Source organism: Paraburkholderia piptadeniae (assembly GCF_900007165.1).
GTDB classification, from domain to species: Bacteria; Pseudomonadota; Gammaproteobacteria; order Burkholderiales; family Burkholderiaceae; genus Paraburkholderia; species Paraburkholderia piptadeniae.
The window spans coordinates 41261-98138 of record NZ_CYGY02000031.1 but is presented as its reverse complement, the minus strand read 5'-3'; the positions used below and the strand labels follow the sequence as shown (position 1 = coordinate 98138).

Here is a 56878-nt window from a genome sequence, read left to right as displayed (position 1 = left end):
GCGGCGCGCAGCGGTCCGCTGAACGTGCTGGTCGTGGGCGGCAGCCTGGGCGCGTCGGCATTGAACGAAACGGTGCCGCGCGCGCTCGCGCAGCTCGCGCCGAACGAGCGGCCGCGCGTCGTGCATCAGGCGGGCGCGAAGCATATCGACGCATTGCGCGCGAACTACGCAGCGGCCGGCATCGCGGCGGGCGACGACGTGCAGCTCGTGCCCTTCATCGACGACATGACGAGCGCCTACGCGAACGCCGATCTCGTGATCTGCCGTTCGGGCGCGATGACGGTCGCGGAGATCGCGGCCGTCGGCGTGGCGGCTTTCTTCGTGCCGTTCCCGTATGCCGTCGACGATCACCAGACAACCAACGCAGCGTTTCTCGCCGATCACGGCGCGGCGCTGCTCGTACAACAGCGCGACCTGACGGCGGAGAAGCTCGCCGACTGGTTGCGCAGCCAGACGCGGGACTCGCTCGCGGACATGGCGGAGCGTTCGCGCTCGCTCGCGAAACCCGATGCCACCGAACAGGTCGCGCAGGTCTGCGCGACGGTTGCCGGCGTGACAACGAGCCTGAGCCCGGAAGGAAAGCAATGAAACATATCGTCAAACACATTCACTTCGTCGGGATCGGCGGCGCGGGCATGAGCGGCATCGCCGAAGTGCTCGTCAATCTCGGCTATCAGGTGAGCGGCTCGGATCTGTCGCGCAACGCCGTGACGGAGCGGCTTGCCGCGCTCGGCGCGCGCATCGCGATCGGCCATGACGCGGAGAACATCGAAGGCGCGAACGCTGTCGTCGTGTCGACTGCCGTGCGCAGTGACAACCCCGAGGTGCTCGCCGCGCGTCATCGCCGCATTCCCATCGTGCCGCGCGCGGTGATGCTCGCGGAACTGATGCGCCTGAAGCAGGGCATCGCGATCGCAGGGACGCACGGCAAGACGACCACGACTTCGCTCGTCGCGAGCGTGCTCGCGGCAGGCGGGCTCGATCCGACCTTCGTGATCGGCGGCAGGCTGATCAGCGCGGGCGCGAACGCGCGTCTCGGCACGGGCGATTTCATCGTCGCGGAAGCGGACGAATCGGATGCGTCGTTCCTGAACCTCTTCCCGGTGATCGAGGTCATCACGAACATCGACGCCGATCACATGGATACCTACGGCCACGATTTCGCGCGGCTCAAGCAGGCGTTCATCGAGTTCACGCATCGGCTGCCGTTCTACGGCATCGCGGTGCTGTGCGTCGACGATCCGAACGTGAAGGAAATTTTGCCGTTCGTGTCGAAGCCGATCATCCGCTACGGCTTCGCGCCCGATGCGCAGGTGCGCGCCGTCAACGTCGAAGCGCGCGAAGGCCGGATGCATTTCACGGCGATGCGCGAAGATGCGCCGCCCATCGACATCGTGCTGAACCTGCCCGGCATGCACAACGTGCAAAACGCTTTGGCCGCAATTGCAATTGCGACTGAACTCGAGGTGAAAGATGCCGATATCCAGCGAGCGCTCGCGGATTTCAACGGCGTCGGCCGGCGTTTCCAGCGATACGGCGAAGTGCCCGTGGCAAGCGGCGGCGCGTACACGCTCGTCGACGACTACGGCCATCACCCGGTCGAAATGGCCGCGACGATCGCAGCGGCGCGCGGTGCATTTCCCGAGAAGCGTCTTGTGCTGGCGTTCCAGCCGCACCGCTTCACGCGCACGCGCGACTGCTTCGAAGATTTCGTGAAAGTGCTGTCGACGGTCGATGCGCTCGTGCTGACGGAAGTGTACGCAGCGGGCGAGTCGCCCATCGTCGCAGCGGACGGCCGTTCGCTTGCGCGCGCGATCCGCGTCGCGGGGAAAGTCGAGCCGGTGTTTGTCGAAACGGTGGATGAAGTGCCGGATGCGCTGGCCGCGATCGTGCGCAACGGCGATGTGGTGATCACGATGGGTGCGGGTTCGATCGGCGCAGTGCCGGGCCGGCTCGCGGAAAACGAAGGTGTCAAATGAGTGGTATCGATCCTAAATCTTTCGGCAAGGTCGCCGTGCTGATGGGCGGCGTGTCCGCCGAGCGAGAAGTGTCGCTGAACTCCGGCCGTCTCGTGCTGCAAGGGCTGCGTGATGCGGGCGTCGACGCGCATCCGTTCGATCCGTCCGAGCGGCCGCTGGCCGCGTTGAAGGACGAAGGCTTCGTGCGCGCATTCAACGCGCTGCATGGCGGCTACGGCGAGAACGGCCAGATTCAGGGCGCGCTCGATTTCTACGGCATCCGCTACACGGGCAGCGGCGTGCTGGGCTCTGCGCTCGGCCTCGACAAGTTCCGCACGAAGCTCGTGTGGCAGCAGCTCGGCGTGCCGACGCCGCCGTTCGAAGCCGTGCTGCGCGGCGACGACTACGCCGCGCGTGCGCGGGACATCGTCGCGAAGCTCGGCCTGCCGCTCTTCGTGAAGCCCGCGAGCGAAGGCTCGAGCGTCGCCGTGATCAAGGTGAAGACGGCGGATGCACTCGCGCCCGCGCTCGAAGAAGCGGCGAAGTTCGACAAGATCGTCGTCGTCGAGAAGAGCATCGAAGGCGGCGGCGAGTACACGGCGTGCATCGCGGGCGATCTCGACTTGCCCGTCATTCTCATCGTGCCCGCCGGCGAGTTCTACGACTATCACGCGAAGTACATCGCCAACGACACACAATATCTGATCCCGTGTGGCATCGCCGCCGAAGAAGAGGCGCGCCTGAAGAAGCTCGCGCGCCGCGCGTTCGATGTGCTCGGCTGCACGGACTGGGGCCGCGCCGACTTCATGCTGGACGGCGACGGCAATCCGTACTTCCTCGAAGTGAACACGGCGCCCGGCATGACCGATCACTCGCTGCCGCCGAAGGCCGCGCGCGCGGTCGGCATCAGCTACCAGGAACTGGTGGTGAAGGTGCTCGCGCTGACGCTGAAGGACTGAACAGAGAACTGAAGGAATCGCACGCAGATCATGTGGAACAACGTTCGCCAGCTCAATCTCGCCGCCAGCGCATTGCACGCGCTGTTGCTGCTCGTGCTGCTGGCGGCGGGCGGCTACTGGCTGATCCAGCGCCCGAACTTCGCGCTGCGTGAGATCAGCATCGACGGCGACACCGAGCACATCAATTCGCCGACGGTGCGCGCAGGCGTGGTCGGACGCTTGAAGGGCAACTTCTTCACCGTCGATCTGGATTCGGCGCGCCAGGCGTTCGAGCAGATGCCGTGGGTGCGTCACGCGAGCGTGCGCCGCGTGTGGCCGAATGCGCTCGCCGTCACGCTCGAAGAGTACAAGCCGCTCGGCACGTGGGGCACCGATCAACTCGTGAGTACCGATGGAGAGGTGTTCACGGCGAACCAGGGCGAGCTCGATGAAGAATTGCCCGCGTTCGAGGGCCCGGATGGGTCGGCGAAAGAAGTCGTCGCGCGTTATCAGGACTTCAAGAAGTGGTTTGCGCCTGTCGGGGCGACGCCGGATGAAGTGACGCTGTCGTCGCGTTTCGCGTGGACGGTGAAGCTGTCGAATGGCATGCAGGTGGAGCTTGGACGCGAGCGCAATCAGGACACGCTGTACGACCGCTGCAAGCGGCTCACCGCGGCATGGGGCGCGGTGACGCAACGTTGGGGGAAGGATATCGAGTATGCGGACTTGCGCTATCCGAACGGTTTCGCCATTCGTGCAGCAGGCATGCGCTTCATTACGGAACCCGACAAGGGCAAGAAGTAACAGGACATCACACGCAATGAGCACGCTATGAGTAAAGACTATAAAGATCTGCTGGTAGCCCTCGACATCGGCACGGCGAAAGTGGTCGCCATCGTTGCCGAGTTGAAGGGCGAAGGTCATTACGAGGTGATCGGACTCGGCCAGAGCGAATCGAAGGGGCTCAAGAAAGGCGTCGTGGTGAACATCGAGGCCACGGTGCAGTCCATTCAACGAGCGCTCGAAGAAGCCGAGCTGATGGCCGACTGCAAGATCACGAACGTATTCACCGGGATCGCCGGCAGCCATATCCGCAGCTTCAATTCGAGCGGCATGGTGGCGATCAAGGAAAAGGAAGTGACGCAGACAGACGTCGCGCGCGTGATCGAGACGGCCAAGGCGATCAACATTCCGACCGATCAGCAGGTGCTGCACATCCTGACGCAGGAATTCATCATCGACGGCCAGGAAGACGTGCGCGAGCCCATCGGCATGAGCGGCATCCGTCTCGAAGTGAAGGTGCACATCGTGACGGGCGCGGTGAGCGCGGCGCAGAACATCGTGAAGTGCGTGCGCCGCTGCGGCCTCGAAGTGAATGATCTGATCCTGCAGCCGCTCGCTTCTTCGCTGGCGGTGCTGACGGAAGACGAAAAGGAACTGGGCGTGGTGCTCGTCGATATCGGCGGCGGCACGACGGACATCGCGATCTTCAGCGAAGGCGCGATCCGCCACACGGCCGTGATCCCCATCGCCGGCGATCAGATCACGAGCGACATCGCGATGGCGCTGCGCACGCCGACGCCGGACGCCGAGGACATCAAGGTGAGCTACGGCATCGCGAAGCAGGCGCTCGCCGATCCGGACGAAATGATCGAAGTGCCGGGGCTCGGCGAGCGCGGTCCGCGCACGCTGTCGCGCCAGGCGCTCGCGGCCGTGATCGAGCCGCGCGTCGAAGAACTGTTTTCGCTCGTGCAGCAGGTGGTGCGCGAGTCGGGTTACGAAGAACTGCTCAGCTCGGGCGTGGTGCTGACGGGCGGCGCGTCGATGATGCCGGGCATGGTCGAGTTGGGCGAGGACATCTTCCTGAAGCCGGTGCGCATCGGCGTGCCGGAGTATGCAGGCGGTCTCGCTGACGTCGTGCGCAATCCTCGCTATTCGACGGCGATGGGTCTGCTCGTCGAAGGACGCTCGCAGCGCATGCGCGGCCGCAAGGTGGCGGTGCAGTCGGGATCGATGGGACAGGTGTTCACGAGGATGAAGGACTGGTTCCTCGGCAATTTCTAAAGAATCTGCAGCAAAGGGAAATACGCGCTGGTGCCGGCGGCCGGCGCGCGACAGAGGGTTGCCCGATCTTCTGCCGAATAACGGCCGAGTAAGCGGTACTTATTTTCTTGACGGAGGCAACATGGAATTCCAGATGCTGGAAACGGAAACCAACGGCACCATCATCAAGGTGGTGGGCGTGGGTGGTGCAGGCGGCAATGCAGTTGCACACATGATCAATCGCGGCGTGCAAGGCGTCGACTTCATCGTGATGAACACGGATGCGCAAGCGCTGTCGCGCTCGCGCTCGCCGAACGTCATCCAGTTGGGCAACACGGGTCTGGGTGCAGGCGCGAAGCCGGAAATGGGCCGCGCGGCAGCCGAGGAAGCACGTGAGCGTATCGCGGACGCACTGCGTGGCGCGCACATGGTGTTCATCACGGCAGGCATGGGTGGCGGCACGGGCACGGGCGCAGCACCCGTGGTCGCGCAGATCGCGAAGGAAATGGGCATTCTGACGGTCGGCGTCGTCAGCAAGCCGTTCGAGTTCGAAGGCGGCAAGCGCATGCGCGTCGCTGAAGCTGGTTCGCAGCAACTGGAGGATCACGTCGACTCGCTGATCGTCGTCCTGAACGACAAGCTGTTCGAGGTGATGGGCGATGACGCCGAAATGGACAAGTGCTTCCAGTGCGCTGACGACGTGCTCAACAACGCGGTCGCGGGCATCGCCGAAATCATCAATGTCGATGGTCTCGTGAACGTCGACTTCGAAGACGTGAAGACGGTGATGGGCGAGCAGGGCAAGGCGATGATGGGCACGGCGACGGTGGCCGGCGTCGATCGCGCGCGTCTCGCGGCGGAACAGGCTGTCGCAAGCCCGCTGCTGGAAGGCGTCGATCTGTCGGGCGCGCGCGGCGTGCTGGTCAACATCACGTCGAGCCGTTCGCTGCGTCTGTCGGAAACGCGCGAAGTGATGAACACGATCAAGAGTTATGCTGCCGATGACGCGACCGTGATTTTCGGCGCGGTGTACGACGACGCGATGGGCGATGCGCTGCGCGTAACGGTGGTGGCAACGGGTCTGGGCCGCGCTGCGAAGAAGCAGCAATCGGCGCCGATGACGCTGCTGCGCACGGGCACGGACAATCAGCCGGTCGGCGCTGCGCAGCATGGGTACAACACGCAGCATCACTCGACGGCGGCGGATTACGGTTCGCTGGACACGCCGGCAGTGTGGCGCACCTCGCGTGATACGGCGGCTTCGCACGTGCAGGCGCTGCAGGAGAAGGGCGTCGATACGTACGACATCCCGGCCTTCCTGCGCAAGCAGGCAGACTGAGGTTCACGCAGGAGCGGGCTTTCTGCGGCGTAATCATCTGATTTGTGGCTTGATTGCGCGCAGCAGGAATGCACGAGCGTGGCGGGTGGAACGGCAATGAGGCCGCGTAGGGTCGCGCGCGCGGCACGGACAGGTGTCCTCTTCGCATCGGCGAAGCGGTTCGGGGCACTGTCGCCGGATGAAAACTCCACTGCGGCACGAGTACGTGCGAGCGTGCTCCGCATCGATGCGAAGGAACGAGCATGATTCAGATAGGTGAAAAGCTTCCCCAGGCGACCGTTTACGAGTTGATCGGGGACGGGCGCGAGGGTTGCACGATCGGGCCGAACAGCTTCGACGTGCGCGAACAGACAGCGGGCAAGCGCGTGGTGATCTTCGGATTGCCGGGCGCGTTCACGCCGACCTGTTCGGCCAAGCACGTGCCGGGTTACGTCGAGCAGGCGGAGAAGTTCCGTGCTGCCGGGATCGACGAGATCTGGTGCGTGTCCGTCAACGACGCGTTCGTCATGGGCGCGTGGGCACGCGAACAGCGCACCTCGGGCAAGGTGCGCATGATGGCGGACGGCAGCGCGGCTTTCACCCGGGCACTCGGTCTGGAGCAGGACCTGTCGGCGCGCGGCATGGGAATCCGTTCCCAGCGCTACGCAATGGTGGTCGACGACGGCGTGGTCAAGACGCTATACGTCGAGGCACCCGGCAAGTTCGAAGTGAGCGATGCGGCGAGTATTCTCGCGACGTTGAGCCAGGCATGACGCGGCTTTGAAGCTTCGCCGCAACCGCGCAGACCATGCTTGTTGCGCTGCGGCAACGCTTTTATGACCCCGTTGTGACAGGCCGTAACGCGGGCCGATTACCGGAAACGCCTCCGTTCCGGGCATCGGCCCGTCACGCTTCCCGATCAGGTAACGCAGCGAAACAGATTGAAACGCCAGCGCAGCGGCGCTCCGGAAACGATTGGAGTATAATTCGCGCTATGAAATAAAAAGTCCTGATTAGGATTTTTAATCGAATAGAAGATCACCATGTTGAAGCAGCGCACTATCAAACAGATCGTCAAAACGGTTGGCATCGGCTTGCACTCGGGCCGCAAGGTCAATCTGACGCTCCGCCCGGCGGCGCCGGACACGGGCATCGTGTTTTCCCGCGTGGATTTGCCCACGCCGGTGGACATCCCCGCGTCGGCGATGGCGATCGGCGATACGCGGCTTGCATCGGTGTTGCAGAAGGACGGCGCGCGCGTGTCGACGATCGAGCACCTGATGTCCGCGTGCGCGGGCCTGGGTATCGACAACCTCTACGTCGACGTCACCGCTGAAGAAATCCCCATCATGGACGGCAGCGCGGCATCCTTCGTGTTCCTGATCCAGTCGGCGGGCATCGAAGAGCAGAACGCGGCGAAGAAGTTCATCAAGGTCACGAAGCCGGTCGAAATCCGCGACGGCGACAAGTTCGCGCGTCTCGATCCGTATTTCGGCTTCAAGCTGAAGTTCACGATCGACTTCCGCCATCCCGCCGTCGACAAGACGGGGCAGGCGCTCGAAGTGGACTTTGCGAACACGTCGTATGTACGCGAGATCGCGCGTGCCCGTACGTTCGGCTTCGCACACGAAGTCGAGATGATGCGCGAGCTCGGCCTGGCGCGCGGCGGAAGCATGGATAACGCGATCGTGCTCGACGAGTACCGCATCCTGAACAACGACGGCCTGCGTTACGACGACGAATTCGTGAAGCACAAGATGCTGGATGCGATCGGCGACCTGTACGTGGTCGGCCATCCGCTGCTCGCGTCGTACGACGCATACAAGTCCGGCCACGGCCTGAACAACGCGCTGCTGCGCGAACTGCTGGCGCACGAAGATTCGTATGAGATCGTCACGTTCGACGATCCGCAGAAAGCGCCGCGCGGTTTCGCGTACGACACGCAGACGGCGTTTGCCTGACTTCAAGCGCTCGGGCCATCACCGGGCAGCAACGAAAAAGCGGCCTGAAAAGGCCGCTTTTTTCATTCCGACGCGATTCTTCAGCGAATTCATTTCCGATGCCGGGCGGCCATGCGCGCGAGCGCGGCCTGCAACGGCGACGGTTCCAGCGATTCGCTGAGTTCGTGCAGCGCATCCGCGCCCGCGCGCGACATGCGCGCCTGCTTCACGCGCGGCGGCTCTTTCGCGGGCTGCGGGCGGACGCGGATTTTCAGCGAATTCACCGGCCAGCCGCGCTGTTGCAGATCCGACAGCAGACGCGGCTCCAGATGCCGCAACCGTGCAGCGAGCGCGTTGTGCGCGGCGAACAGCGCGAGCACGCCGTCCTTGATGAAGCCCGGCTCGACGCTCGTCGCCAGATAGTCGGGCAGCAGCTCGGACAGATCGCGCTCCAGCGCGGCGACCTGCTCGACGCCGGCTCGCAATGCCGCGAACGCGTCGGTGCGGTTCAGCACTTCGGCGACGGCTTGCGGCCTGCGCACGTCGAACGACCGCGAGCCGAGCTTCGGGCCGGGCTTCGGCGACTGCCTTGAAAACGGTGAGAAACGGCTCATCTGAGACTTTGAATGGTAGCCGCGCCGAGTGCGCGCCCATGCCGCGATTGTACCGGTTGTAACATGCGGCAGCGGCGCGCAACGACGTTCGCACATACCGTGGACGCCCATATCCACAGCGCTTTCGGCCTGGCCGGACGGCCAATGGTCTTGCTGCTGACACAGGCGTACGCGGGGGCGCGTGCTAAAATCCATGATTCGAATTCACTCTTGGACCTAAGCCGCCGAGGCCCACACGACCGAGGGTTGCAACAAGGTGAAAGGGTGTAAAAACCGGCCTTGCAACCCAGCCGAAGCCGCGACGCAACCACGATCCGATGACCACCGGTTTTCTACAAAAGATTTTTGGCAGCCGCAATCAACGGCTCGTCAAGCAATATCAAAAGACCGTCGCGGCGATCAATGCGCTCGAACCGCAGATCGAGCAATTGACGGACGATCAACTGCGCGCGAAAACGACGGAATTCCGGCAACGCGTCGGCAGTGGCGAGTCGCTCGACAAGCTGCTGCCCGAGGCGTTCGCGGTCTGCCGCGAGGCAAGCAAGCGCGTGCTGAAGATGCGGCACTTCGACGTGCAGCTGATCGGCGGCATGGTCCTGCACTACGGCAAGATCGCGGAAATGCGCACGGGCGAAGGCAAGACGCTCGTCGCCACGCTCGCGGCCTACCTGAACGCGCTGTCCGGACGCGGCGTGCACGTCGTGACGGTGAACGACTACCTCGCGCAGCGCGACGCCGAGTGGATGGGGCGCCTCTATAACTTCCTCGGCCTGTCGGTGGGTATCAACCTGTCGCAGATGGACCACGGCCCGAAGCAGGAAGCGTACGCCGCGGACATCACGTACGGTACGAACAACGAATTCGGCTTCGACTACCTGCGCGACAACATGGTCTACGAGACCGATGCGCGCGTGCAGCGGGCGCTGAACTTCGCGATCGTCGACGAAGTGGACTCGATTCTTATCGACGAAGCCCGCACGCCGCTCATCATCTCCGGCCAGGCCGAAGATCACACCGAGCTCTACGTGCGCATGAACGCACTGCCGCCGCTGCTCGAGCGCCAGATTGGCGAAGAGAAGGCGGACGGCACGGGCGTCGAGAAGCCGGGCGACTACACGCTGGATGAAAAGGCGCGCCAGGTGTTCCTGACGGAATCGGGCCATGAAAAGGCGGAGCGGCTGCTCGCCGAGTGGGGCCTGATCGGCGAAGGCGAGAGCCTTTACGCGCCGCAGAACATTACGCTGATGCACCACGTGTACGCGGCGCTCCGCGCGCACACGCTGTTCTACAAGGACCAGCACTACGTCGTTCAGAACGGTGAAGTGGTGATCGTCGACGAATTCACGGGCCGTCTGATGGCGGGCCGCCGCTGGTCAGACGGTCTGCACCAGGCCGTCGAAGCGAAGGAGCACGTGAAGATTCAGAGCGAGAACCAGACGCTCGCATCGATCACGTTCCAGAACTATTTCCGCATGTACGCGAAGCTGTCCGGCATGACGGGTACGGCCGACACCGAAGCGTACGAATTCAACGAGATTTACGGCCTCGAAACGGTCGTGATTCCGACCAACCGCCCGCCGAAGCGGATCGACAAGCAGGACCAGATCTACAAGACGGCGATGGAGCGCTACAACGCGGTGATTCGCGATATCCGCGAATGCTATGACCGCAGTCAGCCCGTGCTGGTCGGCACGACGTCGATCGAGAACTCGGAGCTGCTGTCGCAGTTGCTGAACAAGGCCGGTCTGCCGCACGAAGTGCTGAACGCGAAGCAGCACGCGCGCGAAGCGGCCATCGTCGCGGAAGCGGGCCGTCCGCAGCGCATCACGATCGCGACGAACATGGCCGGTCGCGGCACGGACATCGTGCTCGGCGGCAACGCCGAGAAACAGGCCGCGTTCATTGAAGCCGACCTGTCGATCCCCGAAGACGAAAAGGCGGCGCGCATCCAGAAGCTGCACGACGAGTGGCAGACGCTGCACGATCAGGTGAAGGCCGCGGGCGGTCTGCATATCATCGGCACCGAGCGTCACGAATCGCGCCGTATCGACAACCAGTTGCGCGGGCGTGCGGGCCGTCAGGGCGATCCGGGTTCGTCGCGTTTCTATCTGTCGCTTGAAGATCCGCTGCTGCGCATTTTTGCGGGCGACCGCGTGCGCGCAATCATGGATCGCCTGAAGATGCCGGAAGGCGAGGCGATCGAAGCGGGCATCGTCACGCGTTCGATCGAATCGGCGCAGCGCAAGGTCGAAGCGCGCAACTTCGATATCCGCAAGCAGCTGCTCGAATACGACGACGTGTCGAACGATCAGCGCAAGGTGATCTATCAGCAGCGCAACGAACTGCTCGAAGCACACGACATCACCGAAACGATCGGCGCGATGCGTCACGGCGTGGTCGGCGACATCGTCCATCAGTTCGTGCCGGCGGGCAGCATCGAAGAACAATGGGACGTGCCTGAACTGGAAGAAGTGCTGCGCAATGACTGGCAGCTCGATCTCGCGATTCAGGAGATGATCAACGAGTCGCAGTCGATCGACGCCAGCGAGATTCTCGAAGCGGTGACGGCCGCCGCCGACGAGGCTTACGAGTCGAAGGTCGAGCAGGTGGGCCGCGAATCGTTCAGCGCGTTCGAGCGCTCGGTCATGCTGCAGACGCTCGATCGCAGCTGGCGCGAACATCTCGCCGCGCTCGATCATCTGCGTCAGGGCATTCATCTGCGCGGCTATGCACAGAAGAACCCGAAGCAGGAATACAAGCGCGAAGCGTTCGAGCTGTTCGCCGCGATGCTCGACTCGGTGAAGCTCGAAGTCACGCGCATCGTAATGAACGTGCAGATCCAGTCACCGGAACAGCTGGAGCAGGCCGCCGAGCAGTACGAAGAGCAAGGCAGCCATCTGGAGAACATCGAGTTCCGTCATGCCGATTACGCCGAAGGCGGTGCGGCCGTCGCGGCGGCGCCTGTCGCGGCAAACGCGGCAGCATCGATGATCGGCGACGCGATGGCTCACAGCCACAGCGCGGCGGCCCCGCTTTCCGGCGCGGTGCCGAAGGTCGGCCGCAACGATCCATGCCCGTGCGGCAGCGGCAAGAAGTACAAGCAGTGCCACGGCAAGATCGCGTGACACACGGAGCGGCGCGCATCATGCGCGCCGCGTCGTTTGAAGCGCGCATTGCTGGTGATTTCGCGGTGGCGCGGACCCATCCGGCGCCATCACCCTTGATCCCCGATGCCGGCGCCCGCCGGCATTTCAGTCTCGACAGGTCGCAACCATGGCTGTCAATTTCCCCTCGATCGATCCCGCTCAACTCCACCCCGTTGCCGGCGTCACGCTAGGCTGGGCCGAGGCGAACATCCGCAAGCCGAACCGCAAGGACGTGCTCGTCATTTCCGTCGACGAAGGCGCGACGGTCGCGGGCGTGTTCACGTCGAACCGTTTCTGCGCGGCGCCCGTCACCGTGTGCCGCGAGCACCTCGAGCGCGTGCGCGCGGGCGGCAAGGGCATTCGCGCGCTGGTCGTCAACACGGGCAATGCGAACGCGGGCACGGGCGAGCCGGGCATGGCGCACGCGCGCGAGACGTGCGACGAGCTGGCGCGCCTCGCGGACATCGCGCCGGAACAGGTGCTGCCGTTCTCGACGGGCGTGATCCTGGAGCCGCTGCCCATCGACCGCCTGAAAGCCGGGCTGCCCGCCGCGCTCGCGAACCGCCAGGCTGCTCACTGGTACGACGCCGCGCAAGCCATCATGACCACCGACACGCTGCCGAAAGCGGTGTCGCGCCAGGTCACGATCGACGGCCACACGGTTACGTTGACGGGCATTAGCAAGGGTGCCGGCATGATCAAGCCGAACATGGCGACGATGCTCGGCTTCCTCGCTTTCGACGCGAACGTTGCACAGCCGGTGCTCGACGAACTGGTGAAGCATGTCGCCGACCGCTCGTTCAACTGCATCACGATCGACGGCGATACGTCGACGAACGATTCGTTCATTCTGATCGCATCGGGCAAGTCGAGCCTGCCCGCGATCACGTCGACGGATTCGCCCGCGTACGCCGCGCTGCGCGATGCCGTCACGCAAACGGCGCAGACGCTCGCGCAACTGATCGTGCGCGACGGCGAGGGCGCGACGAAGTTCATGACGGTGCGGGTGGAAGGCGGTTCGAGCGTGGCCGAGTGCCGCCAGATCGCGTATGCGATCGGCCATTCGCCGCTCGTGAAGACGGCGTTCTACGCGTCGGACCCGAACCTCGGGCGCATTCTGGCCGCCATCGGCTATGCGGGCGTGACGGACCTCGACGTCGGCAAGATCGATCTGTATCTGGACGATGTGCTTGTCGCGAAAGCGGGCGGGCGTAATCCGGAGTACAAAGAGGAAGACGGGCAGCGCGTGATGAAGAAGGCCGAAATTCTGATTCGCGTCGTGCTGGGCCGAGGCGATGCGCAGGCGACGATCTGGACGTGCGACCTGTCGCACGATTACGTGAGCATCAACGCCGACTACCGTTCATGATTTGCGCGCGATATGCGCGTGATTGGCTCCTGATTCCAGATTCGTTCCGATCTCACCACATGGATAAACTCGAACAATTCCTGACCCGCGCCGAAGCCGTGCTGGTGCGGCTCGAAGCGATGCTTCCGCCTGCCGCGCCCGATGTCGACTGGTCCGCGGCCGTCGCGTTCCGCTGGCGCAAGCGCCACGGGCGCGGCTATTTGCAGCCGGTACCTGCTATTTCGTCGATTTCGCTGGACGATCTTCAGAACATCGATCGTCAAAAGAAGCTGATCGAGCAGAACACGAAACAGTTCGTGAGCCGGCAGCCCGCGAACAACGTGTTGCTCACGGGCGCGCGCGGCACGGGTAAGTCGTCGCTGATCAAGGCGTGTCTGAATGCGCACTCGAAGGAAGGTCTGCGTCTGATCGAAGTCGACAAGGACGATCTGCACGACCTGGGCGATATCGTCGATCTGATTTCGACGCGTCCCGAGCGGTTCATTGTGTTCTGCGACGACCTGTCGTTCGAGGAAGGCGAGTCGGGCTACAAGGCGCTGAAGGTGGCGCTCGATGGATCGGTGGCTGCGCAGTCGGACAACGTGCTGATCTACGCGACGTCCAACCGCCGCCATCTGCTGCCCGAGTACATGAGCGACAACGAGACGTACAAGCACATGCCCGACGGCGAGATCCATCCGGGCGAAGTGGTCGAAGAAAAGATCTCGCTGTCGGAGCGTTTCGGCCTGTGGGTCAGCTTCTATCCGTTCAAGCAGGACGACTATCTGTCGATCGTCGCGCACTGGTTGCATCACTTCGGCTGCAACGATGCCGATGTCGAAGCGGCGCGCGGCGACGCGTTGATCTGGGCGCTGGAACGCGGCTCGCGTTCGGGGCGCGTCGCGTGGCAGTTCGCGCGCGACTGGTCGGGCCGGCGGGCGCAAGCATGAGCGGCCCGGTGCAAAACGGCGTGCAAAACGGCGTGCAGAACGCGAGCGAACTGAACGCTGCCGGTCGGCCGGTCACGGAAGTGGCCGTCGGCGTGCTCGTTCAGCCCGATGGCCGGTATCTGCTCGCGCAACGGCCAGCCGGCAAGCCCTACGAGGGCTACTGGGAATTTCCCGGCGGCAAGCTGGAGCGGGGCGAGTCGGTCGAAGCCGCGCTTGCGCGCGAGCTGCACGAAGAACTCGGCATCGACGTGCAGGCGAGCCACCGCTGGCACGTCCTCGAACACGACTATCCGCACGCCTACGTGCGTCTCTATTTCTGCAAGGTGACGGCGTGGCACGGCGAGCCGCATGGGCGCGAAGGCCAGGCGTTCGCGTGGCAGACGTTGCCGGCCCAGGTGTCGCCGCTATTGCCCGCGACAATTCCCGTGCTGGAATGGCTGGCCGCGGAGTGAGGGAAGAGCGCAGCCGCAGCACGCGGCGTGTGCCTCGATGGTGACGGGCTGCGCTCGTTGCGCTTCAATGCGAGCGATTTTCGCCGGACGTGTCGTCGGTCGTCGGTTCGTCGTCGGTGCCGCCGATCTTGAACTTTTCGGCAGCCCACGCGCCGAGATCGATCTGCTTGCAGCGCTCGGAACAGAACGGGCGGAAGCGGTTCTCAGGAGTCCAGCGGACATCCTTTCCGCAGGTCGGGCATTTGACTACGGTGGTCATTCGGTCAGACGGTCAATCGCAAACGGTGGAGCTTCATAAATGAGGCGCTTTGCCTCAGACTAAAGGCTGCACAGCGTCAACTGGAACGGCACGTCGACATCGACGGCGCGCGGACGCAAGTCGCCATCCTGCACCGTGAAGCGCACCCACAGCATGTACTTGTTGGCGCTCGCTTCCGGGATCACCCGCAATTCCGGTGCCACGCGCACCTGCATCAGCTGATATGTACGGCCCGACAGCATCTGCTGGTAGCTGCCCTGCATCGCCATCACTTTCGACGCCTGCCCCGATTCGCGCGCAAGACGCAGCACGATGGCGGCGGCGTCGCGCAGCGGCAAAAGCGGCATCACCCACTTGGCGATGTCCTGGCGGCGTTGATCAGGATGCGTCTGCTGCCACGCGTAATAGGACGGAAGATCGAACTTGCAGGTACCGCCGGGGATGATGGCGCGGCTGCGGATGCTCGCGAGCCACTCGTTGTCCGCAAGATGCTGGCCAGTTTTGCCTTGCATCTGCGTAAGCCCGGCGAGAGTCTGCTCGATTTCGCCGAGGACGGCTTCGAGCGCGTTCTGCTCGATGCCAGGATTGCCGCGAAACGGAGCGAGCGTTTGACGTTGCCGCTCCAGTTCCTTCATCAGATCGGACTTCAGGTCCGCGCGGCCCGCGACTTCAGAGATTTCGAACAGCGTAGTCAGCGCGACATGATGTTCCCTGGCGTCTTCCTGAGTCAGAAAGAACGTGAAGCGCTCGAACAGGTCTTCGAGGCGCAGCAGCGTCCGGATTCGCTCGTTGAAGGGATACTCGTAAAGAATCAAGCGGGCTCGCCTCAGGCGTGGTCGGTGACGGAATTGCAGGACATTCTAATGCCGTGAGACTACCCTCGCAATCACACACTATTTCCGCGAGCTTCTGTCAATTTTTGCGCTGTATCGAACGCATTCGTTGCGTGCTCGCGCCGATCCGGGCAACATGCGCCCGCTTTACAGACGGTGAACAGAATCGCTTACGGCTCATGCGGCCGCGAGTGAAAGATACGTGCGATGAAGGCGATCGACATCAAGGTCGAGTGCTTCGAGCGATGCCCCGTCATTGACGATCACGTCGTCGGCTGCGGCGAGGCGTGCTTCGCGCGTGGCCTGGCGCGCGATGATCGCCAGCACCTGTTCGCGCGTGAACGCATTGCGGCGCATGACGCGAGCGATCTGCGTCTCGACGCTGCAATCGACGGTCAGCACGCGGTCCACACGGGTCTTCCAATTGCCTGATTCGACGAGCAGCGGCACGACCATGATCACGTAAGGACCTTGCGCCTGTTGACGCGCGCGTTCCGTCTCGACCCGAATCAACGGATGCGTGATGGCTTCGAGCCGTTTGCGCGCATTCTCGTCGCTAAAGACGAGCGCGCGCATGCGGGCGCGATCGAGCGAGCCATCGGACGCGACGAACGATGCGCCGAACTCGGCGGCAATGGCGGGCATCGCTGGCCCACCGGGCGCGGTGACGCGATGCGCGATCACGTCGGTATCGACGAGCGTCACGCCGCGCTTCGCAAACAGATCGGCGACAGTGGACTTGCCGCTGCCGATGCCGCCCGTCAATCCAACAGCAAACATGCGTCAGCCTCCGAAAGCCATATAAAGCGGCGTGCCGAGAAAGAGCGTAATGGCGCCGGCTGCCGCGAGAAACGGGCCGAACGGCAGCGGCTCCTCGAAGCGCATGCGGCCAATCCATGTCGCGATCAGTCCGACGACGGCGCCCGTCACGGCCGCGATCAGAATGATCTGCGGCAGCGCAGCCCATCCAAGCCAGGCGCCGAGCGCGGCGAGCAGTTTGAAATCGCCATAACCCATGCCTTCGATGCCGCGCACGAGCCTGAACACCCAGTGCACGCACCACAGCACCAGGTAGCCGGCGATTGCGCCGATCACGGCGTCGTGCAGGCTCGCGAACACCGAATTGAAGTTGACGATGAAGCCCGCCCACAGCAACGGCAAGGTCATCGAGTCAGGCAGCAGATGCGTGTCGATGTCGATCGCGCTCATCGCGAGCAGTGCGGCGCAAAGTCCGTATGCCGCGAGCGCCGTGCCCGTCGGGCCAAATGAGACGAACGCGCCGAGCGCCAGCGCCGCGCTCGACAGTTCGAGCAGCGGATAGCGAAAACTCACGCGGCTTTTGCATTGCGAGCAACGGCCGCGCAGCATCAGATAGCTGACGACAGGAATGTTCTCCCACGCGCGCAGCACGTGGCCACAATGAGGACAGGCACTGCGCGGCAGCCAGAGGTTATAGCGTGCGGGCAGGCCGTCGTCGTCGAACGAGTGGCCCGTCGCTTCACTCACTTCGGCTCGCCACGCGCGTTCGAGCATGATCGGCAAGCGATGCACGACGACGTTCAGGAAACTGCCGATCACCAGGCCGAACACGATGACGAACGCGATCTGGGCGAGAGCGGGTAGCGCGTCGAAGGCCACGCCGAGGCTGTCCGCGAAACGGGCGAGCGGGCCGCTGAAGGATAGATCTGACACGGGCGTGGACGTGGTCGGCATGGTCGATTGGATGGATTCGGCTGCGATGCTACTACACCACGTTGCCAAGTTGGATGATGGGAAGATACATCGCGATCACGAGGCCGCCGACGAGCCCGCCCAACACGACGATCACAAGTGGTTCGCATAGGCTCGCGAGGCTAGCGATTTTTTCGTCGACCTGTCGATCGCTCAGCGACGCGACGTCGAGCAGCATCGTGTCGAGCGTGCCCGATTCTTCCGCGATGGCGACGGGTTGCACGATGTCTTCGGGAAAGCATTGCGCTTCACGCATTGCAGGCGCAAGCCGCACACCGCGTCGAAGCTGCGCCGAGATCGCGATGGTCGCGCGATCGAACCAGGCGTTGCCCGTCGCATGCGTGAGCGAATCGAATGCGTCGGCGAGGGGCGTCCCGGCCGACAGCAGCGTGCCGAGCGCACGACTCCAGCGCGCGGCACAGAGCGTCGCGAGCAGCGAGCCGGCGATGGGCAAACGCAGGATCGCGCGGGAGAACTGCAGCCGGGCCGCCTCCGAGCGGCTCAGCAGGTGGCGCATGGCGAGCGCGAGCACGCATACGGTCGACGCGAGCGGCACGCTCCAGCGGCCAGCCGCCGCCGACATTGCGAGCACCAGTTGCGTCGGCGCGGGCAGCTTCGCGCCAAACCCGTCGAAGATCTGCTTGAACGTCGGAACGACCCACACCAGCAGCGCAGCCGTAATCGCGATTGCAAGCAGCAGGATCGCGACGGGATAGGTGAGTGCGGCGCGCACTTTGGCACGCTGCGCGGCGGCGCGCTCGCGGTCGTCGGCGAGCCGCGCGAGCACGGCGGGCAGGGCGCCCGACGCTTCGCCTACTTCGACCAACTGACGATACAGCGCGCCGAACTGCACCGGATGACGGGCGAGTGCCGCAGAGAACCCGAGTCCTGCCGTGATATCGCGGGTGAGCGCATTCACGATACGCCGCATGCCTTTGGCCCGTTCGCTGTCTTTTGATGCATTCGCCAGCAGTTCGAGCGACGACGCGAGCGGCAGACCGGCACGCAGCAGGCTCGACAGCTGGCGCGTGAACAGCGTGACTTCGGCGGCGCGCGCGTTGGGCTGCGGCGCTGCGCCGCGCAGGCTCCATTCGACGCCATAGAGCGCGTTCTGCTTCAGCATCGCGCGCGCCGTCGCAAGGTCGGGCGCGATGACTGTCCCGCGCCGGCGCACGCCCTGCGCGTCGAGCGCGCGCCATGCGAAGCGCTGGTCCTGGACTGTCGTGGCCGTCATGCGACCTCCGTTGCGCTCAGCGCTTCGGCGAGACTCGTCGTGCCGTCGAATGCGCGAGCCAATGCCGCTTCGCGCAGCGTCTGGACGTGTTCCGCGTGCGCCTGTCGAGCGATCTCGTGCGTGCCGGCGCGCGCGACGATCAGTTCACGCATCGCGTCCGAAACGGGCATCACCTGATGAATGCCGACGCGTCCGCGAAAGCCGATGCCGTGGCAGGCTTCGCATCCTCGTGGAACGTAGGGATGCCACCGCGTGGTGTCAGCGTCGGGCACGCCGGCTGCGCGCAACGACGCGGGCGTTTCCATCGACGGCTGCTTGCACGCGACGCACAGGCGCCGCACGAGCCGCTGCGCGGTCACGAGACGCAGCGCGGCCGCGAGATTGTATGGCTCGACGCCAATGTCGATCAGGCGCGCGATGGCGGCGGGCGCATCGTTCGTATGCAGCGTCGACAAGACCAGGTGGCCCGTTTGCGCCGCCTTGACGGCCACATCGGCTGTCTCTTCGTCGCGGATTTCGCCGACCATGATCACGTCCGGGTCCTGGCGCAGAAAAGCACGCAACGCGATGGCGAACGTGAGGCCTGCCTTCTCGCGAACGCTGACCTGATTGATGCCCGCAAGCTGGATTTCCGCCGGATCTTCGACCGAGCAGAGATTGCGGGACTCGGCATTCAACAGTTGCAGGAAGCAGTACAGCGACATCGTCTTGCCGCTGCCCGTCGGTCCCGTGACGAGTACGAGCCCGTGCGGCGCGCGGATCGAGCGGTCGACGATATCGCGCTGAGCGGGCGCAAGGCCAAGCGAGTCGAGCGACAGATCGGCTGGCAGCGCGTCGAGCCGGCGCAGCACGAGCTTTTCGCCGAACAGCGTGGGCAGCGAATTGACGCGATAGTCCTCGACCCGGCCCGCGGCGACGGGCAGCCGCAAGCGGCCGTCTTGCGGCACGCGCCGCTCGGCGATATCCATGCGAGCGAGCACTTTCACGCGCGTGATGAACGCGTCGCGCAGATGCGCCGGCGGGCGGGCGATCTCGTGCAGCACGCCGTCGACGCGCAGACGCATCCGCCAGCCGTGCTCCATCGGTTCGATATGCAGATCGGATGCGTTGAGGCGCGCGGCTTCGAGGAGCGTATCGGCGAGCAGGCGGACAGCTGGCGGGCTGTCCGCATCGGCCGTAGCCGGTGGCTGCCGGCTCGTGGCCACCTTGAGCGGAGGTGAGGCCGGATGGGAAGAAGTGCGCATCGAAAACCGGCTGGGGGCCGCCTGTAGAACATGACGGCTTCATCTTCGGAGATCGTGCGCCTGGCCGCTATTCGGCCGAATGGCCAGGTGCGTTATCCGCGACTCACGAGCCGCTTGATCTTGGAACCCGGCGGGGGACCGGGGCGAAAGATCTTGACTGTTCTGATCGCCTGGTCGTCGCTGCGCATCACTTCGAGTTTGATGTCGCCAATCTTTACGCAGACGTCGCCTTCCGGAATCTCCTCGAGAATTTCCAGGATCAGTCCGTTGAGCGTCTTTGGGCCATCCGTCGGCAGACGCAATTGCAGCCAGCGGTTCAGTTCGCGCAGGGGCATGCTGCCCGCGACGATGCACTCGCCGTCTTCGTTCCAGCCGCCGCGCGAACTCGCGCTGCGCGGCACCGACGTCGTGAATTCGCCGATCAGTTCCTCGATGATGTCCTCGGGTGTCACGAGTCCCTGCAGCTCGCCGTATTCGTCGACGACGAGCGCAATCCGATGGCGGCTTTCCTGGAAATACTGGAGCTGCTGAAAGACGGGCGTGCCCGTCGGCACAAAGTACGGCTCGGCGAGCAGTTCGCGCAGCGTGTCGCGTTCCAGCTCCTGGTTGTGCAAGGCGGAGAGCGTCTTACGTACATGAAGCACGCCGAGCACGCGGTCGAAGTCACCCTGATAGACGATCAGCTTGTTGTGATAGCAGGTTTCGAGCTGATGCAGGATCTGTTCGAATGGTGCGTCGAAATCGAGCGCCTCGATGCGGCGGCGGGGAATCATCACGTCGTCGACGGTGATGTTTTCGAGGTCGAACAGATTCAGCAGAATGCTGCGGTGCTTGGTCGGCATGAAGCTGCCTGATTCGAGCACGATGGTGCGCAGCTCTTCCGTCGACAGCCGCTGTTCGTGCGCGCTCTTCGTATTGATGTGCAGCACGCGCAGGATGCTGTTGGCGAACAGGTTGACGAACCAGATCAGCGGCTTGGACACGCGCATCAGCGGTGCAATCAGCAGGCTGGCCGGCAACGCGATCCTTTCGGGGAACGTCGCGCCGACGATCTTCGGCGTGATTTCGGCGAACACGATGATGAGAAACGCGACGATACCCGTCGCAACCGACAGCACGACGCTGTTGCTGCCGAACGTGTGCAACGCGATCGACGTGGTGAGCACCGGGATGATCGTGTTGAACAGGTTGTTGCCGATCAGCACGGCGCTCAGCAGCTCATCGGTGCGCGCGAGCAGGCCTTGCGTGGTTTTCGCGCCGAGCGCGCCCTTGCTGGCCAGGTGCTTCAGGCGATGACGATTGATCGCCATCATCGCGGTCTCGGTAATGGAGAAGAAGCTGGAGCAGATGAGAAGCAGGACGATGGCGCCTATTTGCGCCCATAAGGGAAGTTGTTCCACGCGTCGTGAATAAGGAAGGGGAGGGATGGGGAGAATATAGCAGAGGGGCCGGACGGCCCTCATCGGCCGGATGGCCAGGTTGGCTCGCCGTCCACTCGGGTGATCGGCAAAGCGACGGGCGAAAAAAAACCGCGCATTGCGCGGTTTTTTCAAAATCTGGTCGGGGTGAGAGGATTCGAACCTCCGGCCTCTACGTCCCGAACGTAGCGCTCTACCAGGCTAAGCTACACCCCGATTTGGTAACTCGATTCAGACTAATTCGGCGCTTCAGTCTCGTTCAAGACTGCCGCGTCGTCGAGTAAGAACATAATTCTAGCAGGCTTTCCTTGTAAATGGAACTGGGAAACGAAGAAATTGCTGCTGCGGCCGCCTGCGCTTCCTGCTTCGCGCATTCGAGCGTGTGGTCGAGCGCGCCCGAGCGCGTGATCGCGTCGAAAATCTCGTCGAAGCGGTCTGTGCCACCTTGTTCGATTGCCTCGCGCGCAAGCGCCGCCTGCGCCGGCGTGCCGCGCTCGATCAGATAGATCAGCGGCAGCGTCGGCTTGCCTTCGCGCAGATCGTCGCCGGCGTTCTTGCCCATCGACTCGGGCGTGCCCGTGTAGTCGAGCCAGTCGTCCATGATCTGGAACGCCGTGCCGATGCGTCGGCCGAACTCGGCGGCGGCGGCTTCCGTGGTCGCGTCCACGCCCGACAGCACCGCGCCCAGCTGGGCGGCCGCTTCGAACAGCTTGGCCGTCTTGTAGCGGATCACCTGCATGTAGCGCGCTTCGTCGACGTCGGCGTCATGCATGTTCAGGAGTTGCAGCACTTCGCCTTCGGAAATGATGTTGGTTGCTTCCGAAAGAATCTCCATCACGCGCATCTTGCCCACGCCGACCATCATCTGGAACGAGCGCGAGTAAAGAAAGTCGCCGACCAGCACGCTCGCCGCGTTGCCGAACAGCGCATTTGCCGTCTGACGCCCACGCCGCAAATCGGATTCGTCGACGACGTCGTCGTGTAGCAGCGTTGCCGTGTGGATGAACTCGACGACGGCCGCCAGTTCGTGTCGATGCCCCGTCCTGTCACCGAGCGCGCGCGCCACGAGCAGGAGCAGCGCGGGGCGCAGGCGCTTGCCTCCGGCACTGATGATGTACTCGGAGATCTGGTTGATCAGCATCACCTCGGACGCCAGGCGGTGCCGGATGACGCGGTTCACCTGCTGCATGTCTTCGACGATCGGCGCGAGCAGATTGGCTGCGTTGGGGGTAGGAGTGGCGGTTGACGACATGGTGACGAATTCGGGTAGTGCCGCGAATTATAAGGCGAACTGCGGTAATTCAGCGCCGTACGCCCTGCAATCGTGGCCGTTTTGGCATTGGCATGTCGCGTTTGTTGCGCGTCGGCCGGCCTGGCGTGGCCGTTGTCAACTGCTTTTGACCGCACAGCTAACTCTATGTATAATTGAGAGTTTCCGCGCGTGGTGCGTCGGGAAAAAATGAATCCAGAGTGAGGTTTTCAATGTACGCGGTCATAAAAACCGGCGGCAAGCAGTATAAGGTTGCTGTCGGCGAAAAACTTAAAGTAGAACAGATACCGGCAGACATTGACGCTGAAATCACGCTCGACCAGGTTCTCGCAGTGGGCGAAGGCGAATCGATTAAGTTCGGTACGCCGCTGGTCAGTGGGGCTTCCGTCAAGGCTACCGTTGTGTCGCACGGTCGTCACGCCAAAGTGACCATCTTCAAGATGCGTCGCCGGAAGCACTACCAAAAGCATGGCGGCCACCGCCAGAACTACACCGAACTGCGCATCGACGCGATCAACGCGTAAGCGCATCGGGCAAGGAGTAATCACATGGCACACAAAAAGGCAGGCGGCTCTTCCCGGAACGGCCGCGACTCCGAGTCGAAGCGCCTCGGCGTGAAGGTTTACGGCGGTCAGGCCATCCTGGCTGGCGGCATCATCGTGCGTCAGCGCGGTACGCGCATGCACGCTGGTGAGAACGTCGGCATCGGCAAGGATCACACGCTGTTCGCACTGGTCGACGGCCACGTCAAGTTCACGACGAAGGGCGCCGACAAGAAGCACATGGTCAACGTCGTCCCGGCTGTCTGAGATTAAATCAGGCACGGGCTTCAGGACCGGAAAAAGGCCCCGCGAAGTTTGCGGGGCCTTTTTGTTTGCGGGTTTCGTTTGCGGGTCTCCTTTGAGGCTTTTCGTCGGCAGACCCCTATCGTCATGGCATTTCGTTGTCGCGAATCGACAAGAATCAAGGTCAATCTGGCCAAACGGTTAATGGTGCACGCGCGCAACGCGCGGCAAAATAGCAATACACACGGGACGGAGTAACGCATGAAGTTCATTGACGAAGCGAGGATCGAAGTCATCGCCGGCGACGGAGGAGATGGCAGCGCGTCGATGCGCCGCGAGAAATTCGTCCCGTTCGGCGGTCCGGATGGCGGCGACGGCGGCCGCGGCGGCAGCGTCTATGCAGTCGCAGACCGCAACATCAACACGCTGATCGATTACCGCTACGCGAAAAAGCATCAGGCGCGCAACGGCGAGAACGGTCGAGGGTCGGACTGCTACGGCAAGGGTGGCGACGACATCACACTGCGCATGCCCGTCGGCACGATCATCGCGGACATGGACACGGGCGAGGTGATCGCCGATCTCACCGAGCACAACCAGACCGTGCTGGTCGCGCAGGGCGGCGCGGGCGGCCTTGGCAATCTGCACTTCAAGTCCAGCACGAATCGCGCGCCGCGGCAGAAGACGGACGGCAAGCCGGGCGAGCGTCGCATGCTGCGTCTCGAATTGAAGGTGCTCGCGGACGTCGGCTTGCTGGGCATGCCGAACGCGGGCAAGTCGACGTTCATTTCGTCGGTGTCGAACGCGAAGCCGAAAATCGCCGATTATCCGTTCACGACGCTCGCGCCGAATCTCGGCGTCGTTCGCGTCGGGCCGAGCCGTAGCTTCGTGATCGCCGACATTCCCGGTCTGATCGAAGGCGCAGCGGAAGGCGCGGGCCTCGGCCACCAGTTCCTGCGGCACTTGCAGCGCACGGGCCTGTTGTTGCACATCGTCGATCTCGCGCCGTTCGACGAAACGGTCGATCCCGTCGCGGAAGCGAAGGCGATCGTCAACGAACTGCGCAAGTACGACGAGGAACTGTACGGCAAGCCGCGCTGGCTCGTGCTGAACAAGCTCGACATGATCCCGGAAGAAGAGCGGGAAGCGCGCGTCGCCCGCTTTATCAAAGACTTCGAGTGGGACGGTCCTGTTTTCGAAATTTCGGCGCTGACGGGCCAAGGCTGTGAGAACCTTTGCTACGCGGTCTACGACTACCTCGCCCAGCACTCCGATGCGCACCGTGCCGCCGAAGCGGAAGATCTGGCCGCCGACGTGCGTTTCCGCGACCAGCAGGCGGGCGGCACGGGTGCATCGGCCGAGCCGCAGGAGTAAGCAGCCGTACCCTGGATGCCGGCGCACTCCCAGCACGCACCGGCCTTACGAATCATCTTGGAGACCGCGCACAATGCGTTCCGTTATCGCAGATTCCCGGCGATTGGTGGTGAAAGTCGGGTCGAGCCTCGTCACGAACGACGGGCGCGGGCTCGATCATGCAGCAATCGGTCGCTGGGCCGCTCAGATTGCCGCGCTGCGCGAACAGGGCAAGGAAGTCGTGCTCGTCAGTTCCGGCGCGATCGCCGAGGGCATGCAGCGCCTTGGCTGGACGAAGCGCCCGCGCGAAATCGACGAGTTGCAGGCGGCGGCGGCCGTCGGGCAGATGGGGCTCGCGCAGGTCTATGAAAGCCGCTTCGCAGAGCATTCGATCCGCACCGCCCAGATCCTTTTGACGCACGCCGATATGGCAGATCGCGAACGCTATCTGAATGCGCGCTCGACGCTGCTGACGCTGCTACGTCTTGGCGTCGTGCCCATCATCAACGAGAACGACACGGTCGTCACCGACGAGATCAAGTTCGGCGACAACGATACGCTCGGCGCGCTGGTCGCGAACCTGATCGAAGGCGACGCGCTGATCATTCTCACCGACCAGCAAGGTCTCTTCACCGCCGATCCGCGCAAGGATTCGAGCGCGACCCTTGTCCAGCAAGCCGACGCCGGCATGCCGGAACTGGAGGCGATGGCGGGCGGCGCCGGATCGAGCATCGGACGCGGCGGCATGCTGACGAAGATTCTCGCGGCGAAACGCGCGGCGCATAGCGGCGCGAACACGGTGATCGCAAGCGGCCGCGAGGCGGACGTGCTCGCGCGGCTCGCAGCAGGCGAGGCGATCGGCACGCAACTCATCGCGCGTACCGCTCGGATGGCGGCGCGCAAGCAGTGGATGGCGGATCACTTGCAGGTGCGCGGACACGTCGTGATCGACGACGGCGCGGTTGAAAAGCTCACCGAGGGCGGCAAGAGCCTGCTGCCGATCGGCGTCGTCGGCGTGCAGGGCGCGTTTGCGCGCGGCGAGGTGATCGCGTGTCTGAACGCGTCGGGGCGCGAGGTCGCGCGCGGACTGACGAACTACAGCAGCGCGGAGGCGAAGCTGATCCAGCGTCGTCCGAGCGGTGAGATCGAAACGGTGTTGGGCTATATGCTCGAGCCGGAATTGATCCACCGGGATAATCTGGTGCTCGTCTAACAGCACGTCATCAGGCAACCGCTCACTTCGGAAAACAAAAAGCCGCCCCATCGCAAGATGGAGCGTTTTTTTCGTTGCGCCGTCATCGAGGTTCCGCGCCTTCCGCGCGCGGATAACTCCCCGATCAGTTGCCGCGAATCAGCGTGCTGTTCGCGCGCTTGTATTTGATGTTGGTCAGGATCGTATCGGCCTTGCCGACCGGCATCTTGCTCGAGCAGAAGTAATCCTGATAGAGCGACGCGTGGTAGGCATTCAGATCGCCGTTTTCGATACGTGTCCAGTCGTTTTCGACCGTGCGGTCCCAGCCGTCGTGGTCCGCGTTTAGGCCCGCATACAGCTTCCACGAGTAGTCCTGGCAGCGGATGCCCTCGTAGTTGACGTTGCGCGCGCCGCTCGGGCTCGTGATCACCACCGTGTAGCGAACGACGCCGTCGCTATCGACGGTCAGCGATTTCGCATCGAGCGCGAATTGAAGCGGCGTGTTCTGCGAAACGGTGAACGGCAGCAGATTGCCGGGTTGCGGCATGGGCGGGAGCGTATCGACCTTCTTTTCGGTCCAGGTCGAAGGCCGGTCGAGCAGGTACTGAAAGTCGCTCTTCGGTCCGTCGGACGCGTTGGAGTTGGAACTCTTGGTGCTCGAACAGGCAGCCAGCAGAACGCCAGTGGCGACGCACGCCACGGCGAAAGCAGATACTTTCAATATGGTTTCCTCGAAACGCCGGCACAGCGTGTCGTCGTACCGCACGATGGCACGCTGCATCGGCAGATGCGGCATGGAAAGCCGCACAGAGTCAGTCGCGCAGTCCCGGCGCCTGAACGACCGGGTCTTCCGTCGACGAACAGTCCGACCCGATTGTCGCACGCAGCGTTGTTTCGACGACGATCGTCGTCGTGACCGTGGTCACGGATGACGCGGACGCCATCGACGCCCCAGGCGGCGCATTCACCGACGATGCCATCCGCGGATAGCGCTGCCCGTGATAATGTCCACCGGGACGTTCCGTGCGCGGCTGAGGCCGCCGCAGGAAGCGGGACAACTCCGTTAACGCCAGCTGATACACATCCCGCTTGAACTCGATCACGCAGTCGAGCGGCACCCAGTACTCGTTCCAGCGCCAGGCATCGAACTCAGGGTGATCGGTCGCGCGCAGACAGATGTCGCAATCGCGTCCAATCATCCGGAGCAGGAACCAGATCTGCTTCTGGCCGCGGTAGTGACCGCGAACCTCGCGCTTGATGAACTTGTCCGGCACCTCGTAACGCAACCAGTCGCGCGTGCGACCGATAACCTTGACGTGCTCCGGAAGCAGGCCGGTTTCTTCGTGTAACTCCCGATACATCGCTTGCACGGGGGTCTCACCGTATTTGATGCCCCCTTGCGGAAACTGCCAGGAATGTTCACGGAGCCGTTTGCCCCAAAACACCTCGTTGCGAGCGTTCAAGAGGATGATGCCGACGTTCGGGCGAAAGCCTTCACGATCCAGCATACAACCACCTTCGAATCCTTTAAAATTGCTTTGATTATAAACAGATAACGGGTCCGACGCACCGCTTCGCGCCAGATTGGCGCGATTGGACGTAACAGGTCGCGCCCGCCGCCGCGAGAGCCGCTTCCCAGCGCGGTTGGGCAAATGCCGGCGCATGCGACAATCGCTGTTCGGCGTGTGTTGGTGTGGCCCGCGCTCAGGCGCGCGAACCCATCGTCTTACCTCTTCGGGCGGCCCTTTTGGTCCGCCGCTTTTGGAAAATTCTGAATGAAAGCCTCCCGTTTCTTTATCGGCACCCTGAAGGAAGCGCCTTCTGACGCGGAAATCGTCAGTCACAAGCTCATGGTTCGCGCCGGGATGATCCGTCGCGTCGCTGGCGGCATCTACAACTATCTGCCAATCGGCCTGCGCTCGATCCGCAAGGTGGAAGCGATCGTGCGCGAAGAAATGAACCGGGCAGGCGCGCTCGAACTGCTGATGCCGGCCGTGCAGCCGGCGGAGCTGTGGCAGGAATCGGGCCGCTGGGAAAAGTACGGCCCCGAGCTGCTGCGCTTCAAGGACCGCAAGGAGAGCGACTTCGTGATGGGACCGACGCACGAAGAGGTGGTCACGGACATCGCGCGCAACCAGATCAAGAGCTACCGGCAGATGCCTGTGAACTTCTATCAGATTCAGACGAAGTTCCGCGACGAGATCCGCCCGCGCTTCGGCGTGATGCGCGGTCGCGAGTTCATCATGAAGGACGCGTACTCGTTCGATAAGGATCTCGACGGCCTGAAGGAGACGTATCGCAAGATGTACGAAGCGTACGTGCGCATCTTCACGCGCCTCGGTCTCGATTTTCGCGCGGTCGCGGCGGACAACGGTTCGATCGGCGGCAGCGGCTCGCATGAGTTCCACGTGATCGCGGAGACGGGCGAGGACGACATCGCGTATTGCCCGACTTCCGACTTTGCTGCGAACGTCGAAGCGGCTGAAGCGCTGCCGCTGATCGCCGAACGCGCGGCGCCGAAGGAAGAGCTGAAGAAGACGGCGACTCCGGGCAAGGCAAAATGCGAAGCCGTGGCCGAGTACCTGGACATCCCGCTCGAACGCACGATCAAGTCGATCGTTCTCGCTACCGACAACAAAGTGGAGAACGAAGGCGCCGAGCCGACCATCTGGCTGCTGATGCTGCGCGGCGATCACGATCTGAACGAGATCAAGACGAACAAGCTGCCGGGCCTGGCCGAATACCGCTTCGCAACGGAAGAAGAAATCGTCGAGTGGTTCGGCACGCCGCCGGGCTACCTCGGGCCGCTCAACACGAAGAAGCCGGTCAAGGTGATCGCGGACCGCACGGTCGCGAACATGAGCGATTTCGTCGTCGGCACGAACGAAGTCGATTTCCACACGACGGGCGTCAACTGGGGCCGCGATCTGCCCGAGCCTGTCGTCGCGGATATCCGCAACGTGAAGAAGGGCGACCCGTCGCCGGACGGCAAGGGCGTCATCGAGATCTGCCGCGGCATCGAGGTCGGCCACGTGTTCCAGCTCGGCACCAAGTATTCGGATGCGATGAACGCGAAGTATCTGGACGAGTCGGGCAAGCCGCAATCGATGCAGATGGGCTGCTACGGCATCGGCATCACGCGTATCCTCGGCGCCGCGATCGAACAGAACTTCGACGAGAAGGGCATCATCTGGCCGGAATCGATCGCGCCGTTCGAAGTCGTGTTGTGCCCGATGGGCTATGACCGAAGCGACGCCGTGCGCGAACACGCCGACAAGCTTTACGCGGAACTCGTCGCAGCGGGTATCGACGTGATCCTCGACGATCGCGGCGAGCGTCCGGGCGTGATGTTCGCGGACTGGGAGCTGATCGGTGTGCCGCATCGTCTCGTGATCGGCGACCGTGGCCTGAAGGACGGCAAGATCGAGTACCAGGGCCGCCGCGATGTGGAAGCCACGCTGCTGCCCGTCGAAGGCGCGGCGCAGTTCGTGAGCGAGAAGATCAAAGCGGCACTCGCGCACTGACGGGAGCGGACAGTGGAGTACAGCTTCCTGTCTGCGACCGTCCTGCTCATTCTCATCACTGATCCACTCGGCAACATCCCGCTCTTCATCAACTGCTTGCGGGGTGTTGCGCCTCACCGGCGCATCCGCGTGATTCTGCGCGAAGTCGCCACCGCGTTCGTGATCCTGCTGGTCTTCATGCTCGTCGGCGACCGCTTTCTGCGGATGATGAGCCTGACCGATCTGTCGTTGCGCATCGGCGGCGGGATCGTGCTGTTTCTGATCGCGCTGCGGATGATCTTTCCGCATCCCGATGGTCCGTTCGGCGCCGATTCGCGCGCCGCCGAGCCGCTGATCGTGCCGCTCGCGATTCCGGCGCTCGCCGGTCCGTCGGCCCTCGCGACGGTGATGCTGCTGACATCTCAGGCGCCGAGCAAGATGGCCCAATGGGTGGCGGCGCTGACGGTGACGATGATCGTCTGCGCGATCGTGCTGGTGTTGGCAGAGCGTATCCAGCAATGGCTTGGCGAGCGTACCGTGATGGCCTTCGAGCGGTTGATGGGCCTCGTGCTCGTCGCGATTTCAGTCGAAATGATGCTGGGCGGCATTCGCTCCTTTGTGCATCAGCTTTGAAGCCGAATCGATGAAGCAACAAAAAAGCGACCCATGAGGTCGCTATTTCATGTGGGCATCAGCAGAAAAGCGTCAAGCGCCTTCCGTCAACGCGCGAATGGTGGGCAGATTGCGCCAGTATCCCTTCGCGTCCATTCCGCAACCGAACACGTAACGGTCCGGCACTTCGAAGCCGCAGAAGTCCGGGCGCAGCGGCTTCGCCTTCGGGATGATCTTCTCGCACAGCACCGCGCTCATGAAGCGCTTCGCGCCCATCGCCATGATGCGGTCGCGGATCGCGGCCATCGTTTCGCCTTCGTCGAGGATGTCGTCGAGCACCAGCACGACCCGGTCCTTCACCGACTCGGCGGGCGCGACGCGCCATTGCATCTCCGCGCTGCCCTTGATCGCGTTGCGATAGCGGGTGAGGTGGATGTAGTCGAACTCGAGCGGGAAGTCCAGATGCGGCAGCAGCATGCCCGTGAACACCGCCGCGCCGCCCATCACCGACAGCACGAGCGGAAAGTCTTCGGCCATCTCGGCGCGGATGGCGCTCGCCATGCGGCCGATGGAGGCGTCGACGTCGCTGGCCGAAACGATTTCTTCGGAGTGGCGGAAAATGTGGAGAGCTTCTTCGCGATTCATGACGTCTGGCGGGCGGTAACTGTATACATAGTGTGAGAGACAACGACCCGGTGCGCTACAGCATATACCCGCGCCTTTATTCGGCATACGCACCGGGTCGAGATGGCTGCCGCGCGCTCGCATCCGTGGAGGAGCGCACGCGGCCGAAAGGGATCAGCGCATGCCCGGCATCATGCCCTTCATGCCGCGCATCATCTTCTGCAGGTTGCCGCCCTTGAGCTTCTTCATCATCGTGCGCATCTGGTCGTACTGGTTCAGCAGCCGGTTGACTTCCTGAACCTGCACGCCCGCGCCCGCCGCGATGCGGCGCTTGCGCGTCGCCTTGATCAGCTCGGGCTTCGCGCGCTCGGCGGGCGTCATCGAGTTGATGATGCCTTCCATGCGGCGCATCTGCTTTTCGGCCTGGCCCATGTCGGCATTCGACGCGGCCTGCTGGAACTGCGCGGGCAGCTTGTCCATCAGCGACGACAGGCCGCCCATCTTCTTCATCTGCGAAAGCTGCGCGCGGAAATCGTTCAGATCGAAGTCGCCGCCTTTCTTGACCTTGTCGGCGAGCTTCTGCGCGGCCTGCACGTCGACGCCGCGCTGCGCTTCCTCGACGAGCGCGAGAATGTCGCCCATGCCGAGAATCCGGTTCGCCATCCGGTCCGGATAGAAAATTTCGAGGCCGTCGAGCTTTTCCGCGACGCCGACGAACTTGATCGGCTTGCCCGTCACGTGACGCACCGACAGCGCCGCGCCGCCGCGCGAATCGCCGTCGAGCTTCGTCAGCACGACGCCCGTGAGCGGCAGCGCGTCGTTGAACGCCTTCGCGGTGTTCACAGCGTCCTGACCGAGCATCGCATCGACGACGAAGAGCGTTTCCGCCGGATCGAGCGCCTTATGCAACGCCGTGATCTCGTTCATCATCGCTTCGTCGATACCGAGACGGCCGGCCGTGTCGACGAGCAGCACATCGTGATAGTGACGCTTCGCCCAGTCGACGGCGGCGCGCGCGATATCGACGGGCTTCTGGTCCGGCTGCGACGGGAAGAAATCGGCGCCGACCTGCTCGGTCACTGTCTTGAGCTGAGCGATAGCGGCGGGGCGATACACGTCGCACGACACCGTCAGCACTTTCTTCTTGTACTTTTCGCGCAGCAGCTTCGCGAGCTTGCCGACGGTGGTCGTCTTACCCGCGCCCTGCAGACCCGCCATCAAGATGATTGCAGGTGGCGTGACGGCGAGATCCAGCTCGACGGCCTTGCCTTCGTAGTCGCCGCCGATCACGGCCGTCAGCTCGCGCTGCACGACGCCGACGAGCGCCTGACCCGGCGACAGGCTGGCGATCACTTCCTCGCCGAGCGCCTTCTCCTTCACCTTCGCGATGAAGTCGCGCACGACGGGCAGCGCCACGTCCGCTTCGAGGAGCGCGAGGCGCACTTCGCGCAGCATCTCCTGCGTGTTCGCCTCGGTGAGGCGGGCTTCGCCGCGCAGCGTCTTGACGACGCGCGCCATCCGTTGAGTGAGATTGTCGAGCATGGGGAGCGATGAGCAGTGCGGCCCGTTCGTCACCGCGCCAGAGCGGCCGACGCCGCTAGCGCAACGTCGCAAACGTCATGGAGAAGGGGCCTAGTGTAAACTTCGAATATGGATATTGTACTGTATGCCCTCACTGCGCTCCTGTACGGCGGTCTCGCCGTCGCGGGCTGGCGCGCGCACCGCCAGACGGCCGTGCGGCCCATGCTCGAAAGCGTGCGGCACGTTTCGTCCGCGGCGCCGCTGCCGGCGGGCGGAGGGCGAGGGCTGTCGTCGGCAGCATCCGCGGGCATGTCGATGACCACGCGCATCGTGCTGCTCGTCGCGCTGCTCGCACACGGCGTGCTGCTGCACACGACGATCTTCCCGCACGACGCGATGGTGTTCGGCTTCGCGTTCGCGCTCTCCGCGATGTTCTGGCTCGGCGCGGGCATCTACTGGATCGAGAGTTTCTTCTTTCCGCTCGACGGCCTGCGCCTGCTCGTCCTGCCGCTGGCTTGCGTCGCGTCGCTGCTGCCGCTGTTATTCAGCGGCGTTCACGTGCTGTCGTACGCAGCCGATCCGCTCTTCAAGCTGCACTTCCTGATCGCGAACGTCGCGTATGGTCTCTTCGCGATCGCGGCGCTGCACGCGGTGCTGATGCTGCTCGTCGAGCGCCGGCTGCACGCGATGCGCGGCGGCACGCTCGCGCGGCAAGGCGCCGCAGCCGCGAACGGCTGGCTGTCGAGCTGGCTCGATACGCTGCCGCCGCTGCTCACGCTGGAGACGCTGCTGTTCCGTCTGATCGGCGCGGGTTTCGTGCTGCTCACGCTGACGCTGCTCTCGGGAATCCTGTTCAACGAACAGCTCGCCGACCGCGCGCTGCAGCTCGATCACAAGACCGTGTTCGCGATTCTCTCGTGGATCATGTTCGGCGCGCTGCTGACGGCGCGCAAAGTGTCCGGCTGGCGTGGGCGCGCTGCGTTGCGCTGGGTGCTCGCGTCGTTCGTCGCGCTGCTGCTCGCGTACGTCGGCAGCCGTTTCGTTTTCGAGGTGCTGTTGCACCGCCCTGTGGTCTGAGTGTCATGCGACAAATTTTTCTGCTGATCCTGTTGTTCATCGTCGGCCAGTGGCTGGTGAAGGCGCTGCGCCGCGCCGATTCGTCGCGCACGGCGCGCACGGGTGCGGGCGGTCATACGGGTGCCGATGCGCACGCGGGCACACGCAGCCATGGTCACGCGGGCGGCGGCGCGCACAGCAAGGCCGCGGGCCAGCTTCCCGAGCCGATGATCCGCTGCGTCGAATGCGGCGTGCACGCGCCGAAGAGCGATTCCGTCCTGGTCGACGGGCAGACGTTCTGCTCGCACGATCACGCGAAGCGCTACGCCGCCCGTCCTGCGGGCCGCAACGCGCGATGACGGCAGCGACTGCCGCGCGTTTCACCGTCGATGCAAACGGCTGGGTCAACGAAGCGCACAAGCTGCCGTCCCCGAATTTCGAGGTGCGTCCGAACGGCGCGCGTCCCACGCTGATCGTCGTTCACAACATCAGCCTGCCGCCGAACGAATTCGGCGGCGCGGGCATCACCGATCTCTTCCTCGACCGGCTCGACTGCGACGCGCATCCGTACTACGACGCGCATTTGCGCGGCGTGCGCGTGTCCGCGCATTTCGTGATCCGTCGCGACGGCGCGCTCGAGCAATACGTGTCATGCGACGAGCGCGCGTGGCATGCGGGCGCGTCGAACTTCTTCGGACGCGAGCGCTGCAACGACTTCTCGATCGGCATCGAACTCGAAGGCAGCGACACGACGCCGTTCGAAGCGTCGCAATACGAGACGCTCGCACCGCTCGTGCAGGCGCTCGCCGCGCACTATGCAATCGACGCGCTCGCCGGTCACGCCGACATCGCGCCCGGCCGCAAGACCGATCCCGGTCCGCATTTCGACTGGCCGCGTCTGCAACGCGACACGGCGCTCGCCGATCGGTACTTCCCCTATCTGCATCCGTCGTCGCGCGCGCCGATAACGACGTAAGCACGTCACTTCGCGTTCGTACGATGCCGCACCGGCAGCGCGAGATCGCTGTGTTCCGCCGTCGCCTTCATCCGGCGCGGGCTACCCAAAAGTCAATACCGTCTGACCAAATAAAACAATTTGCGATAGCCACTCAGTACACTATACTTCGTGCCGTAATGCAGTCGATGCACTATATCTTGTGTTGATCAGGCGGCGCCCCGCTCCGAGAGCATGGCGCCGTCAGCATTCCCGGCATTGAAAAAACTTGATGCGGCGCAGTCGGTTGAGAGAGCCGGCGCGCCCGCAGCTTCGAAGAAAAGGGCGCAGTCAGTGATCGCGACACACATGATGAAGGCGTACGTCCCAACGGATCTGTCGCATCCGGCCACTCTGCTTTACGGTTCCCGCTGCCTCTTTTCTTTTGCCCTATCGCATGCGTCCGGGGTGGCGCAGCGTTTGTACTAATCCGCGGATCACTCCGCACCATTCCAAGACCAGGAGCTTTGCACATGCAAACGACCGACAACGTGACGACCCGGTTCGAGGGCGCACCCACTGGCCGCCCCGTCGAAGGGCCCGCACAGGGCGACCAGGCGCTCGCAACGCAGACGGGCTATGCCGACTACAAGGTGATCCGTCGCAACGGCAGTGTGGTGTCGTTCGAGCCGTCGAAAATCGCCATCGCGGTGACGAAGGCGTTTCTGGCCGTCAACGGTGGTCAGGGCGCGGCGTCGGCGCGCGTTCGCGAACTGGTCGAGCAGCTCACGCAGAACGTCGTCCGTGCGCTCGTGCGCAGCCGTCCGAACGGCGGCACGTTCCATATCGAAGACATTCAGGATCAGGTCGAACTCGCGCTGATGCGCACGGGCGAGCACAACGTCGCGCGTGCCTACGTGCTGTATCGCGAGAAGCGTAGCCAGGAGCGCGGTCATGAGGCGGAGGCGCCGGCGGGTACGTCGGGTCTGAACGTGACCGACAACGGCATCGCGCGTCCGCTCGATCTGCCGGCGCTGCGCGGCCTGATCGAATCGGCGTGCGCGAATCTGGGCGATGCGGTGAACGCGGAGCCGATCGTCGCCGAGACGGTGAAGAACCTGTACGACGGCGTACCGATGAGCCAGGTCTACGACTCGGCCATCCTCGCTGCGCGCACGATGATCGAGAAGGACCCGGCGTACAGCCAGGTCACGTCTCGCATCCTGCTGCACACGATCCGCCGCGAGATCCTCGAAGAGGAAGTCACGCAAGCCGAAATGGCCGGCCGCTATGCCGAATACTTCCCGCTCTTCATCAAGCGCGGCGTGCAGGCCGAGCTGCTCGACGACAAGCTGCTGCAATTCGACCTGAAGCGTCTCGGCGCCGCGCTCGACGCGGACCGCGACCTGCAGTTCGGCTACCTCGGCCTGCAGACGCTGTATGACCGCTACTTCCTGCACGTCGACGGCACGCGCATCGAAATGCCCCAGGCATTCTTTATGCGTGTCGCGATGGGCCTCTCGCTGAACGAGATCGACCGCGAAGCGCGCGCGATCGAGTTCTACAACGTGCTGTCGAGCTTCGACTTCATGTCGTCGACGCCGACGCTGTTCAACTCGGGCACGCGCCGCTCGCAGCTGTCGTCGTGCTATCTGACGACGGTCGACGACGACCTCGACGGCATCTACGAAGCGCTGAAGGAAAACGCGCTGCTGTCGAAGTTCGCTGGCGGTCTCGGCAACGACTGGACACGCGTGCGCGCGCTCGGCTCGCACATCAAGGGCACCAACGGCAAGTCGCAAGGCGTCGTGCCGTTCCTGAAGGTCGTCAACGACACGGCTGTCGCCGTGAACCAGGGCGGCAAGCGCAAGGGCGCGGTGTGCGCGTACCTGGAATCGTGGCACCTCGACATCGAAGAGTTCCTCGAGCTGCGCAAGAACACGGGTGACGACCGTCGCCGCACGCACGACATGAACACGGCGAACTGGATTCCCGACCTGTTCATGAAGCGCGTGCTCGAAGGCGGCGACTGGACGCTGTTCTCGCCGTCGACCTGCCCGGACCTGCACGACAAGTTCGGCGCCGAGTTCGAAGCGGCTTACACGGCTTACGAAGACAAGGTCGCGCGCGGCGAGATCAAGCTGTTCAAGAAGATTCCGGCGGCGCAGTTGTGGCGCAAGATGCTCGGCATGCTGTTCGAAACGGGCCATCCGTGGATCACGTTCAAGGACCCGTGCAATGTGCGCTCGCCGCAACAGCACGTCGGCGTCGTCCACTCGTCGAACCTGTGCACGGAAATCACGCTTAACACGAGCGACGCCGAAATCGCCGTCTGCAACCTGGGCTCGGTGAACCTGGTCGCGCATCTGAAGGAGCAGGCCGACGGCACGCTCGCGCTCGACCACGACAAGCTAAAGCGCACGATCAGCGTCGCGATGCGCATGCTCGACAACGTCATCGACATCAACTACTACGCGGTCGCGAAGGCGCGTAATTCGAACCTGAAGCACCGCCCCGTCGGCATGGGCATCATGGGCTTCCAGGACTGCCTGCACGTGCTGCGCACGCCGTACGCATCGCAGGAAGCCGTCGAGTTCGCCGACCGTTCGATGGAAGCAGTCTGCTACTACGCGTACTGGGCGTCGACGGAACTCGCGGAAGAGCGCGGCCGCTACTCGACGTACCGTGGCTCGCTGTGGGATCGCGGCATCCTCCCGCAGGACACGCTGAAGCTGCTCGCCGACGCACGCGGCGGCTACGTCGAAGTCGATTCGAGCGAGTCGATGGACTGGGCGTCGCTGCGTTCGCGCATCGCCACGCACGGCATGCGCAACTCGAACTGCGTCGCGATCGCGCCGACGGCGACGATCTCGAACATCATCGGCGTGTCTGCATGTATCGAGCCGACGTTCCAGAACCTCTACGTGAAGTCGAACCTGTCGGGCGAATTCACGGTGGTGAACGACTACCTCGTGCGTGATCTGAAGGCGCGCGGCCTGTGGGACGAAGTGATGGTCGCGGACCTGAAGTACTTCGACGGCTCGCTGTCGCGCATCGACCGCGTGCCGGCCGACCTGCGCGCGATCTATGCGACCGCGTTCGAAGTCGATGCAACGTGGCTGGTCGAAGCGGCGTCGCGCCGTCAGAAGTGGATCGACCAGGCGCAGTCGCTGAACATCTACATGGCGGGCGCGTCGGGCAAGAAGCTCGACGAGGTCTACAAGCTCGCATGGCTGCGCGGCCTGAAGACGACGTACTACCTGCGCACGATGGCGGCGACGCACGTCGAGAAGTCGACGGTCGCGCACGGCGCGCTGAACGCGGTGCCGTCGGGCGACGGTGGCGAAGGCGGCGCAGCGGGTGGTTTCGGTGTCGGCGGCGGTGCGGCTTTGTCGGGCGTGACGGGCGGCTTCCAGGCATCGGCCGCGGTAGCAACGGCAGTGCCCGCAGCGGCACCCGAAGCAGCACCCGAAGCGGATGGTCCTGTCTGCATGATGCGTCCGGGCGACCCTGGCTTTGAAGAGTGTGAAGCCTGCCAGTAAGCACGCGCAGTCGGCAGGCAGCACTGCACGCAGTACAGCTGTCAGCAGCAAGCGGCAGCAAGCAGTAACCCGCCGCCGGTTCTTGCCGGCGGCGCGCAGAAAGAGATGGGCGGCGCAGGCGGAACGCGCCGCTCATCGCGAAGCGAAGTCGAAGCAGCACGCACGAAAACGTCGAGCAAGATTCCGGCAAGACTCCGATGACGCGCCGCGAAAGCAGAAGCCGATGCGCTTCGAGCGAGCGAGACGCGCGAGAGCCGACACTCGAGCAGCACTTCGATCAGGCAATTCATCGCGCAGTGTGCCCGGCGATGTGCCGGGGCAGTCGGTCAGGCGAAGCTGCGAGGAACATCACGTGCTACACGTCGGTTGATGGCTGCGAGGAAACACGAAGCCGCAAGCCGAATGCAGCACGCGAAGCAGCGGACGAGCAGGCGATGCATCACATGCCCGACCGCTTCGACAGAACATCGCGACGTGTACGAAGACGCAATCGTTTCGAAGCCGAAGCAACGCACACGCATCGCTGAAGCAACGCTCTTTCGATCGTGCATCGCGCTACATCGACACACGTTTCGATCGACTCGCATCGAGTGACCTTCACTGACTCATGAACAAAGTGTTGTATGAAGGTCGCAACGCGATTCGAAAACAGGATTTTTCATGAGCGGACCCTTTTAACGCTCGTGAAAAGATGGTACAAACCGATCTAAATTGATGGTGACATTTATGCTCAACTGGGATGACGAGATCACTGCCGTAACTCCCTCGAGTGCGACGCAACCGAACGTGTTGCGCAACGCTGAGGGAACGGCCGTCGGTTCGCAAGTGCAAACGCGTTCCGCTCATCAAGCTCCCTCGGCTCAACAAGTATTCGCGAACGACATCGCAATTGCTCCGTCGGCACAATCGAATGCGCCGGCCGTCGCTCCCGAAGCTCGCGTGAATGTCGCCGACAAGCGCATCATCAACGGCCAGACTGACGTCAATCAACTGGTGCCGTTCAAGTACAAGTGGGCGTGGGAGAAGTACCTCTCTGGCTGCGCGAACCACTGGATGCCGCAGGAAATCAACATGTCCCGCGACATCGCGCTCTGGAAAGACCCGAACGGGCTGACAGAAGACGAGCGCCGCATCGTCAAGCGCAACCTCGGCTTCTTCGTGACGGCCGACTCGCTCGCGGCGAACAACATCGTTCTCGGCACGTATCGTCACATCACGGCGCCCGAATGCCGCCAGTTCCTGCTGCGCCAGGCGTTCGAAGAGGCGATCCACACGCACGCCTACCAGTACATCGTCGAGTCGCTCGGTCTCGACGAAGGTGAAATCTTCAACGCGTATCACGAAGTTACATCGATCCGCGACAAAGACGAATTCCTGATTCCGTTCATCCACACGCTCACCGACCCGGCCTTCAAGACGGGCACGCTCGAAGCAGACCAGAAGCTGCTCAAGTCGCTGATCGTGTTCGCGTGCGTGATGGAAGGGCTGTTCTTCTACGTCGGCTTTACCCAGATCCTGGCGCTCGGCCGCCAGAACAAGATGACGGGCGCGGCGGAACAGTACCAATACATCCTGCGCGACGAGTCGATGCACTGCAATTTCGGCATCGACCTGATCAACCAGATCAAACTCGAAAACCCGCATCTGTGGACGCCGGAGTTCCGCGCGGAGATCCGCGAGATCTTCAGGCATGCGGTCGACCTCGAATATCGCTACGCAGAAGACACGATGCCGCGCGGGGTGCTCGGCCTCAACGCGTCGATGTTCAAGAGCTATCTGCGCTTCATCTGCAACCGCCGTTGCCAGCAGATCGGTATCGATCCGCTGTTCCCGAACGAGGAAAACCCGTTCCCGTGGATGAGCGAGATGATCGACCTTAAGAAGGAACGCAATTTCTTCGAGACTCGGGTTATCGAATATCAGACCGGCGGCGCGCTGTCCTGGGAGTAACCCAACGCGTCGCGTATGTATTTGATGGGGTTGCCGCCGGCCGTGCCGCGGCAAGTTTGATGAGGAGCATGACCGCCTGATGCAGAGCGTGCCCGGTGCGCCGCGGAATGCCGCGGCCCATAAAGATTACAGGCACTTTGCGAACCCTTCAGTGGGATGGGCAAACTTCCCCCCGGAAAAAGCCGTCCGCGCGAAAGCGAGCGGCTCGATCAAACGATTGCCGGCGTCGACATCCGATGCCGACTGGACTTGGCGCGCTGTGCCCGATGGCACGGCGCGCCTTACCGTATTCATTAGCGTAAGCGCGCTGGAGCTGCGTACGCCGATGAATAGCCCGCTTCGCAGTGGCCGCCGTGAGAAGCGTCCGCGGGAAGCGGGTTTTGACGAAGGGTGTAGTTTGAACTGACTCTCATCTGAAACCTGAAGGAGAAAATGATGGCACTCGCCAAGAAGAAGCCGGCAGCCAAGAAGGCTGCAGCAAAGAAGGTCGTCGCGAAGAAGGCGGCTCCCGCCAAGAAGGCAGCACCGGCTAAGAAGGCCGCTGTGAAGAAGGTTGCAGCGAAGAAAGTCGCCGTGAAGAAGGTTGCTGCGAAGAAGGCAGCACCGGCGAAGAAGGCAGCTGCAAAGAAGGTCGCAGCGAAGAAGGTTGCAGCGAAGAAGGTTGCAGCGAAGAAAGTCGCCGTGAAGAAGGTTGCTGCGAAGAAGGCAGCACCGGCGAAGAAGGCCGCTGCAAAGAAAGTCGCAGCGAAGAAGGTTGCAGCGAAGAAAGTCGCCGTGAAGAAGGTTGCTGCGAAGAAGGCAGCACCGGCGAAGAAGGCCGCTGCGAAGAAGGCGCCCGCTAAGAAGGCTGCTGCCAAAAAGGCTGCGCCTGCGAAGAAGGCTGCCGCGAAAAAGGCCGCTGCGCCTGCGAAGAAGGCTGCGCCTGCGAAGAAGGCTGTTGCGAAGAAGGCAGCACCTGCTCCCGCTGCGCCCGCTGCTTCGACGGCGCCGGCTGCTACGGTCAAGACCGCGTTGAACCCGGCGGCAGCATGGCCGTTCCCGACGGGCAGCCGTCCGTAAGAGCTGATGCCGCAACGGACGCATCCAGCATGCGTCCGGCGATTGAGTAGGGCTACTCGATCAAACTGATCCCGCCGCCGGGCAACTGGCGGCGGGATTTTTTCGTCTGGTGTTCGACTTGTGCGTCTTGTGTTTCGTGCCGGCGACGACGCGGTGGGCTCGCGCGCGGGCAACGTCTGTCGAAGAATGCGCAGCTCATGCGGCGATGCGCAAACGAGAGACGAAAAAAAAAAGCATGCACAGGGGAGCACATGCGTGTGAGGTTGCCGTCACGGCGCGAGAGCGCGCCGTCGGCAGGGAAATGGATTGCGTCCGCGGGAACGCGTCAGTGGGTCACGCGGGTCACGCCGCCGCTCGACAGCAGACGCACGCGCTCGCCGGCCTGGAAGATTTCGCCCGTCGCGCTTTGCGTGATCGCGCGCATGTCTCCGTTGTCGAGGCGCACCGTGATTTCGACGCCGTCGCGCATCGCGGTGCTGTTCTCGATCGTGTTGCCTGCCACGGCGCCCGCCAGCCCGCCGACGATGCCCGTCAGGATCGAGCCACGGCCGCCGCCGATCGCGCTGCCCGCGACCGCGCCGAGCGCGCCGCCGCCCACCGCGCCGATGCCGCTCGGCTGACCGTTGTTCGTGCTGATCTTCACGGCGCGCACGCTGTCGACCATGCCCATGCGTACGGTCTCTTCACGTTGGGCCTGCGATGACGTGTACACGTCGGCGGAACTGCTGTTGTACGCGCAGCCTGTCACGGCGAGCGAACTGACGATCATCGCGCCCAGTACCAGGCGGCCCACAGTACAACTTGTTGTTTTCATTCCCTTGACTCCAAACGGGCTCGCTTCTTCGAGCCCTCAAACGCGACCGGCCAGGCGCGGCGTATGCGCGTCACGCGCCCGCGGGCAGTTCGTAACCGAATGCCTGCTTGAACCGGTCGTTGATCTCCGCGCGCGAAGGCGCATAGTTTTGCGGCCCTTGATGTTCGATCTTGAGCGCGCCCATCAGACTCGCGAGACGGCCCGTGGTTGCCCAGCCGAGACCCTTCTCGATGCCGTGCAGCAGGCCGCCCCGGAAGGCATCGCCGCAACCCGTGGGGTCCAGCACCTGCTTTGCCTTGACGGCCGGAATCTCTTCGATGCCGCCCGAATGGTGAATCTGCGCACCGTGCTCGCCGCGCGTCACGATCAGCGCATCGACACGGCTTGCGATCTCTTCGATCGACCAGCCCGTCTTGTTGCTCACGAGTGCGGCTTCGTAGTCATTGACTGCCACGTAGGTGGCAAGTTCAATCATGCGGCGCAGCGACGCGCCGTCGAATAGCGGCAGCCCCTGGCCCGGATCGAAGATGAACGGAATGCCCGCCGCCGCGAACTGTTCGGAGTGCTGGATCATGCCGTCGAAGCCGTCCGGTGCGACGATGCCGAGCTTCATGCCCGGCTGGTCGGCGCGGTTCAGATGCGACTGCATCATCGCGCCCGGGTGGAACGCGGTGATCTGATTGTTCTCGAGGTCGGTCGTGATCATCGCCTGCGCCGAGTACGTGTCGGGCAGCACGCGCACGTGCGCTTTCGAGAGTCCGAGCGTATCGAGGCGATCGATATACAGCTGCGCGTCGACGGCGCCGAGCGTCGCCATGATGCGCGCGTCGCCGCCGAGCAGATGCAGCGAGTACGCGATATTGCCCGCGCAGCCGCCGAATTCGCGACGCATCGTCGGCACGAGGAAGCTGACGTTCAGGATGTGGACCTGTTCCGGCAGGATGTGCTCCCGAAAGCGCCCTTCGAAGGTCATGATGTTGTCGTAGGCGAGCGAGCCGCAAATCAGCGTAGCCAAAGCGAGCGTTCCTATAAGTATCGGTGTCGGAGGGAAAAGGGGCGCGACGATGTGACAGCGCCGCTCCCGGGCGATGCGGGAGCGGCGCTGTGTCGACGCAAGCGTGAAGCTTACTTCAGCGCGGCGAGCGCTGCGTCGTAGTTCGGTTCGTTCTTGATTTCGCCGACGAGCTCGGCGTGCACGACCTTGTCGTTCTCATCGAGGACGACGACGGCGCGCGCCGTCAGGCCCGTCAGCGGGCCGCTCGTCACGTCGACGCCGTACGCTTGCGCGAACTCGTGGCCGCGGAACGTCGAGGCCGTCACGACGTTTTCGATCCCTTCCGTCGTGCAGAAGCGCGATGCGGCGAACGGCAGGTCGCCTGACACGACGATCACGGCCGTGTTGTTCAGCTTGGCGGCTGCTTCGTTGAACTTGCGCGTCGAGGTTGCGCAGGTCGGCGTGTCGAGACTCGGGACGATGTTCAGCACCTTGCGCTTGCCGGCGAAGTCGGCGAGCGAGAGAGGCTTCAGATCCTTGCCGACGAGCGTGAAGGCGCGCGCCTTCTGGCCGACGGACGGGAACGTGCCAGCGACTTCGATCGGGTTGCCACCCAGCGTGACTTGACTCATGTTGTGCTCCGAAGATTCGTCAGGGATTGACGGGATGCGCGTCCGGTTCGTGCCGGACGCGCGGGTGTAACCAGCTCGCGCCGCAGAGATACCCGTTACGGATAGAAAATCTGCACGCGGAAATTCGAGGCGACGGTATTGCCGGTGTCGAGGCGCACGATCATCGTCTGCGTCGTGCGGGCGGGCAGGCCTGCTGCAATCGGCGTGCCGGGCTTCACATAGTCTTGCGGCCACAGCACGCGCCGCACGGCGACGTTGTTGTTCTCGTCGAGCAGCGTCAGTTCGACTGCGGGATAGGCGAGCGCGATGTCGAAGCGGTTGCGCAGCGGCATCCTCAGTTCGAGCTTGTGCGGTCCGTCGATCTGGCGCAGATCGGACGGCTCGACCAGCAGGCCGTCGATATCGCGCGGCGGCCCGACTCTGCAGCCCAGATTCGCGCAAGCCTTCACGAAGAGCGACTGCGAATCGGGCCACGCGACCATCACCGATTCGCGTTGCCACCATGCGAGCTGCGCGAGCAGCAAGACGGCCAGCACGGCGATCACGACTCCGCCGACGGCCTGCCACACGACGCGGCGTGAGTCCTGTCCGAGCGGCTCGCGTCGGACGGCGAATGCATCGTCGTCATCGTCGGGCGCGGCGGCGAACGGCTGGCGCGCACCTCCACCGAAGCTCGGCTCGTGATCGTGTTCTTCGGCGGGCGAGCCGAAGTAGGGCTCGCGATGCCGGCGATCGTCGGCGGACGGCGCGGCCGCGCTGTCATCGGGGTCGAAGAAGGGTTTGTGCCGCTTGTCGCGAAGCGGCTCGTACAGCCCTTCGTGCAAGGTCTCGTGCAGTGGTTCGTGCAGCGGCTCGTGCAACCGCGCGTCGGCTTCGGCCTTCGCTTCGCGCGCTGCTCCGGCATCGGGTGTGTGCGCCGATTCGCGCGCGGGCTCCGCTGCGCGCCACGTATGCGGCGGCGGCTCAGCGATTTCCTGTTCGAGCACGCGTTCGGGTGAGGCTTCGAAGGTCGGCTCCGTCTTAGGCGCAGCAGGCGATTCGGCAGACTGCGCGGCGCTCGGCTGAGCTTGCGTTGCGACTGGTGGTTCGACCTTCGGCTGAGTTTGCGTATCGACTGACGGTTCGACCTTCGGCTGAGTTTGCGCGGCGCCTGAAGGTTCGACCTTCGGCTGAGCTTGCGCGGTGACTGAAGGTTCGACCTTCGGCTGAGCTTGCGCGGCGACTGACGGCTCGACCTTCGGCTGAGTTTGCGTGTCGACTGACGGTTCGACCTTCGGCTCCGCTCGCACTTCGGCAGTCGGCGACGCCTTCTGCTCGACGGGCGCTTCGACGTGCGGTTCGACCGGCCTGCGCGCGGTCGCCTTTTCCTCTTTCAGCGGCTTCGAGTCGGTCAGTTCGAGCGTCAGAGGCGGCTGAGCGGAACTCGGGATCGTGACGGGCTTGAGCGGAATCGTCGATGCATTGTGACGGATGCGTCCGTCGATCGACGCGTCGGGCGACGGTGCCCACGGGTTCCAAGCTTCCGCGCGGAAGTCGGGCGAGCCGGCGGATGGCGTGCCGTGCGCCGTGTCTCTGGCTTCGACGGACGCTTCATCGACTTGCGCTTGCGCAGCGGCGTGACCGGCCGGCGCTTCTTCGCGCCGTGCAGCCTCGCCGCTCGCGAGCGGCTTTGCGGCATGCTCGTGCTCGTCGGCTTCCGCGGGATGCGCAGGGGCGGGTTCTACCGTGGCTTCAGCGACATGTGGCGAAGCGGATTCCACGGGGTGCATGCCGGCATCTTTGACGGCCGGCTCGATGCGATGCGTATCGGCAGGCGGAGCGGGTTCGACGGAAGGAGCGGTTCCTTCACGTGCGGGCACTTGCCCGCCATTCGCGAGTTTATCGAGCGTGTACGCGGTCACATCGTCGATCGACACGCGCTTTGCTTTATCGACGCTCGTGCCGTTGGTCACATCAAAGAGATTGTTCGATGCGTCGAATACCTCGTGGCAATGGCCACAACGAACGAGCCCGCGGCGCAGCGTGAGCTGCTCCGGCTGGAGCTTGAAAGCGGTTTTACAGAAGGGACAGCGTGTCGCTAGAAGCATATTGAGTCGATTGACCGGTTAGCCGTTAAGGGGCCGGAAGCAGACAGATATGCCTTATTCTAATGGCTTTCGCGTCGGGTACCTGCAAGGCAGACCCAGCCCTCGTGTTCGCGCCATACGGCGATGTCGATCCATTGTCGATAGATGCTCGCGACCTCTTCGGCCTGGCGCGCGAGAATGCCCGACAGCGCAATGCGTCCGCCCGGCTTCACCTTCGACGACAGCATCGACGCCATCAGTTTCAGCGGGTTCGACAGAATGTTCGCCACGACGATATCGAACTCGTCCGCGGGGCAGTCGTCGGGCAGGCCGTACGTGACGTCGGCGTGATTGCGCTCGCTGTTGTGGCGCGCCGACTCGACCGCTTGCGGGTCGATGTCGATGCCGATCACCGGGTCCGCGCCGCATTTCTTCGCGAGAATCGCGAGAATGCCCGAGCCGCAGCCATAGTCGAGCACCGACTCGCCTTTCTTCACCGATTGCTCGAGCCATTCCATGCACAGACGCGTCGTCGGGTGGCTTCCCGTGCCGAACGCGAGGCCCGGATCGAGTTCGAGCACGAGCGCATCGGGATCGGGGGCAGCGTGCCACGACGGCACGACCCAGATGCGCTCGCCGATCGGAATCGGATCGAACTGGGATTGCGTGAGACGCACCCAGTCCTGTTCCTCGACTTCGCGCACGCTGAACGACGGCGTGTCGGCGAGACCGAGTTCGTTCGCGGCGGCAGCGAGCAGCACCGCCGGTTCGTGCTCGGGCGCGAGCAGCGCGATTACGCGCGAATGCGTCCACGCGGTGCGCTCCGGCGTGAGACCGGGCTCGCCGAAGAGCGGCTGCTCGTCGGGCGTGTCGGCGTCAGCGTCTTCGACGGACACCGACAGCGCGCCCAGTTCGAGCAGTGCATCCGACAACGCTTCCGCGTGTTCGCGCGCGAGTTCGACGATCAGTTCCCGGTAGCTCATTGCTTACGCTTCTTCCGGTGCGGCCTGCAGCTTCGCGGCCAGCCGGTTTTCGAGGTAATGGATGCTCGTGCCGCCCTCGACGAACTTCGCGTCGAGCATCAGTTCGCGATGCAGCGGAATGTTGGTCTGAATGCCTTCGACCACCATTTCCGACAGCGCGATGCGCATCCGGCTGATCGCCTGCTCGCGCGTCGCGCCGTAAGCGATCAGCTTGCCGATCATCGAATCATAGTTCGGCGGGACGAAATAGCCGTTGTACGCGTGCGAATCGACGCGAATACCCGGGCCGCCCGGCATATGCCACGACGTAAGACGCCCCGGCGACGGAATGAACTTGAACGGATCTTCGGCGTTGATCCGGCACTCGATCGCATGTCCGCGGAACTGGATGTCGCGCTGGCGGAGCGCGAGCTTCTCGCCGGCAGCGATGCGGATCTGTTCCTGAACGATGTCGATGCCCGTGATCAGTTCGGTGACGGGATGCTCGACCTGCACGCGCGTGTTCATTTCGATGAAGTAGAACTCGCCGTTCTCGTACAGGAATTCGAACGTGCCCGCGCCCAGGTAGCCCATCTTCTTGCACGCGTCCGCGCAGCGGTCGCCGATACGCTCGATCAGGCGTCGCGCGATGCCGGGCGCCGGCGCTTCTTCGATCACCTTCTGGTGACGGCGCTGCATCGAGCAGTCGCGTTCGCCGAGCCAGAGCGCGTTCTTGAACGAATCGGCGAGCACCTGGATTTCGATGTGCCGCGGGTTCTCCAGGTATTTCTCCATGTAGACCTGCGGATTGCCGAACGCACGGCCGGCTTCTTCGCGCGTCATGTTGACGGCGTTGACGAGCGCGGCTTCCGTGTGCACGACGCGCATGCCACGGCCGCCGCCGCCGCCCGCCGCCTTGATGATCACCGGATAGCCGATCGCGCGCGCAATTTTCACGATTTCCTTCGGATCATCCGGCAATGCGCCTTCCGATCCGGGCACGCACGGCACGCCCGTCTTGATCATCGTCTGCTTCGCGGTGACCTTGTCGCCCATCAGGCGAATCGTGTCGGGGCGCGGGCCGATGAACACGAAGCCCGATTGCTCGACGCGCTCGGCGAAGTCCGCGTTCTCGGAGAGGAACCCGTAACCGGGGTGAATCGCTTCGGCGTCCGTGACTTCCGCCGCGCTGATCAGCGCAGGCATGTTCAGGTAGCTCAGGTTCGACGGCGCCGGTCCGATGCAGACCGCCTCGTCGGCGAGCTTCACGTATTTGGCTTCCTTGTCGGCTTCGGAATAGACGACGACCGTCTTGACGCCGAGCTCGCGGCACGCGCGCTGAATGCGGAGCGCGATTTCGCCGCGATTGGCAATGAGGATTTTTTCAAACATAGCGGATATTCGACTCATCAATGGGCGCCGCGTGCCGGTTGCGCAATTGCTTCCAGAGCTTGGCTGCCACAGAGGATCGGTGGCGCGCCCCGAAGAAGGAGGGCGCGCGGATGGCGTACGGCTAAAAAGCGCCGCGTCAGCCGATCACGAAGAGCGGCTGGCCGTATTCGACTGCCTGCCCGTTCTCGACGAGGATTTCCTTGATGACGCCAGCCTGATCCGACTCGATTTCATTCAGCAGCTTCATCGCTTCGATGATGCAGATCGTCTGGCCTTCCTTGACGGCGTCGCCCACCTGCACGAACGGATCGGCACCCGGCGACGGCGCGCGATAGAACGTGCCGACCATCGGCGAGGTCACGACGTGACCCTGCGGCGCAGCGGCGGCCGGCGTGGCCGGTCCGGCGACGGCGGGTGCTTCCGCCGGATGAACGCCAGGCACGGAGGCCGTCGCCGAGAATTGCGGCGCGAAATTGCCGGGTTGCTGGACGTAAACCGGCGGCGCGTTCTTGACGATGCGCACCTTGCCTTCGCCCTCGGTCACTTCGAGTTCGGAAATGCCGGACTCGGAGACGAGGTCGATCAGAGTCTTCAGTTTACGTAGATCCATGGGCTTCCCCTTTCAATGCGTGAAGCGCCGGCGGGATGCCGCCGGCGCTGAATTCGTGTTTTGGGTTGTCAGTCGCGCGACGTCCCGGCTGTCTGAATGGACAACCGGTCGAGCGCGTATTCGAGTGCGTACAGATAACCCTTCCAGCCGAGGCCGCAAATCACGCCCTCTGCCTGGTCGGAGAAATACGAGTGATGCCTGAACGGTTCTCGGCGATGCACGTTCGACAGATGAATCTCGACGAACGGGATGCCGACGCCCGTTAGTGCGTCCCGGATCGCCACGCTCGTATGCGTGTACGCGGCGGGATTAATCAGGATGAAATCGGTCTTCTCGGTCCGGGCGGCCTGGATGCGATCGACGAGCGCGCCTTCGTGATTGCTCTGGAAGGTGGCCAGTTCGACGCCGGCGTCCGCTGCGCGGTCGGCGAGCGCCTGATCGATCTGCGGGAGCGTGACGCGGCCATACACCTCCGGTTCCCGGGTGCCGAGAAGATTGAGATTGGGGCCGTGCAGAACCAGCAGTCGCGTCATGGTCGCTTCGTTTTCCGTGGAATTGGCCGCACTTTAGCGCTGATTAGAGAAATTTGTCTAGTTTCTCGAGCAGCCGTGACGACTCGGCGCCTTTCAGGGATAGCCGCAACTAGCCGAACTTCTGACAATTCCGTCGGAATATCGGGCAACCTGGAGTCAAACGTTCTCAACTAAACGTCAATAAGTTGTCGACGTCACAGCGCGTCGAGCGTCCGTTTCAGCTCGTCGGGCTTGATCTGTCCTAATTTTGTCGACCGTACGACCCCTTTTGCGTCAATTACGACGGTGTAAGGCAAACCGCCCGCGTTGTTGCCGAATGCGCGGGCGAGGTCAGCGCCGCCGAAGCCGGCGACGAAAATCGGGTAGTCGACGGGCACTTTCTGAAGGAACGCCTTTACGTTCTTGTCCGAGTCAACACCGAGTCCGACGAACTCGACGCCTTTCTTCGCATATTCCTTGTGCAGCCGCGATAGCGACGGCATTTCCTCGACGCACGGTCCGCACCACGACGCCCAGAAGTTGACGACGACGGGACGGCCCTTGAATCCGGCGAGCGACTGCGGCTTGCCGTCCGCGTTCGTGACGTTTGCCGACCACAGCTGGTTGACGGCATTGCCGCTGTCGGCGGGCGCGGCGTTCGCGACGCCCGCGAGGTCGTGACTGCCGAGGAACCAGTGGCTCGCCACCGCTCCTCCTACCGTTGCGACGACGGCCACAGCCGCGATTGCCAGAATGCGCTTCATATATAGAGAGTGTGTCAGTTAGAGGAAGGGCGAGCTGTCGCTCTCGTCGATTAGCGCCTGCACTGCGCGAACGTCGGCTCTTGCGAGCCTGCCACGCGCGTCGGCTCGCACCGCGCCGCGCAGATCGTCGGTGCTGTACAGCGCGACGTGGATGCCCACAGGTTCGGCGTCCCGTCCTGCATCGGTCGTACGCCAGAGAAAGCTCAATGTTTCGACGTATCCGCGCCCCGCAAAGTGCCGCGTTTCGGAAACGTCGTACTGCACATTCGTATTCAGCAGGTAAATGGCGACTTCCTTCGGGTTGTCGCAGAACGCTTGCAGATGTATGTCGGAATGCTCGCCAGCCGTTCCGCCCAACACGGCGCCCGTCAGATAAGGATTGAACGGCGCGAGCCGCTGCATCCAGTCCAGCGCGATTTCTCTCAGACGGCGCAGCACGGCCGGCTGGCTGTCGCCCTGAAACAGCGACTGGTATTCGCGGATTTCTTCCTCGATCTGGTCGTTATCCGGCAGCCATTCGCCCGCGACGCGCGTCTCCCCGACGACCTGTCGCGCAGCCTTGCGCTTGGCCGTCGAGTAATCGAGACCGTCTTCGGCGATCATTCTCGCAGCCGCGATCGCGATTTCCTCACGCACGCGCTGCGGATCGAAATGTGATTTGCGAACCATCCGTCAATGATACTAGAGAAAACCCGATGGCCTTTTTGCGTGCGCCCGCGCCGCCCAAGGGTTCGAAGCCGTGTTCGGCGGCGCTTGGGAAAGCTCGCGCGCTCAGGAACGGGCGAGCCTGTCGGTTACAATAGGCGTCCTTTGCCGCGAGGGCTTTCCGGCCCTTTGCGCGCATCTCTTTCTACGCAAAACACGCCCTGCGGCGCGACAGCATTTATGCACATTCACATCCTCGGCATCTGCGGCACGTTCATGGGCGGTCTCGCGGTTCTCGCGCGCAACGCCGGGCACACGGTGACGGGTTGCGACGCCGGCGTCTACCCGCCGATGAGCACGCAGCTCGAGGCGCAAGGCATCACGCTGATCGAAGGCTGGGGAGTCGAGCAGCTCGACCTGAAGCCTGATCTCTTCGTGGTCGGCAACGTCGTGACGCGCGGCAATCCGCTGATGGAAGAAATCCTGAATCGCGGCCTGCCGTACACGTCCGGTCCGCAGTGGCTCGGCGAGCATGTGCTGAACGGCAAATGGGTGCTCGCGGTCGCGGGCACGCATGGCAAGACGACCACGACGTCGATGCTGACGTGGCTGCTAGAAGACGCGGGCATGAATCCCGGCTTCCTGATTGGCGGCGTGCCGTTGAATTTCGGCGTGTCGGCGCGGCTGACCGATTCGAGCTTCTTCGTGATCGAAGCCGACGAATACGACACGGCGTTCTTCGACAAGCGCTCGAAGTTCGTTCATTACCGGCCGCGCACGGCGATCCTGAACAACCTGGAATTCGATCACGCGGACATCTTCCCGGATCTCGCTGCGATCGAAACGCAATTCCACCATCTCGTGCGCACGGTGCCGGGTATTGGCCGCATCGTGTCGAACGGCCGCGAAGACGCGCTCGAACGCGTGCTGACGCGCGGGTGCTGGAGCGACGTGGAACGCTTCGGCGTCGAAGGCGGCTGGCAGGCGCTGCCGGCTGAAGACGGTGTCGCCGTCGACGAGCGCTTCGCCGTCTATCACTGCGGCGAGCGTGTCGGCGTGGTCGACTGGCAGGTGCAGGGCGACCACAACCGGATGAACGCGATCGCCGCGATCGCCGCCGCGCGCCACATCGGCGTGCCGCCCGCGCAGGCCGCGAAGTCGCTGTCGACCTTCCGCAACGTGAAGCGCCGGATGGAAGTGCGCGGCAGCGTCGACGGCGTGACCGTCTACGACGACTTCGCGCATCACCCGACGGCGATCCAGACCACGATCGCCGGCCTGCGCACGCGGGTGGGTCGCGACAACACGCGCGTTCTCGCTGTGCTGGAGCCGCGCTCGAACACGATGAAGCTCGGCGTGATGAAGGCGCAACTGCCGTCGAGCCTCGCCGACGCCGACCTCGTGTTCGGCTACGGCGCGCCGGCGGGCAAGGACGCGCTCGGCTGGGACCTCGCCGAAGCGCTCGCGCCGATGGGCGGCAAGGCGCAGGCGTTCAGCGACATCGATGCGCTGGTCAAAGCCATTGTCGCGGCGGCGCAACCCGGCGATCACGTGCTCGTGATGAGCAACGGCGGCTTTGGCGGCGTGCACCAGAAGCTGCTCGACGCGCTGTCGGCGCGCCCGGCGGAGCAGGCGCGGGGCGTGGCGTGATTCTCTATCTGCACGGTTTCCGCTCGTCGCCCAATTCGTTCAAGGCGCGCGTGATGGCCGGGCGGCTTGCTGCGCTCGGCCGCAGCGCGGAATGGTGCTGTCCGATGCTGCCCGTGTCGCCGCTCGAAACCGTGGCGCTCGTCGAAGAACTGGTCGCGGCGGCCAAGCCGGCGCACGTGACGATAATCGGCAGCTCGCTTGGCGGCTATTACGCGACGCATCTCGCCGAAAAGCACGGCTGGCGCGCGGTGCTGCTGAACCCGGCCATCGTGCCGCAGCGGGACCTGAGTCACTATCTCGGCGAGCAGCCGCTGTGGCACGGCGGCGGCGGCATCGTCGTCGAGCCGCATCATCTGGACGAATTGCGCGCGCTCGGCGTTGCGTCGATCACGCGCCCCGAACGTTATTATCTGATTGCCGCCACCGGCGACGAAGTGCTCGATTACCGCGAAATGCTCGCGCACTATCACGGTGTGCGGACGAAACTGATCGAAGGCAGCGACCACGCGATCAGCGAGTTTCCCGATTATGTCGACGATGTGCTCGCGTTTTGCGACGCCGCCGACGCCGAGCCGCCCGCGCCACGCGAGGCGGCATGATCCGATGATCCGCAAACGGCGCGCGCCGACCGGCACGCGCGTTGCGGATCACCACACCGAACACGACGCCGACGCGCAATCACGCAGCACCGCGCGCCGGCCGACGCAAGCCAGAACGAGAGTATTGAGTGAACGTTTTCTTTGAGGAATCGGGCAGTTTCAAGGCGGGCAGCGTGCTGTCGCGTCAGGGCGACGCGTTCCAGGTCGAGCTGCCTGGCGGACGCCGCGCGAAAGTCCGCGCGAAAGACGTGCTGATCGAGTTCGAGAAGCCGACGGCGGGCGAGCTGATGGAGCAGGCCGATGCCGCCGCGCAGGACATCGATCTCGACTTTCTGTGGGAATGCGCGCCGGAAGAAGAGTTTCCGTTTGCGACGCTCGGCGCCGAGTATTTTGGCGACTCGTTCGGACCCGTCGAGCGCGCGGCGCTTATTCTGCGCATGCATGGATCGCCCGTCTATTTCCGCCGCAAGGGCCGTGGCCAGTATCAGCGCGCGCCGGAAGAGCAGCTGAAGATGGCGCTCGCATCGCTCGAGCGCAAGCGCCAGCAGGCGCTCGTCCAGGAGGGCTACGAAGAGGAACTGAAGGCGGGCCGCCTGCCGGACGGCTTCCAGAGCAAGGCGCTCGGACTGCTGACCAAGCCCGACAAGAACGCGATCGAATACAAGGCGGTCGAAGCCGCGGCGGCTGCGCGCGGCATTTCGGCGGCGCGCCTGATGCTCGAATGCGGCGGCATTCCGTCGGCGCGCGCGCTGCACGAAGCGCGTTTTCTGTCCGAATACTTCCCGCACGGGACCGGTTTCCCCGCGGTGACGGTCGGCGAGCTGCCGGAAGATTTGCCGCAAGCCGAAGTCGAAGCGTTCTCGATCGACGACGTGACCACGACTGAAATCGACGACGCGTTCTCCGTCGAGCATCTGGCCGACGGGCGCGTGCGGATCGGCATTCACATCGCGGCGCCCGCGCTCGGCATCGCACGCGGCGATACCGTCGATGCAATCGCGCGCGGCCGTCTGTCGACGGTGTACATGCCGGGCGACAAGATCACGATGCTGCCCGATTCCGTCGTGGACAAATTCACGCTCGCCGAAGGCGGTTTGCGGCCGGCGCTGTCGCTGTACAGCATCGTGAACCGCGAGACGCAGGAAATCGTCGCGAGCGAGACGCGTGCCGAACTCGTCTACGTGAAGAACAATCTGCGCCACAACACGCTCGACGAACTTGTCACGGAAGAGGCGCTCGCCAACGGCACGGGCGACTATCCGCATAAGGACGACATCGCAGTGCTGTGGCCGTTCGCGCAGTCGCTGTTCGAGAAGCGTCAGGTCGCGCGCGCGGGCTACGGCCTGAAGCGCGAAGTGCAGCGCAATACCGATTTCAACTTCTACGTCGAAGGCGAGCACGTGACGATCACGCCGCGCCGACGCGGTTCGCCACTCGATACGATCGTCGCCGAACTGGCGATTCTCGCGAACTCGACGTGGGGCGCGTTCCTGCACGATCACGGCGTGCCGGGCATCTACCGCTCGCAGCGCGCGTTCGGCGCGCCGACGGGCCCGAAGCGCACGCGTATGCAGACGACGGCCGCGCCGCACGAAGGCCTCGGCGTCGCGCAGTACGCGTGGAGCACGTCGCCGCTGCGCCGCTATGTCGACCTCGTCAACCAGTGGCAGCTGATCGCGTGCGTGCAGCACGGTGTGACGGCCAAACTCGCGTCGCCGTTCAAGCCGAAGGACGCCGATCTGTTCGCCGTTGTTCAAGGCTTCGACGACACCTATAGCGCATACGCCGATCATCAGCGGCGCATGGAGTATTTCTGGTGTCTGCGCTGGCTCACGCAGGAGAACCGGAAGCAGGTGGTCGCGTCGGTGGTGAAGGGCGATCTCGTGCGGCTCGAAGAAGTGCCGCTGCTGCTGCATGTGCCCGGGCTCGGCGTGCATGCGCGCGGCACGCGGCTGATGCTCGAAGTGATGTCGGTGGATGAACTGACGATCGAGGCATCGGTGCGTCCGCTGCACGTGCTCGATGCGCCGACGGTGACGAGCGGCGCGGAGGAAGAGGACGAGGGCGACGAAGAGATCATCGACGCCGCCGACGCATCCGCCGAAAGCGAAGCCGAAGCGCAGGCCGAGGCCGACACCGCGACGAACGCAGCGGACGGCGAGCCGGTAGCCGGGAACGATTCGTCGGCTTCCGCCGATGCAAAGGATGTGGACCAGGACGTAAAACCGGACGTGAGCCATCACGCGACGGAGCCCAGCCGATGAGCACAACGCCGACCCAGCATGACCGCTACGCGGTGATCGGCAATCCGGTCGCGCACAGCAAGTCGCCGTTCGTCCATGCGCGTTTCGCCGAGCAAACAGGTGAGCCCGTCGAATACGGCCGCCTGCTCGCGCCCGTCGATCAGTTCGTGGCGCACGTGCGCGCGTTCATCGACGAAGGCGGGCGCGGCCTGAATGTGACCGTGCCGTTCAAGCTCGACGCGCATGCGTTCGCCACGTCGCTGTCGCCGCGCGCGGCCGCGGCGGGCGCGGTGAATACGCTGCGCTTCGAGAAGGACGGCGGCATCTACGGCGACAACACCGACGGCTTCGGCCTCGTGCGCGACATCGAAGTGAATCTGCGCGTGCCGCTCACGGGCGCGCGCGTGCTGCTGCTTGGCGCGGGCGGCGCGGCGCGCGGCGTCGTGCTGCCGATACTCGAGCGCAAGCCGCACACGCTGACCATCGTGAACCGCACGGCATCGAAGGCCGACGCGCTGGTCGCGCAGTTCGCGAGCGCGGCAAGCGACGCGGCGTGCCGTCTGACGGGCGGCAGTGCCCACGCGATCGAACCTGGCGCGTATGACGTGATCGTCAACGCGACGGCGAGCAGCCTCGATGCGTCGCTGCCCGAGTGCGACGACGGCGCGTTCGGCGCGGACACGCTCGCGTACGACATGATGTACGGCGCGCAGCCGACCGTCTTCATGCAACACGCCAGCAAGCTCGGCGCCCGCGCGGCCGACGGACTCGGCATGCTGGTCGAGCAGGCGGCGGAGTCGTTCTTCGTGTGGCGCGGCGTGCGTCCCGATGGCGCGCCCGTGCTCGCCGCGCTGCGCGAGATGCTGCGCGCGCCGCAAAGCGCGTGAGCGCGAGCAGCGCCACACGTTCTCCGACTTCACGGCACAGCGACGACGATGACAAAAACGAGTCGTTCGAGCAGGCCGGGATCGAGTGCGGGGCCGACGCGCTGGGTGGCCTACGCAGTCGCAGTGTTCGTTGCCGCCTGGTTCGCAACGCAGTTGTTCTACTTCGCGCAGATCGCGTTATGGAATTACGTGAATCCGCGCTCGACGGCGTTCATGCGTTCCGATGCCTGGCGTCTGTCGCAGGATCGTCCCGATCTGTCAATCCAGCGCATATGGGTGCCCTACGATCAGATCTCGCGCAATCTGAAGCGCGCGATCATCGCGTCGGAAGATGCGAATTTCGTCAATAACAACGGCTACGAAACCGACGCGATTCTCCGGGCATGGGAGAAGAACAAGGCACGCGGCAAGATCGTCGCAGGCGGTTCGACGATCACTCAGCAACTCGCGCGCAATCTGTTTTTGTCGCGAGAAAAGAGCTATATCCGCAAGGGTCAGGAACTGATCATCACGTGGATGCTCGAGACGCTGATGGACAAGGAGCGAATCTTCGAGATCTATCTGAATTCGGTCGAATGGGGCAATGGCGTGTATGGCGCGGAAGCGGCGGCGCGCTATTACTTCAAGACGTCGGCGGCGAAGCTGACGGCGGGCCAGTCGGCGCGGCTCGCCGTGATGCTGCCGAGGCCGAAATACTTCGACGAGCATCGCAGCTCCGGCTATCTCGCGCAGCGCGCACGGGTCATCGCACGCAGAATGGGCGCGGCGGAATTGCCGGATTGATTGACCGGCTTCGGATGTGAATAGAAACGGCGATTGTCGAATGACGATCGCCGTTTTTTTATTTGCTCCGGTTGTTTTGACCGGCGGCCGCCTCAGCGCGTATCCCAACATTGTCCCAACATATGAGCGTCTCGCTCATATGTTGGTGAATCTCAAAAAAGCGCCCTACAATCCGGTTCAACAAGTCGAACGACATCGGCAAAAAACACCGCCTCGCCGCCAGCGCCATGCGCGGCGCATGAAGCGGGATGAACTGGAGACGCCACGCCATGCCTTCCTGCACCTTGCTGCACGACACGCGCACCGCGCACACGCTGCACGCGCATCTTCGAGTCTCTCCGGACGCGAGCCGCCAAGCCGGCACTTCGCGATAACTCCCCTCTGCACGTTGGCCACCCGCCATGAACAAAGCGATGACTACCCACGCCGAGTCGGAAGCGCCGGATGTGCAGGACGCGTCTTCAGCATCCGGAGCGCCCGAAACACCTGAAACACCTG

At 63.7% G+C, this 56878-nt stretch carries 54 protein-coding genes, 1 tRNA gene and 1 pseudogene (1 of these 56 only partly in view); 30 read left to right on the top strand and 26 right to left on the bottom strand.

Annotation, left to right across the window (positions count from 1 at the left end):
* From murG to lpxC, 8 genes are all read left to right on the top strand, one after another.
* On the top strand, positions 1–588 hold the 3' portion of the coding sequence (gene murG / locus BN2476_RS16450; protein ID WP_087735234.1) for an undecaprenyldiphospho-muramoylpentapeptide beta-N-acetylglucosaminyltransferase. Its footprint begins 528 nt before the window's first position; 588 of the gene's 1116 nt are visible here — the last part of the coding sequence; the start codon falls outside the window, past its left edge; it ends in the stop codon at positions 586–588.
* A complete protein-coding gene (gene murC, locus BN2476_RS16445) occupies positions 585–1979 on the top strand; it encodes a UDP-N-acetylmuramate--L-alanine ligase (protein WP_087735233.1) in 1395 nt (464 codons plus the stop codon). Before murG ends, murC begins: the two co-directional genes overlap by 4 nt.
* Positions 1976–2917, top strand: coding sequence for a D-alanine--D-alanine ligase (locus tag BN2476_RS16440; RefSeq protein ID WP_087735232.1), 942 nt, complete (start codon positions 1976–1978; stop codon positions 2915–2917). Before murC ends, BN2476_RS16440 begins: the two co-directional genes overlap by 4 nt.
* 30 nt (positions 2918–2947) lie before the next feature.
* Positions 2948–3700: a cell division protein FtsQ/DivIB gene (locus BN2476_RS16435; protein ID WP_087735231.1), complete on the top strand. Its 753-nt coding sequence runs from the start codon at positions 2948–2950 to the stop codon at positions 3698–3700.
* A gap of 27 nt (positions 3701–3727) precedes the next feature.
* The gene (ftsA, locus tag BN2476_RS16430; protein ID WP_007747080.1) at positions 3728–4960 is read left to right on the top strand and encodes a cell division protein FtsA; all 1233 of its coding nucleotides are present in this window, start codon (positions 3728–3730) and stop codon (positions 4958–4960) included.
* Positions 4961–5081: 121 nt separating this feature from the next.
* Positions 5082–6278 carry a cell division protein FtsZ gene (ftsZ, locus tag BN2476_RS16425; protein ID WP_087735230.1) on the top strand — a complete coding sequence of 399 codons (1197 nt, stop codon included), beginning with the start codon at positions 5082–5084 and terminating at the stop codon, positions 6276–6278.
* A gap of 242 nt (positions 6279–6520) precedes the next feature.
* A complete protein-coding gene (locus BN2476_RS16420) occupies positions 6521–7030 on the top strand; it encodes a peroxiredoxin (RefSeq protein WP_087735229.1) in 510 nt (169 codons plus the stop codon).
* Between the two features lie 270 nt (positions 7031–7300).
* A complete protein-coding gene (gene lpxC / locus BN2476_RS16415) occupies positions 7301–8218 on the top strand; it encodes a UDP-3-O-acyl-N-acetylglucosamine deacetylase (RefSeq protein ID WP_087735228.1) in 918 nt (305 codons plus the stop codon).
* Positions 8219–8307: 89 nt separating this feature from the next.
* Here the strand turns inward: lpxC and BN2476_RS16410 are convergent, their stop codons facing one another.
* Positions 8308–8811, bottom strand: coding sequence for a DciA family protein (locus BN2476_RS16410; RefSeq protein ID WP_087735227.1), 504 nt, complete (start codon positions 8809–8811; stop codon positions 8308–8310).
* A 317-nt stretch (positions 8812–9128) separates the two neighbouring features.
* Between BN2476_RS16410 and secA the strand changes: the two genes are divergently transcribed.
* The 4 genes from secA (at position 9129) to BN2476_RS16390 (ending at position 14707) form a co-directional block, all read left to right on the top strand.
* The gene (secA, locus tag BN2476_RS16405) at positions 9129–11936 is read left to right on the top strand and encodes a preprotein translocase subunit SecA (RefSeq protein ID WP_087735226.1); all 2808 of its coding nucleotides are present in this window, start codon (positions 9129–9131) and stop codon (positions 11934–11936) included.
* Between the two features lie 148 nt (positions 11937–12084).
* Positions 12085–13326 (top strand): bifunctional glutamate N-acetyltransferase/amino-acid acetyltransferase ArgJ, encoded by a 1242-nt coding sequence (gene argJ / locus BN2476_RS16400; RefSeq protein WP_087735225.1) that lies wholly within the window; start codon positions 12085–12087, stop codon positions 13324–13326.
* Between the two features lie 59 nt (positions 13327–13385).
* Positions 13386–14255 (top strand): ATP-binding protein, encoded by an 870-nt coding sequence (locus BN2476_RS16395; protein WP_087735224.1) that lies wholly within the window; start codon positions 13386–13388, stop codon positions 14253–14255.
* Positions 14252–14707, top strand: a complete 456-nt coding sequence (locus tag BN2476_RS16390) for an NUDIX domain-containing protein (RefSeq protein ID WP_087735223.1) — start codon at positions 14252–14254, stop codon at positions 14705–14707. Before BN2476_RS16395 ends, BN2476_RS16390 begins: the two co-directional genes overlap by 4 nt.
* Before the next feature lie 64 nt (positions 14708–14771).
* Here BN2476_RS16390 and yacG read toward each other — a convergent pair whose 3' ends face one another.
* The 9 genes from yacG to BN2476_RS16345 all read right to left on the bottom strand — a co-directional run bounded on the left by yacG (position 14772) and on the right by BN2476_RS16345 (position 22678).
* Positions 14772–14966: a DNA gyrase inhibitor YacG gene (gene yacG / locus BN2476_RS16385; RefSeq protein ID WP_087735222.1), complete on the bottom strand. Its 195-nt coding sequence runs from the start codon at positions 14964–14966 to the stop codon at positions 14772–14774.
* 59 nt (positions 14967–15025) lie between these two features.
* Positions 15026–15781, bottom strand: coding sequence for a cell division protein ZapD (gene zapD, locus BN2476_RS16380; protein ID WP_007747120.1), 756 nt, complete (start codon positions 15779–15781; stop codon positions 15026–15028).
* 195 nt (positions 15782–15976) lie between these two features.
* On the bottom strand, positions 15977–16579 hold the full coding sequence (gene coaE / locus BN2476_RS16375; RefSeq protein ID WP_087735221.1) for a dephospho-CoA kinase: 603 nt from the start codon (positions 16577–16579) through the stop codon (positions 15977–15979).
* Positions 16580–16582: 3 nt separating this feature from the next.
* Entirely contained in the window at positions 16583–17512 is a 930-nt protein-coding gene (locus BN2476_RS16370) for a prepilin peptidase (RefSeq protein ID WP_087735220.1), read from the bottom strand.
* Between the two features lie 31 nt (positions 17513–17543).
* A complete protein-coding gene (locus BN2476_RS16365; protein ID WP_087735219.1) occupies positions 17544–18764 on the bottom strand; it encodes a type II secretion system F family protein in 1221 nt (406 codons plus the stop codon).
* Positions 18761–20008: a GspE/PulE family protein gene (locus BN2476_RS16360; RefSeq protein WP_087735218.1), complete on the bottom strand. Its 1248-nt coding sequence runs from the start codon at positions 20006–20008 to the stop codon at positions 18761–18763. Before BN2476_RS16360 ends, BN2476_RS16365 begins: the two co-directional genes overlap by 4 nt.
* 92 nt (positions 20009–20100) lie before the next feature.
* Positions 20101–21408 carry an HlyC/CorC family transporter gene (locus BN2476_RS16355; RefSeq protein ID WP_087735217.1) on the bottom strand — a complete coding sequence of 436 codons (1308 nt, stop codon included), beginning with the start codon at positions 21406–21408 and terminating at the stop codon, positions 20101–20103.
* 157 nt (positions 21409–21565) lie between these two features.
* Positions 21566–21642: transfer RNA gene (locus BN2476_RS16350), tRNA-Pro, on the bottom strand.
* Between the two features lie 43 nt (positions 21643–21685).
* The gene (locus tag BN2476_RS16345; protein WP_087735216.1) at positions 21686–22678 is read right to left on the bottom strand and encodes a polyprenyl synthetase family protein; all 993 of its coding nucleotides are present in this window, start codon (positions 22676–22678) and stop codon (positions 21686–21688) included.
* Positions 22679–22908: 230 nt separating this feature from the next.
* On the opposite strand from BN2476_RS16345, the gene rplU reads away from it, so the two are divergent.
* From rplU to proB, 4 genes are all read left to right on the top strand, one after another.
* Positions 22909–23220: a 50S ribosomal protein L21 gene (gene rplU / locus BN2476_RS16340; protein ID WP_006025184.1), complete on the top strand. Its 312-nt coding sequence runs from the start codon at positions 22909–22911 to the stop codon at positions 23218–23220.
* Positions 23221–23244: 24 nt separating this feature from the next.
* The gene (gene rpmA / locus BN2476_RS16335; RefSeq protein WP_087735215.1) at positions 23245–23505 is read left to right on the top strand and encodes a 50S ribosomal protein L27; all 261 of its coding nucleotides are present in this window, start codon (positions 23245–23247) and stop codon (positions 23503–23505) included.
* A gap of 237 nt (positions 23506–23742) precedes the next feature.
* Positions 23743–24855, top strand: a complete 1113-nt coding sequence (gene cgtA, locus BN2476_RS16330; protein ID WP_087735214.1) for an Obg family GTPase CgtA — start codon at positions 23743–23745, stop codon at positions 24853–24855.
* 73 nt (positions 24856–24928) lie between these two features.
* A complete protein-coding gene (proB, locus tag BN2476_RS16325; protein WP_087735213.1) occupies positions 24929–26047 on the top strand; it encodes a glutamate 5-kinase in 1119 nt (372 codons plus the stop codon).
* A gap of 124 nt (positions 26048–26171) precedes the next feature.
* Here the strand turns inward: proB and BN2476_RS16320 are convergent, their stop codons facing one another.
* Together BN2476_RS16320 and BN2476_RS16315 are read right to left on the bottom strand one after the other, a co-directional pair.
* On the bottom strand, positions 26172–26747 hold the full coding sequence (locus BN2476_RS16320) for a CNP1-like family protein (protein ID WP_087735253.1): 576 nt from the start codon (positions 26745–26747) through the stop codon (positions 26172–26174).
* Positions 26748–26838: 91 nt separating this feature from the next.
* Positions 26839–27534, bottom strand: a complete 696-nt coding sequence (locus tag BN2476_RS16315) for an RNA pyrophosphohydrolase (RefSeq protein ID WP_087735212.1) — start codon at positions 27532–27534, stop codon at positions 26839–26841.
* A gap of 267 nt (positions 27535–27801) precedes the next feature.
* Here BN2476_RS16315 and BN2476_RS16310 point away from each other — a divergent pair, with 267 nt between their 5' ends.
* Positions 27802–29550, top strand: coding sequence for a proline--tRNA ligase (locus BN2476_RS16310; protein WP_087735211.1), 1749 nt, complete (start codon positions 27802–27804; stop codon positions 29548–29550).
* 12 nt (positions 29551–29562) lie between these two features.
* The gene (locus tag BN2476_RS16305) at positions 29563–30162 is read left to right on the top strand and encodes a MarC family protein (protein WP_087735210.1); all 600 of its coding nucleotides are present in this window, start codon (positions 29563–29565) and stop codon (positions 30160–30162) included.
* Between the two features lie 72 nt (positions 30163–30234).
* Here the strand turns inward: BN2476_RS16305 and BN2476_RS16300 are convergent, their stop codons facing one another.
* Together BN2476_RS16300 and ffh are read right to left on the bottom strand one after the other, a co-directional pair.
* Complete coding sequence (locus tag BN2476_RS16300; RefSeq protein ID WP_087735209.1) at positions 30235–30786, bottom strand: hypoxanthine-guanine phosphoribosyltransferase; 552 nt, start codon at positions 30784–30786, stop codon at positions 30235–30237.
* A gap of 153 nt (positions 30787–30939) precedes the next feature.
* A complete protein-coding gene (gene ffh / locus BN2476_RS16295; RefSeq protein WP_087735208.1) occupies positions 30940–32307 on the bottom strand; it encodes a signal recognition particle protein in 1368 nt (455 codons plus the stop codon).
* A gap of 108 nt (positions 32308–32415) precedes the next feature.
* Between ffh and BN2476_RS16290 the strand changes: the two genes are divergently transcribed.
* The 7 genes from BN2476_RS16290 (at position 32416) to BN2476_RS16255 (ending at position 40827) form a co-directional block, all read left to right on the top strand.
* Positions 32416–33363, top strand: a complete 948-nt coding sequence (locus tag BN2476_RS16290) for a cytochrome C assembly family protein (protein WP_087735207.1) — start codon at positions 32416–32418, stop codon at positions 33361–33363.
* 5 nt (positions 33364–33368) lie between these two features.
* A complete protein-coding gene (locus BN2476_RS16285) occupies positions 33369–33701 on the top strand; it encodes a PP0621 family protein (protein WP_087735206.1) in 333 nt (110 codons plus the stop codon).
* Positions 33698–34318: a 1,6-anhydro-N-acetylmuramyl-L-alanine amidase AmpD gene (gene ampD / locus BN2476_RS16280; RefSeq protein WP_087735205.1), complete on the top strand. Its 621-nt coding sequence runs from the start codon at positions 33698–33700 to the stop codon at positions 34316–34318. The genes BN2476_RS16285 and ampD overlap by 4 nt, the downstream gene beginning before the upstream one ends.
* A 491-nt stretch (positions 34319–34809) precedes the next feature.
* Positions 34810–37818: a ribonucleoside-diphosphate reductase subunit alpha gene (locus BN2476_RS16275; RefSeq protein WP_087735204.1), complete on the top strand. Its 3009-nt coding sequence runs from the start codon at positions 34810–34812 to the stop codon at positions 37816–37818.
* Positions 37819–38544: 726 nt separating this feature from the next.
* The gene (locus BN2476_RS16265) at positions 38545–39768 is read left to right on the top strand and encodes a ribonucleotide-diphosphate reductase subunit beta (RefSeq protein WP_087735202.1); all 1224 of its coding nucleotides are present in this window, start codon (positions 38545–38547) and stop codon (positions 39766–39768) included.
* A gap of 79 nt (positions 39769–39847) precedes the next feature.
* Complete coding sequence (locus tag BN2476_RS16260) at positions 39848–40174, top strand: hypothetical protein (protein ID WP_087735201.1); 327 nt, start codon at positions 39848–39850, stop codon at positions 40172–40174.
* 29 nt (positions 40175–40203) lie between these two features.
* Positions 40204–40827: a histone H1-like DNA-binding protein gene (locus BN2476_RS16255; RefSeq protein ID WP_087735252.1), complete on the top strand. Its 624-nt coding sequence runs from the start codon at positions 40204–40206 to the stop codon at positions 40825–40827.
* Between the two features lie 325 nt (positions 40828–41152).
* Here BN2476_RS16255 and BN2476_RS16250 read toward each other — a convergent pair whose 3' ends face one another.
* The 11 genes and pseudogenes from BN2476_RS16250 to BN2476_RS16205 form a co-directional block, all read right to left on the bottom strand.
* Complete coding sequence (locus BN2476_RS16250; protein WP_087735200.1) at positions 41153–41641, bottom strand: outer membrane lipoprotein; 489 nt, start codon at positions 41639–41641, stop codon at positions 41153–41155.
* 70 nt (positions 41642–41711) lie between these two features.
* The gene (locus BN2476_RS16245) at positions 41712–42656 is read right to left on the bottom strand and encodes a carbohydrate kinase family protein (RefSeq protein ID WP_087735199.1); all 945 of its coding nucleotides are present in this window, start codon (positions 42654–42656) and stop codon (positions 41712–41714) included.
* Positions 42657–42766: 110 nt separating this feature from the next.
* Positions 42767–43267, bottom strand: coding sequence for a thiol peroxidase (tpx, locus tag BN2476_RS16240; RefSeq protein WP_087735198.1), 501 nt, complete (start codon positions 43265–43267; stop codon positions 42767–42769).
* A gap of 95 nt (positions 43268–43362) precedes the next feature.
* Positions 43363–45183 carry a DUF3426 domain-containing protein gene (locus BN2476_RS16235; RefSeq protein WP_438942883.1) on the bottom strand — a complete coding sequence of 607 codons (1821 nt, stop codon included), beginning with the start codon at positions 45181–45183 and terminating at the stop codon, positions 43363–43365.
* Between the two features lie 66 nt (positions 45184–45249).
* Positions 45250–45354, bottom strand: a pseudogene (locus BN2476_RS49930) (MJ0042-type zinc finger domain-containing protein); the annotation flags it as partial.
* Positions 45355–45413: 59 nt separating this feature from the next.
* Positions 45414–46316 (bottom strand): 50S ribosomal protein L11 methyltransferase, encoded by a 903-nt coding sequence (gene prmA / locus BN2476_RS16230; RefSeq protein ID WP_087735196.1) that lies wholly within the window; start codon positions 46314–46316, stop codon positions 45414–45416.
* A 3-nt stretch (positions 46317–46319) separates the two neighbouring features.
* The gene (gene accC / locus BN2476_RS16225; protein WP_087735195.1) at positions 46320–47687 is read right to left on the bottom strand and encodes an acetyl-CoA carboxylase biotin carboxylase subunit; all 1368 of its coding nucleotides are present in this window, start codon (positions 47685–47687) and stop codon (positions 46320–46322) included.
* Between the two features lie 136 nt (positions 47688–47823).
* Positions 47824–48297 carry an acetyl-CoA carboxylase biotin carboxyl carrier protein gene (accB, locus tag BN2476_RS16220; protein WP_087735194.1) on the bottom strand — a complete coding sequence of 158 codons (474 nt, stop codon included), beginning with the start codon at positions 48295–48297 and terminating at the stop codon, positions 47824–47826.
* Positions 48298–48365: 68 nt separating this feature from the next.
* Positions 48366–48830, bottom strand: coding sequence for a type II 3-dehydroquinate dehydratase (gene aroQ / locus BN2476_RS16215; protein WP_087735193.1), 465 nt, complete (start codon positions 48828–48830; stop codon positions 48366–48368).
* Positions 48831–49024: 194 nt separating this feature from the next.
* Positions 49025–49573: a TlpA family protein disulfide reductase gene (locus tag BN2476_RS16210; protein WP_087735192.1), complete on the bottom strand. Its 549-nt coding sequence runs from the start codon at positions 49571–49573 to the stop codon at positions 49025–49027.
* An 18-nt stretch (positions 49574–49591) separates the two neighbouring features.
* A complete protein-coding gene (locus tag BN2476_RS16205) occupies positions 49592–50242 on the bottom strand; it encodes a UDP-N-acetylmuramate--alanine ligase (protein WP_087735191.1) in 651 nt (216 codons plus the stop codon).
* 216 nt (positions 50243–50458) lie between these two features.
* Between BN2476_RS16205 and mpl the strand changes: the two genes are divergently transcribed.
* The 5 genes from mpl (at position 50459) to mtgA (ending at position 56380) form a co-directional block, all read left to right on the top strand.
* Positions 50459–51868, top strand: coding sequence for a UDP-N-acetylmuramate:L-alanyl-gamma-D-glutamyl-meso-diaminopimelate ligase (gene mpl / locus BN2476_RS16200; protein ID WP_087735190.1), 1410 nt, complete (start codon positions 50459–50461; stop codon positions 51866–51868).
* Positions 51865–52467: a YqiA/YcfP family alpha/beta fold hydrolase gene (locus BN2476_RS16195; protein WP_087735189.1), complete on the top strand. Its 603-nt coding sequence runs from the start codon at positions 51865–51867 to the stop codon at positions 52465–52467. The genes mpl and BN2476_RS16195 overlap by 4 nt, the downstream gene beginning before the upstream one ends.
* Positions 52468–52595: 128 nt before the next feature.
* Complete coding sequence (locus BN2476_RS16190; protein WP_087735188.1) at positions 52596–54731, top strand: ribonuclease catalytic domain-containing protein; 2136 nt, start codon at positions 52596–52598, stop codon at positions 54729–54731.
* Positions 54728–55597 carry a shikimate dehydrogenase gene (gene aroE, locus BN2476_RS16185; RefSeq protein WP_087735187.1) on the top strand — a complete coding sequence of 290 codons (870 nt, stop codon included), beginning with the start codon at positions 54728–54730 and terminating at the stop codon, positions 55595–55597. The genes BN2476_RS16190 and aroE overlap by 4 nt, the downstream gene beginning before the upstream one ends.
* Before the next feature lie 48 nt (positions 55598–55645).
* Entirely contained in the window at positions 55646–56380 is a 735-nt protein-coding gene (gene mtgA / locus BN2476_RS16180; RefSeq protein WP_087735186.1) for a monofunctional biosynthetic peptidoglycan transglycosylase, read from the top strand.
* 58 nt (positions 56381–56438) lie between these two features.
* On the opposite strand, the gene BN2476_RS47710 is transcribed toward mtgA, so the two are convergent.
* Positions 56439–56878: hypothetical protein (locus tag BN2476_RS47710; protein ID WP_218274523.1), on the bottom strand; the 440-nt coding region annotated here is incomplete at its 5' end.

Bases quoted from the DNA above. Each gene is read 5' to 3' on its own strand.
- BN2476_RS16285 (WP_087735206.1), top strand. From the start codon at position 33,369: ATGCGACAAATTTTTCTGCTGATCCTGTTGTTCATCGTCGGCCAGTGG.
- BN2476_RS16300 (WP_087735209.1), bottom strand. From the start codon at position 30,786: ATGAATCGCGAAGAAGCTCTCCACATTTTCCGCCACTCCGAAGAAATC.
- ampD (WP_087735205.1), top strand. From the start codon at position 33,698: ATGACGGCAGCGACTGCCGCGCGTTTCACCGTCGATGCAAACGGCTGG.
- murC (WP_087735233.1), top strand. From the start codon at position 585: ATGAAACATATCGTCAAACACATTCACTTCGTCGGGATCGGCGGCGCG.
- BN2476_RS16255 (WP_087735252.1), top strand. From the start codon at position 40,204: ATGGCACTCGCCAAGAAGAAGCCGGCAGCCAAGAAGGCTGCAGCAAAG.
- yacG (WP_087735222.1), bottom strand. From the start codon at position 14,966: ATGACCACCGTAGTCAAATGCCCGACCTGCGGAAAGGATGTCCGCTGG.
- proB (WP_087735213.1), top strand. From the start codon at position 24,929: ATGCGTTCCGTTATCGCAGATTCCCGGCGATTGGTGGTGAAAGTCGGG.
- BN2476_RS16310 (WP_087735211.1), top strand. From the start codon at position 27,802: ATGAAAGCCTCCCGTTTCTTTATCGGCACCCTGAAGGAAGCGCCTTCT.
- aroE (WP_087735187.1), top strand. From the start codon at position 54,728: ATGAGCACAACGCCGACCCAGCATGACCGCTACGCGGTGATCGGCAAT.
- rpmA (WP_087735215.1), top strand. From the start codon at position 23,245: ATGGCACACAAAAAGGCAGGCGGCTCTTCCCGGAACGGCCGCGACTCC.
- BN2476_RS16370 (WP_087735220.1), bottom strand. From the start codon at position 17,512: ATGCCGACCACGTCCACGCCCGTGTCAGATCTATCCTTCAGCGGCCCG.
- tpx (WP_087735198.1), bottom strand. From the start codon at position 43,267: ATGAGTCAAGTCACGCTGGGTGGCAACCCGATCGAAGTCGCTGGCACG.
- BN2476_RS16265 (WP_087735202.1), top strand. From the start codon at position 38,545: ATGCTCAACTGGGATGACGAGATCACTGCCGTAACTCCCTCGAGTGCG.
- secA (WP_087735226.1), top strand. From the start codon at position 9,129: ATGACCACCGGTTTTCTACAAAAGATTTTTGGCAGCCGCAATCAACGG.
- mpl (WP_087735190.1), top strand. From the start codon at position 50,459: ATGCACATTCACATCCTCGGCATCTGCGGCACGTTCATGGGCGGTCTC.
- lpxC (WP_087735228.1), top strand. From the start codon at position 7,301: ATGTTGAAGCAGCGCACTATCAAACAGATCGTCAAAACGGTTGGCATC.
- argJ (WP_087735225.1), top strand. From the start codon at position 12,085: ATGGCTGTCAATTTCCCCTCGATCGATCCCGCTCAACTCCACCCCGTT.
- accB (WP_087735194.1), bottom strand. From the start codon at position 48,297: ATGGATCTACGTAAACTGAAGACTCTGATCGACCTCGTCTCCGAGTCC.
- ftsA (WP_007747080.1), top strand. From the start codon at position 3,728: ATGAGTAAAGACTATAAAGATCTGCTGGTAGCCCTCGACATCGGCACG.
- BN2476_RS16435 (WP_087735231.1), top strand. From the start codon at position 2,948: ATGTGGAACAACGTTCGCCAGCTCAATCTCGCCGCCAGCGCATTGCAC.
- BN2476_RS16395 (WP_087735224.1), top strand. From the start codon at position 13,386: ATGGATAAACTCGAACAATTCCTGACCCGCGCCGAAGCCGTGCTGGTG.
- BN2476_RS16315 (WP_087735212.1), bottom strand. From the start codon at position 27,534: ATGCTGGATCGTGAAGGCTTTCGCCCGAACGTCGGCATCATCCTCTTG.
- coaE (WP_087735221.1), bottom strand. From the start codon at position 16,579: ATGTTTGCTGTTGGATTGACGGGCGGCATCGGCAGCGGCAAGTCCACT.
- BN2476_RS16390 (WP_087735223.1), top strand. From the start codon at position 14,252: ATGAGCGGCCCGGTGCAAAACGGCGTGCAAAACGGCGTGCAGAACGCG.
- aroQ (WP_087735193.1), bottom strand. From the start codon at position 48,830: ATGACGCGACTGCTGGTTCTGCACGGCCCCAATCTCAATCTTCTCGGC.
- accC (WP_087735195.1), bottom strand. From the start codon at position 47,687: ATGTTTGAAAAAATCCTCATTGCCAATCGCGGCGAAATCGCGCTCCGC.
- BN2476_RS16410 (WP_087735227.1), bottom strand. From the start codon at position 8,811: ATGAGCCGTTTCTCACCGTTTTCAAGGCAGTCGCCGAAGCCCGGCCCG.
- BN2476_RS16250 (WP_087735200.1), bottom strand. From the start codon at position 41,641: ATGAAAACAACAAGTTGTACTGTGGGCCGCCTGGTACTGGGCGCGATG.
- BN2476_RS16420 (WP_087735229.1), top strand. From the start codon at position 6,521: ATGATTCAGATAGGTGAAAAGCTTCCCCAGGCGACCGTTTACGAGTTG.
- BN2476_RS16275 (WP_087735204.1), top strand. From the start codon at position 34,810: ATGCAAACGACCGACAACGTGACGACCCGGTTCGAGGGCGCACCCACT.
- cgtA (WP_087735214.1), top strand. From the start codon at position 23,743: ATGAAGTTCATTGACGAAGCGAGGATCGAAGTCATCGCCGGCGACGGA.
- BN2476_RS16210 (WP_087735192.1), bottom strand. From the start codon at position 49,573: ATGAAGCGCATTCTGGCAATCGCGGCTGTGGCCGTCGTCGCAACGGTA.
- ftsZ (WP_087735230.1), top strand. From the start codon at position 5,082: ATGGAATTCCAGATGCTGGAAACGGAAACCAACGGCACCATCATCAAG.
- BN2476_RS16365 (WP_087735219.1), bottom strand. From the start codon at position 18,764: ATGACGGCCACGACAGTCCAGGACCAGCGCTTCGCATGGCGCGCGCTC.
- BN2476_RS16345 (WP_087735216.1), bottom strand. From the start codon at position 22,678: ATGTCGTCAACCGCCACTCCTACCCCCAACGCAGCCAATCTGCTCGCG.
- ffh (WP_087735208.1), bottom strand. From the start codon at position 32,307: ATGCTCGACAATCTCACTCAACGGATGGCGCGCGTCGTCAAGACGCTG.
- BN2476_RS16440 (WP_087735232.1), top strand. From the start codon at position 1,976: ATGAGTGGTATCGATCCTAAATCTTTCGGCAAGGTCGCCGTGCTGATG.
- rplU (WP_006025184.1), top strand. From the start codon at position 22,909: ATGTACGCGGTCATAAAAACCGGCGGCAAGCAGTATAAGGTTGCTGTC.
- BN2476_RS16260 (WP_087735201.1), top strand. From the start codon at position 39,848: ATGCAGAGCGTGCCCGGTGCGCCGCGGAATGCCGCGGCCCATAAAGAT.
- BN2476_RS16290 (WP_087735207.1), top strand. From the start codon at position 32,416: ATGGATATTGTACTGTATGCCCTCACTGCGCTCCTGTACGGCGGTCTC.
- mtgA (WP_087735186.1), top strand. From the start codon at position 55,646: ATGACAAAAACGAGTCGTTCGAGCAGGCCGGGATCGAGTGCGGGGCCG.
- BN2476_RS16360 (WP_087735218.1), bottom strand. From the start codon at position 20,008: ATGCGCACTTCTTCCCATCCGGCCTCACCTCCGCTCAAGGTGGCCACG.
- BN2476_RS16205 (WP_087735191.1), bottom strand. From the start codon at position 50,242: ATGGTTCGCAAATCACATTTCGATCCGCAGCGCGTGCGTGAGGAAATC.
- prmA (WP_087735196.1), bottom strand. From the start codon at position 46,316: ATGAGCTACCGGGAACTGATCGTCGAACTCGCGCGCGAACACGCGGAA.